Here is a 57,671-nt window from a genome sequence, read left to right as displayed (position 1 = left end):
CTGACCGCCGTACGGCCGGACGTGACCGCTACCGGGCCGCCACCAGCGGCGGCCCGGCGGCGGGCGCGTCGCCGTACCTATCTCTGGTCGTACGTGTACCTGGCGCCGATGATGGCGCTGCTGCTCGCGTTCGTCGTGTATCCGATCGTCGCGTCGCTCGGCTACACGTTCTACAAGTGGGACGGGATCGGCGATCCGTCGAACTTCGTCGGGCTGGCCAACTTCCGCCAGATCGTCCACGACAGCATCTTCTGGCGGTCCCTCGGCCACACCTTCGTGTACGCCGCCTTCGTCGTCCCCGTCCAGCTCGTGCTGGCGTTGGCGCTCGCGCTGGTGCTGAACAACAAGCGGCTGCGGTTCGCGTCGTTCTACCGGACGCTGTTCTTCCTGCCGGTGGTGACGTCTGCTGCGGTGATCGGCGTCGTGATCCAGCTGCTGGTGTCGAACTTCGGCGACTCGATCAACACGCTGCTGCTCAACCTGCACCTCATCTATCAGCACATCGACTGGCTGGGGGATCCGCACTTCGCGATGGCGATCATCATCCTGGTCGGGATCTGGCACACGTTCGGCTACAACCTCGTGTACTTCCTGGCCGGGCTGCAGACCATCCCCGACGAGCTGTACGAGGCCGCACGGCTGGACGGCGCCGGGCGGTTCGCGATGTTCCGGTACATCACGATCCCGATGCTGCGCGCGGTGGGCGTGGTGATCGTGATCCTGGCGGTGATCGGCACGTTCCAGATCTTCGACCTGGTGCAGGTGCTGACCAGCGGCGGCCCGTACTTCGCCACGGAGGTCGTGAACACCTACATCTACCACCTGGCGTTCGGCGGCAGTAATGCCAACGCGGTCCAGCCGGACATCGGTCTGGCCTCCGCGGCGTCGTTCATCTACGGCCTGCTGCTGATCGGCTTCTCAGTCGTCCAGGTCCTCGTCCTGCGGTCTCTCGCACGTCGGCGGGGTGCCTCATGACGCGGCGGCGGGTGGTGACCGTGATGACCCATGTGGCGTTGCTGGTCAGCGGACTGGCCTGGCTGTACCCGTTGTTCTGGGCGCTCGGATCGTCGCTGAAGAGCGACGACGACTTCTTCGTCGACGGGCTGAATCCGATGCCCTCGCACTTCCTCTGGGCGAACTACCTGGACGCGTGGCAGGAGGCGTCGTTCGGCCGGTACTTCATGAACACAATACTGCTCACCCTAGGCACAGTAGTGATCACTTTAGTAGTCACGTCCTGCGCGGGCTACGTACTTGCCCGTACACGCTTCCCGGGCCGTGGGTTCTGCCTCGGGCTGGTGTCGGCGACGCTGTTCCTGCCGCACGGCTACACGATCATTCCGGTGTTCGACCTGATGCAGCGGGTGCATCTGCTGAACAGCCTGTGGTCCGTGATCATCGTGCAGGCGTCCGGGGGAGTGGTGTTCGGGACGTTCCTGTTCATGGGCTACTTCATGGCGATCGACAAAGAGCTCGAGGACGCCGCGCAGGTCGACGGGGCGAACTTCCACCAGACGTTCGTCCGGATCATGCTGCCGCTGTCCGGGCCGATGCTGGCCACGGTCGGCCTGTTCACCGCGATCACCGCGTGGAACAGCTTCTTCATCCCGCTGGTGTTCACGCTCGGCCGGCCCGAACTGCGCACGCTCGCGATCGGCATGTACGCGTTCATCGGCGAGAACTCCACGGAATGGACGCTGCTGTGCGCCGGCACGGTCATCACGCTCGCCCCGATCATCCTGCTCTTCGTGCTCCTGCAGCGCTTCTTCGTCAACGGTCTGGCCGGTGCGGTCAAGCAATAGGAGGTCCTGAATGCCAGTGCGAACGGCAATCGCCGGAACCGGAAACCGTGCCCAGCTGTTCACCGAAGGCCTGGCCAAGCGGGACGCGTACGAGGTCGTCGCGTTGTGCGACCCGAACTCGGTCCGGATGGCCTTCCACAACCGCATGCTGCTCGCGGCCGGGCGGCATACCGCGCATCAATGGCCGCCCGGGCGGTTCGAGGAGATGCTGCGGGTCGAGCGGATCGAGCTGCTGATCGTCACCAGCGTGGATGCGACCCACGACCGGTACATCGAGGCCGCGCTGCGGGCCGGCGTGCGGGTGATCAGCGAGAAGCCGATGACGACCGATGCCGCGAAGGCGACGAGCATCCTGGCGGCGGTTCGCGAGACGGGCGGGTCGTTGTCGGTTGCGTACAACTATCGGTTCAACCCGGTGCATCGGCGGGTGCGATCGTTGCTGGCGGAGGGTGCGATCGGGGACATCCACTCGGTCCACTTCGAGTGGATGCTCGATGTGTCGCACGGCGCGGACTACTTCCGTCGCTGGCATCGCGACAAGGCGAACTCCGGCGGCCTGATGGTGCACAAGGCCAGCCATCACTTCGATCTCGTGAACTGGTGGCTGGGCGCGGAGCCGCGGATCGTCTACGCGCAAGGGCAACTCGCCTTCTACGGGCCTGGGCATGCGCACGGCTATGCACGTCCCTACGACCGCGTCGACGGATCGGCTGCCGCCGCTGACGATCCGTTCACCTTGCACCTGGCAGACAACGCGACGCTCCGCGAGCTGTACCTGGATGCCGAGGGGGAGGACGGGTACTACCGGGATCGCAACGTCTTCGCGCCGGGAGTGACGATCGAGGACGACATGGCCGTGCTGGTCTCGTACGACACCGGGGCGACGATGACGTACCACCTGACGGCGTACTCACCCGCCGAGGGCTACCGGGTGATGTTCAACGGATCGCGCGGCCGGCTCGAACTGAATGTCGAAGAGTCGACATTTACCGCACCCAATCAACGGGTCGAATCGGCCAAAGGCTGGGTCCACGGCGACCTGGCCGCACCGGCCGCGGGACGGACGACGATCACCCTGCGCCCACTCTGGGAACCCCCGGTCGACCACACCGTCGCCCACGACCACGCCGGCCACGGCGGTGCTGACGCCCGCGTCCTCGCGGCCCTACTCGACGACGAACCAACCGAGGGAGCCGACATCGCCGACGCCCGCCAGGCCGCCCTGGCCCTCGTCACAGGCCTGGCCGCCAACCACTCCTTCACCACAGGTTCGCCCGTCAGAACGACCGACATACTCACCATCTAACGTACAGAAAACTGATCATGCCGAGCGGGTGATTGATCAGAATGCTGTTCACGGGCAGGTCTCTTGGTAGGTACGGTCGGGGAAGTTCTGCGTCCATTCCGCCAGAGTGAGGTTGCGCCCGGCCATCGCGCAGGCTTGAGCCAGGATCTGTGTGGTGGTGGTCTTCCAGTGATAGGCCTTGCCGTCGTACGCCGGGATGCTCACGTCCTCGCTGCCTTCGGTGAAGATCGGCGCCACCGGGATTGCGTCCGTCGCGGTTGCGACGGTCAGCAGGATGTCGAGCGTTCGCGTGTTCCAGAGTGTGACGGTTCCGTCGGCGGCACCTGCGACGAGACGAGTGCCGTCGGGGGAGAAGCGAACGCTCGTGCCCTCCGATTTCCGGCCGACACTGGGTGCGAACTTCAGCACGCCGGAGCGGACGTCGATTGTGAAGACGCCACCGCTGCCGGTGCCCGCGATGAGTTGCCCGTCCGGCGAGAACGCGGCTGCGTTGACAGTCGTAGACAGCTCGCCTTGCCTGACGACCTTGCCGTCCGCCGCTCGGATGATGCGCCAGAACATCGTCGCGCCGCTTCTGCCCTCCTGGAACAGCACGGCAGCCTCGCCGTCCGGTGATGCCGCGGTGCAGCAATCGGGGACGAACTGCAGTGTCGCGCCTTGCGGGTTCATCGCCGCGTCGAAGTAATAGGTGCCCGAATCCTTCCCGGTGACGATGCGGTTGCCATGGTCGATGTAGCCGACCGACAGCACCTCTGCTTGCTCGGTCGTCTGCAGCACCTTGCCGGTGGATGCGTCGACAACGACGACGGTGCGTAGGTCATGGACGGCGAGACGGTTCCCGTCCGGATGCCAGGATGCCGGCGCTTGGCCTTCACCCAGAAGCTCCAGCCCCAGGCGAGCAGGCGGTGTCATCCGGCCGCTGTGCGACTCCGAGAAGCTCACCCAGGAGGTGCCGCCCTCGTTCCACAGATACGCGGTCCGCTTCCCGTTGCCGGAGGCAAGGATGTGGAGATAGTGACGGGGCGGCGCGGCCTGGGTCCAGGCCAGATACCGTTGCCGGCCGGCGAGATCGTAGGCACGGAGCATGCCGCTGTCGCCGGCGGTGTAGAGCGTTCGCAGGTCCGGACCGAACGCGACTGCCCACGAAACCTCCACCGTGCGGAACCGGTGGAGCGCGTGACCGGTGGCGATCTCCCAGACGACCACCTCGCCGCCGAAGTGCGCCGTCGCCAGCAGTTTGCCGTCGGCCGAGAACGCGGCTGCGCGCGGCGGATCCGCGGTGCTCCGGAACTCCCTGATGGTCTGCCCGGTGTGCGCGTCGACGACCGTGGTCAGAGTTCGGTCGGTTCGGACGGGCCCGGGATGCACATAGGCGATCCGTCGGCCGTCCGTGGAGACCTCGACGATGGGTAGGCCGATGGTGGAGTCGACGATCGGGCCGCCGACAAGATCGGAACGCTGCCATTTCTGCGTGCCGGTCGGCACGTCGATCGCCGTCAACGGCCAGGGTTTGTAGATGGTCTGGCCGTCGGGGCTGATCGCCGCCCGCTGTGGCCCCTCACCCAACGCCACCCGCCGTGGCTGCCGATCGAGTGCATCGACATCCCACACGAGAGCGAATCCAGGGACTGCCCCCCAATCGCCGGTGGCCGACTGCGCCGCAACGACGAGATAGCGCCCGTCTGCGCTGAAGGCCAGGCTCTTGAGGCGTACGGCGGTCTTCGGCGCGGCGGGCTGTACCGTCAGAGGTTTCAGGCTGTCGGCGTTGAACAGCCGGATCGGCCACGCCGGGTCGATCGCGGTACCGTCGTGCGTTCCGGAGATCGCGGCGATCAGGCGGCCATCGGGGCTGAACCGCGGCGTGGTGACGATCTCCGCGGCCTCGGCGACCGGGGCGAACCGGTACGAATGGAGCACCGCGCCCGACGCGGCGTCGTACAGGTGGAAGGTCGCCCTGTTGTCGCCGGACACGAGCCGACCGCCGTGAGGAGAGACGTCCAGGTTCGAGGTCCGGCCGAAAGGCGCAGCGATGGACCGGATCAACAGCGGGTATTTGCCGATCGCAGCAACCAGGTTGGCGCGGGTCTCCGGCGCGTCGTCGAGCCGGACGCCTTGGGCGGCGAGCAGGAGCGCACTGCTCATCTCCTCGGTGAGGAACGCTTGGCCGCCGACCTTGCGGGCGAGCTCGTGGGTGGCGGCTTGTTCGGCCCGATCGGCCTGGCGGACAGCGGCGAGGCCGGCGATCAGCGTGCCGGCCAGGAGAACCGCACCAGTTGCCAGGGCTGCGCGTAGCCGGCGGTTGACGCGTACCTGCAGCCGGGCCCGCCTCTCGGCGGCGTGGAGATCGCGCTCCGACAGCTGCGTACTTGCGGCGAGGAAGTCTGTCTCGGTCGCGGTCAGCGTGGGCGTCGTCCGGTCTCGCCAGTCGACAGCCTTGGCGAGGCGCACGCCGCGGTACAACTCGCTCTCGGGCCGGCCGAGGTCGTTCCACGAGTCTGCCGCGATCGCGAGGTGGTGCAGGACACGTTGGCCTTCGAGGTCGTCCTCGAGCCAGCCGCGGAGCCTGGGCCAGGCACGAGCGAGCGACTCATGTGCGATCCCGACGACGCCGGCGTCGCTCGTCAGCAGTCGTGAGGCGACCAGAAGGTCGATCATCGTGTCGTCCTCCGGGCACGTCACGAGGAGGCGGCTGGGTTGCCTGCACGGGATCGGCTCGCCTCGCGGGCCCGGAGTGACGAGGCGGAGCAGCAGATCACGGAGGATCGGTTGTTGCTCAGGCGGAATCCGCTCGTAGACCTCGTCGGCGGATCGGGCAACAGCCCGTTGGATTCCGCCAGAGGCGTTGTAGCCGGCGACTGTGAGCGTGCGGCCCTCGCGACGTTGCCAGGTCTCGCGCAGGGCATGTGCCATCAACGGCAGGGCGCCGGCCTGATCGGTGACTTCGTTGACGAGCAGGTCGACCAGTCCGGGTTCGACAACGAGCGACGCACGCCGGGCGGGCTGCTCGATCGCTGCCCGTAGGTCGTCCTGCCGCATGCCGGACAGCAGGTACAGGCCACGTTCGACGAGTCGCGCGAAGGCCGGATAGTCAGGTACCTCGGACAGCCGGTCGGCGCGGATCGAGATCACCAGCGGTGCCTGGTGGGCCATCAGCGTGGCCAGGAAGGACTCGCGCTCCTCGACCTTCTGGCAGAGCGAGAAGAGTTCTTCGAACTGATCGACGATCAGTACCGGGACCGTCGTACCAGGCATCGCGGCCGCCAGGGCAGCGACCGGATGCGGACCCGGCGTCAGCACCACGACCGGATCGCCGTCGCGGCGCAAGGTGGCGGCCACCCCGGCCCGGACCAGGGACGACTTGCCCGATCCGGAAGGTCCGGCGACGACGAGGACCGAGGTGTCGGACAGCTTGCGCAGGCAGGCGGCGATGTCCTCGTCGCGGCCGAAGAAGGTGTCGGCGTCGCCCACGTCGTACGGCTTCAGTCCTGGATAGGGGCAAACCGGGCTCGGATCCGGCAGGGCGCTGTCCACGAGCAAGGACGGCTCCTGGCGCAGGATCGCCTGTTCGAGTACGTCCACGGCCGAGCTCGCGTCGAGTCCGTATTCGCGGTTCAGTATGGTTCGCAGCCGACGGATCGTCTGTAGCGCCTCGCCCTGACGGCCGGCCTGGTACTGCGCCGTGGCGAGGAGGACCCAGCGGCGTTCTCGCAACGGCGCCTCGGCCACCAATGCTTGTGCCTTGGCAAGCACTGTGTCGTGCTGGCCGGACCGCAGCGCCGCCTCGACGTACAACTCCTCGGCACTGTCTCGCAACTCGATCAGTCGCGAGGCCTCGATGCGGGCGTCGTCCCAGCTGTCGAGCTCCGTCAGCGGACGGCCCCGCCAGAGAGTGAGCGCCTCTGCGAGGACGACAGCCGATCGCTCGGGGTCGCCTGCCGCGAGCAACTCACGAGCCCGGGCCACCGCGCGATCGAATCGTTGGGCGTCGATCTGGTCGAGCGGCAGGACGAGTCGATACCCCAGTGGCAGAGTCTCGATCGTGTGTGTTCCAAGCACCTTGCGGAGGCGGACCACGCATCCCTGCACGACCTTCTGCCAAGACTGGGGCGGCCGCTCGCCCCAGAGCGCATCAGCGAGCTGCTCTGCGCTGACCACCTCCCCGGGGTGCACAGCCAGAGCTGCGACTACCACCCGATCACGTCGCCCGAGAGCGTTCTGGTCCCCCTCGATCGTGAGCGGGCCGAGAACGTCGATGCCCACTTCTCGACTGTCGACCCGTTCCAAGGTGCCGTCAACGGTTCTGTTACCGCGGTGATACCGCCAGGCGGCGCGGCGATACCGGCGTGGGCGAGAACAGAGTCAGCGGGCGTACGGAGTTCCTCAGCCGCAACGAGCGGCACCTCCGGGCCCGAGGACAGGAAGACAGGATCATGAACAAGCGTTTTACAGCAATCGCAGTACTTCCCATCGCGTGCGCCTTCGTGACGGCCGCCCCGGCCCTTGCCGCGTCCGCAGCCGCCGATCGGGAGCCGCCCGAGCCGACACAGCAGGTCGACAGGTGGCCGGACGAGGGAGTTGGATACCCCGGATACACCGATCCCGCCCCGGCACCGACCTCGGTGGTTGACCGAACGAGTGCGCTGCAGACCACCTCTGTCGCAGTGGGGGCCTTGGGGGGTATCGCTCTCGGGGGTGCGGCGCTCGGAGTCACGCTGGTCGTCCAGCGCCGGCGTGATCGGATCACGGCAGACGCTTGAGGCTCAACTCAGTGCGGCGCGGAGGACTGCGTGGGCGCCGTTGATGATGGCTTCTCGGTTGGTCTCGTAGGTCGGGTCAGTGATGGCGGTCTTGTTGGCGGGGTCGAAGGACAGGACCGGGACGTGGAGGTGGCCGGCCGGCATGGACGGGTCGAGGAGGTCGCGTTGGAGGGTGTTGCGGTAGGCAACCTCGTTGGACAGGTAGCCGCCGCCGGTGCCCTCGGAGGCGATGGAGCCCGGTGTGGGGCCGTCGGGTCGGCGTACGGGCTCGGTCTGGCCGGCCGGGATCTCCAGGACCGAGGTGTTCACGCGGGTCCGGAACGGTGTGACGTCCGCCTGCGACATCCGCGCCAGCGGCAGGCTCGACGTCAGGAACTCGGGACCAGGCGGCATGCTGGGGGAGACGACCGGAGCATTGATCGTGCCGCCGCCCCACAGGTTGTTGTTGTCGCCGATCGAGCTGACCGAGCGGCGCCGTCCGTTGAAGACCTCGAGATCGAAGATGCCGACGCGGCCCTGGCTCGCGGTCATGACAAGATCCGCGTGCTGCGGCCCCGGCCGGTAGTGCGGTGCGAGGGCGTTCTCGACCATGCCCTCGTCGAAGTCGGTGTACCGGACCGGGAAGATCGCGGTCTGGATCTCGTAGGTCTTGCCGTTCACCGTCCAGCGCTGTCCGTCGAGCGTCAGCGCGTTCGCGCCGGACGGGTTGCCGATGCGGATGTCCGCGTCCAGCGTGAACGGGTCGAAGCCGGTGACGAGGATCTTGCGGACGCCCGGGGTGAAGCCGGTGCTCGTGATGCCACGCGAGGCGTATTCGAACGACTGGATCAGGCCGGCGCGTTCCGGCGTACCCAGACCGAAGCGTGGCTGCCACTGACGTAGGGCGAACGCCATCGAGATCCGCGCCCAGTACAGACCGCGGTCGTCGGTGGATGGGAGTGCGTCGGCTCCGTGCACGGGATACTGAGCCCGGTACGTCGCTGTGCGCCACAGGATCTCGCCCTGGGCGCGCACGAGGGCTGCCGCCGCCTGACGGCTGGGCACGTGGCACAGGAGATGAGTGAACAGCTCGACCTGCCGGTCGAAACCGGATCGCCGAAGAATCTCGGCCGGCACCGAAGGCCCACCGGCCACGCCGACGTCGAGCCGCTGCTCCTCGACTGTGCCGGCGACCGACTGATCCAGACACCCGGTGGCCGGCGCGGCGTGAACCACCGGTGCGCCGGACAGCACGCCGGCCAGTGCCAGAGCACCGACAAGCAAAGAACGACGAAATGAGCTGGGGCGGAGTCTCATACCGGATGTCTATCAGATCCTCCGCCGGAGGCCGAGAGATTCGAAGAAGATGAGAGTACTGCAGACTGTATGCAATCTGCTACGGTCGAACGACGGCACCCGCCCCGCCGTTCGTGCGTCAGGAGTCCTCCGTTGAACCACCCGCCCCGCACCCCATCCTGTACTCCGTCCCGAACTCCGTCCCGCCGGCAGGTCCTGACCACCGCCGCGACGACCCTCGCAGCGGGAGCGCTGGCCGGCTGCGCAGGCAGCACCTCCGGACCGACCGCCGAGGCCGGCACGCAGGTCCCCAACGCGGCTGCCACCACGACGTTGGTTGCTGATGGCAAGCAGGCGATGGAGCGCCTGATGGCCGGGAATGCACGGTTCGTCGCCGCCCAGGAACAGGACCTGGACGAGGGCATCGCACGCCGTGTGGCGGTGAGCAAAGGACAGCACCCGTTCGCCACGATCCTGGGCTGCGTCGACTCCCGGGTGCCGATCGAGCTCGTCTTCGACCAGGGGCTCGGCGATCTGGTCGTCGTACGAAGCGCCGGTGGTGCGCTGGACCGGTCGGTGACGGGCAGCATCGAGTTCGGCATCGCGGAGTTGCACACGCCCCTGCTGATGGTCCTGGGTCACCAGCGATGCGGCGCGCTGGACGCAACGATCAAGGCCGTCGACGCAGGCCGACGTACCTCGGCCGCAGGCAGCCTCGACTACCTGGTCGACACCCTCGCACCCGCCGTCCGCCAGGTCACCGGCAAACCCGGCGACCGCCTCACCAACGCAGTCCAGGCAAACGTCACCCTGACCCTCACCAAACTCCGCCAGTCACCCGTCATCAGCCCCCTCGAAAAGTCCGGCAAACTGAAGCTCATCGCCGCCTACTACGAACTCGACACCGGCAGAGTCGTCCTGCTCTAGCCGGGCGGCGCTTCGAAGATCTCCTCAGCGCCACGCCCGGTGGGCTCTCGGGGCTTCTTCGGTCTGACTCACCGCAGCAGTACTACCGGCGCGACGGGTCAGTCGATCTGGGTAAGGCGGCCGTCGTCGACGTCGTACATGAAGCCGCCGACGAGGATGTCGTCACCGATGAGCGGATGCTCGCGGACGGCGGCGACGTCGCGGCGGAGGGCCTCGACCTGGTCGGGGATGACCGAGATCGGCAGGTAGCCGGCGGGCTTGCCGGCGGCCTGCTCGACCTTGGCGCGCAGGTCGTCCTCGGACATCGCGGCCATCGCGCAGCGGGTGTGCGGGATGATCATGATCCGGCGTACGCCGAGCAGCTGGACGCCGAGCACCAGCCCGGTCATCGTGATCTCCGTGACCCGTCCGCCGGCGGAGCGCAGTACCTTCGCGTCGCCCGGCTTCAGGCCGAGCATCTCCAGCGGCGGGATGCGGGAGTCCATGCAGGTGACCACACCGATCCCGGCATGGGCGATCCCGTCGAAGCCGCCGTAGTGGAAGTCGGCGACGTACTCCGCGTTGGCGGCGAGCAGATCGTCGAAACCGCCGCTCATCCGACGGCACCTGACACTGGGGTTCCGGTTTGCAGGATCGACATCGAGAACGGCTCCTTTCCACACGAGTCCGGACGGGGAGGATCAGCGACCGCGCTGGTGACCGGCACGATCCACGAGCGGCCGTCCAGGTGCTCGACGGTGACAGTCTCGGGGTCTTCGGTTACGACGCGCAACGCGTCCAGCGAGAGCTCGCCGGTGAGCTCTCGTACTGCGACTTCGGCGGCCTGGCCGCGCTTGGTCCAGGTGGACCGACCGCGCAGCCCGGTCAGAATCGTCTCGCCACGGTCGGCCGCGGCCAGTGCGTCGACCGCCGTCTCGATGGTGAGATGACCGTGCATGGTGCCGGCCGGCAGGTACGTCGCGGTCGGCGCGAAGCGATGCCCGCCGAGATGGTTGGCTTCCCACACGCGGCCCGGTGCCCGCTTCGCGAGTCCTGACACCAGCGGCCGGCCGAGAATCGCGCAGCACTCGTCGCGCTTGCCGTTCGTACAGACGAGCACGACCGGCTCGTCGAGCGCTACGAGCCCCGGGAGCGACTCGATCACATCGGCGCGATCACCACGCCCGACTGCCTCGAGGTCGAGCTCCTCGAGCTCGGACGGATCCGCGACCTGGGCGCCGAGCATCCACGTCCGGCCCGGCACGGTCGAGGCGACGAACACCTGGTGCGCCCGGTCGACCGCGTCCGCGTGCCGCCCGGGGGAGCGGATCAGCCCGAACCGGACGTCGACCTTCTTGCACCGGTCGTCGAACGACCCGCCGAACTCCGCATCGAGATGGCTCTGTGTCGGCGCCTTCGCGCCCCACGGCCCGGGCTGTTCGACGAGGACCCATCCGGTGGCCACGACCGCGGTGCCGGCCATCGGCTCACGCAGTACCCGGCAGTACGTCGAACACAGGCCGGGCCGGGCCGTGGTCAACGGTGCGTCAGGCGCAGGGGTCACACCCTCACCGTACGCGAGGTGAGACAGCTGTCCCTCATGATGATCATCATGTGTGCGATAGGCCACGTCGCCCGAGCAGGAGCACGGCGACGGCCGCGGCCAGGAACGCGCAGACGGCAGCCCCGGCGAAGATCGCCTGAACTTGTGAAATGGCCGCGTCGCGGAGCGCCTCGAGGAACGGGCGGCAGGTGCCGGGGGAGGACGGGCACAATTCGTTCGGCGATTTGATGCCGTCGGCAATCGCGTAGTACCGCCGCAGTCCGATGGCGGTCAGGGCGGAGACACCGACGAGCATGCCGACCATCCGCGCGACGACCACGAGCGCGCTCACCAGGCCGTGGCTGTCGGCGGGGGTTGCGCCGAGCATGGCGGTGTTGAGTGGTGACAGCGCCAGTCCGAACCCGAAGCCGCACAGCAGCAGTACGACGGTCGCCGGCCAGTGATCGAGCGCAGTACGGCTCCAGAACGCCATCACCACGAACATCGCGCCTGACAACGCCAGCCCGGCACCGGCGATGAGGCCGAGCCCGTAGCGCCGCGTGAGCCACCCGCCGAGAACCGCGCCGACCGGCAGCGCGATCAGGAACCGCACCAGCACCAGCGCCGCGGCCAGCTGCCCACCGCCTTGGGTGGTGCGCGCAAAGACCGGTACGTCGACCAGCGCGGCGATCAGAGCGCAACCGATCAGGAAGCTGACCAGCAACGAACCCCAAGCAGGTCGAGCGCCCAGCAGACCGCGGGGCACGATGGCTGCGGTCGTACGCCGCTGCCAGAGGGCGAACCCCATCGCGAAGACAGCGGCGGCAACGAGCAGCCAGGGGCCGGCGGGTGACATCAGTTCGCGTTCCGGATCGGCCGTGGCGAAGGCCAGCACCACTCCGGCGAGAGCACAGGCCAGCAATGCCGCGCCGACCAGATCGACCCGCGCCAGGACACCGCCGAGATGTCCACGAGTGCGCCACAGAACCAATCCGAGCCACCCCAACGCGAGAACCAGCGTGGCGACACCGATCGGTGTCAGCAGCCGCGAGGTGCCGGTAAAGGGCACGAAAGGCAGGCCGAGCGTGACGCCGGATGCGAGCCGCTGAGGTGCCGTCAGAGTGAGCGCGAGGGCAATGCATGCGACAACGCCGACGACACCGGACAGCGGTGGCCATCGACGACCCCGGAGGAGCAGAGCCAGAACGACGGCGACGGTCAGATTGAGCCAGAAGATGTAGCGCCAGTCGGCGACCGCGAGTACGGCGGCGCCGAGCAGCGGCCCGAGGACCGAGCCGAGCTCCTGCACCGCCCCGACCACGCCCAACGGCAATCCGCGACGGTCGGCGGGCCACAGATCGGCGACCAGCGCGAGCGTCGCCGGAACGAGTCCACCACCGCCGACCCCCTGAAGAAACCGACCGGTTACCACCAACGGCAGGTCGTACGCGCCGGCCGTGATCAGCGACCCGACCGCGAACAGCAACAACGCGCCGACCAGCACCGGCGTCCGCCCGACCACATCCGCGATCCGTCCGATCAGCGGCAGTACGGCGATGTACCCGAGCAGGAACCCGGAAATGATCGGGGCCGCCCGCTGCAACTCATCCGCCGACAGTCCGACGCCGGCCATCATGTCCGGCAACGCCAGCACCACGACGTACGTGTCCGCCGCCGCGAACGCAACCGCGATCGAAGCGAGCGTCAGACGGGTCCTCGCCGCGTGGCCGGATCGGTCGCGCCGGGCCGAGTCGGCAGCATCGCTCACGGCTTGGTGATCTCGACCTTCTCGCCGTACTTGTCGAGGCTTACGTCGTAGCTGCTGGTGGCGCCGGGGTAGAACGGGCCGGTGATGGTCGCCGAGACCAACTGCTTCGCGTCCTTGTCGATCTTGAAGGTGCTCGGGAAGTCCTGGTCGGCGGGCGCCTTCGGGAAGATGCCCTGCAGCGCCTTGCCCTGGACGGAGCCGGTGACCTCGGTCAGCACCTTGGCGCCCTGGCGGGTGTCGCCGGTGATCTTCGGGTCCTTCAGCGTCGGCAGTACGGCGGTCAGGCCCTTCGCCGGGTCGAGCAGCACCGCGGGATCCGGGGCGCCGAGCGAGGCCAGCTGGGACGGCGGGAGCTCGATGTAGCTGGGCGTGAAGGACAGCTTGGCGTACACCTTGCTGCCGACCGCAACGACCTGCGCGTCGATCGGAGCGCCGGCGGATCGCACCGTCAGCTTGCCCTTGAAGGCGGGCGCATGCGTCGCGACCCCGTCACCGCTGGCCAGCGTCTGCGCGTTGTCCGGCAGATCACGCCCGGTCAGCACGATGTGCACGCTCGCGGCATCGTCGATCGTCTTCTTCGCGTCGGTGAGCAGCGACACCGCGTCGCCGCTTGACTGCCCACCCCCGCCGCTGTCCTTCTTGTCGCTGCATCCGGCCAGCGCAAGTACTACGACCGCGCCGAGCGCGAGCAGTCTCTTCACGGACTCAGCCTGCCAGATCAGCAGCGCACGCAGCGATCGGCTGCGCGACCGGTACGCCGGAACCGTCGCGGCGCGGGTCGACCGGCGGCAGATCCACCGGCGCGCCACTGCTCGCACTGGCCTTCACCGGTGCCACGCCGATGAAGCCGAGCAGCAGCCCGTCCTCACCCTTCAGCAGCCGCTGGCACCGCACGCCGCCGGTCCCACGGCCCTTGCCCGGGTACTCGCTGAACGGCGTCACCTTCACCGCGCCGACCTCCGTCCCCGGCAGCGCCGACGAGGAGCCCGCGATCGTGACGACCTGCGCCTCGCGACCGGTGTCGATGGCTCCGAAGAACACCACCTTCGCCTTCGCGGCCAGCCGAACACCGGCCATACCGCCCGCGGTCCGTCCCTGCGGCCGTACTGCGGACGCCGGGAAGTGCAGCAGCTGAGCGTCGGAGGTGATGAAGCACAGCTCCTCGTCACCCGTGGTCAGCTCGACCGCGCCGATGACCTCGTCGCCGTCCTTCAGCCCGACGATCTCCCACGAGTCGCGGTTGCTGAGGTGATCCGGGACAACCCGCTTCACCACGCCGCCCGTCGTACCGAGAGCGACCCCGACCGAGTCGGGATCCATCGTGGTCAGCGCGAGCGCCCGCTCACCCGGATCCAGCGACACGAACTCCGCGATCGGCGCGCCGCCCTGCAGATTCGGCGCCGCGGCGGTCGTCGGTACGGCGGGAAGGTCGAGCGACTCGAGCCGGATCAGCCGGCCGGCGCTCGTGATCAGGCCGTACTGCCCACGCGCCGTGCTCTTCACCGCGGACACGATCGCGTCGTGCTTCGCGCGCGCCTCGCCGCCGCCGAACGGCTCGACCCCGTTCGTCCGGGCGAGCAGCCCGGTCGAGCTCATCAGGATCCAGCACGGGTCGTCGGTGACCTCGAGCGGCACGGCGGCGGTCTTCGTCGCGCCGGACGACTCCAGCAGCACGGTCCGGCGCGGCGTGCCGTAGGTCTTCGCGATCTCGGCCAACTCGTCCGACACCGTCTTCTGCAGCAGCTTCGGGTCGTCGATGATCGCGGTCAGGGCCTCGATCTCACGCTCGAGCTCGCCCTTCTCGGTCTCCAGCTCGAGCTTGGAGTACTTCGTCAGCCGTCGCAGCGGCATGTCCAGGATGTAGTTCGCCTGGATCTCGGACAGGTCGTAGATCTCGATCAGCCGGGCCCGCGCCTCGGCCGAGTCCTCACTGCTGCGGATGATCTGGATGACCTCGTCGATGTCGAGGATCGCGATCAGCATGCCCTCGACGATGTGCAGCCGGTCCTGCGCCTTCTTCCGGCGGAACTCGCTGCGCCGGCGGACGACGTCGTACCGGTGGTCGAGATAGACCTCGAGGAGCTGCTTGAGGCCGAGCGTGCGCGGCTGGCCCTCGACCAGGCACACGTTGTTGACGTGGAACGCGTCCTCGAGCGGGGTCAGCTTGTACAGCTGCTCCAGCAGCGCCTCGGGGACGAACCCGTTCTTGACCTCGATCACCAGCTGGGTGCCGTGGGTCCGGTCGGTCAGGTCCTTGACGTCGGCGATGCCCTGCAGCTTCTTCGACTGGACCAGGGTCTTGATCTTCTCGATCACCTTCTCCGGGCCGACCGCGTACGGCAGCTCGGTGACCACGATGCCCTTGCGGCGCGGCGTGACGTTCTCGATCCGGGCGGTGGCGCGCATCTTGAAGCTGCCGCGGCCGGTCGTGTACGCGTCCTTGATGCCCTCCAGGCCGACGATCTTGCCGCCGGTCGGCAGGTCCGGTCCGGGCACGAACCGCATCAGGTCGTCGATGTCGGCGGTCGGCGTCTTGATCAGGTGCCGCAGCGCCTGGATGACCTCGATGAGGTTGTGCGGGGCCATGTTGGTCGCCATGCCGACCGCGATGCCGGCCGCGCCGTTGACCAGCAGGTTCGGGAAGGCGGCCGGCAAGACGGCCGGCTCCTCCTCCTGGCCGTCGTAGTTCGGCTTGAAGTCGACGACGTTCTCGTCCAGGCCGGCCGTCATCGCCATCGCCGGCGGCGCCATCCGGCACTCGGTGTTGTGATTGACGAATCCACCGGCAAGGAACGAATGATCGTCGCTGTCCACCCGGATCGAGTAGACGGCTTCCGGCGCGCAGTCCTCGACCTTGGTCACTTCGACGAAGCGATAGCCGGAGTCCATGATCGGCGCGACCACGGAGAGAATCTCAGGGTCCTTGAACTTCGCGACAAGCAAGCTTCGATCGGCCTGCCAGCGCTCGAAACGATCGAAGTTGTGGTTGAGGAGCCAGCTCCTGCCCGTCCCGCGCACCGGATCGAGGGCGTCGCGTACGAAGTCCGCGACGTACGGCGCGTAGTCGCGGGTGAGACGGTGGGTGTAGCGAGAAGCGCGCGCAAGTAACCCGCGGAGCGTGTGTCGCTTCGCCGCAAGGAAACCGATCCGCTCGCTGAAGGCGTGGATGTTGTGCTGACCGGAGATCACCAGTCGGTACTCGCCGCGCGCGTACTGCGTGAGATTGCTGTGCACGCCGAATTCGAGCAGCAGTTCCTGGAGTCCCGATGCCAGCGTCTCGCTGTACGTCGAGTACTGGATCGTCACGGACGCGTCGTTGGCGCGGCGAATTCCGCCGTCCCCTTCGTAGAGCGCCATCAGGAACGCACGTTTGAGTCCGACAGTGCCGTTCCAGACGGCTTCGGGAATGTGCTTCTCGGCCGCCTTGAAGCCGATCATGCTCGCGAGCGGGCTATCCCGGAAGGCGCTGAGGTTCTGGACGTCGAGCTCGTGGATCGTGCGCTCAGACCGGGGAGCTTTCCGAGAATAGACGTAGCGCGGGCCGCCCACGACCGCGTCGTACGCCGCGAGGACGTACTCGAAGTACTCCGCGTCGGTGTTGTTGAAACCGGCCCGGCCGACCGAGGCGAATCCTTCCGACACCCAGGCGCCGAACAGCGTGCCGAGTGTCATCTCGTGAGCCATCGGAACATCTGTCGTCCACGCGTTGCGTGCGAGGCAGACCACTGTGCCGGGCCTCACCTCGTCGAGCCGCAGCCACTGGAAAACGGGCACACCGGCGATCGGCACAAGGCACAGCACCGGGTGGTTGTGACTGCCGCGGAGCGCATGACCGCTCTTCGTCACCAGTCTCTTCACAGGATGTGTGCCGGAATTGAAGACCTTGCTTGCGTGGACGGGTTTGCCGTCCTTGTCGAGAACCTCGAGGTCCACGAAGGCCTCAGAATTCTCCGGCAGGTTCACCAAGTCGGCGATCCTGGGAGAGCTGCCGTCGACGAGTCGCACCCGGGTGTCACCGGTGAGGCAGTACCGCATCGCGGCCGGGCCGTCGTCGAGCGAGCCGAAGTTGCCGTGCGGGTCGATCAGCGGCACCCGCATCGACCAGGACTGCCCGGTCCGGACCAGGGCGTCGTAGATCGCGCCGTCGCCGTGCGGGTGGTACTTACCCATGACCTCACCGACGACGCGGGCGCACTTCACGTGCGAGCGGTCGGGGCGGATGTTGTTCTCCGCCATCGAGAACAGGATCCGCCGCTGCACCGGTTTCAGGCCGTCCCGGGCGTCGGGCAGGGCCCGGGCGTAGATCACCGAGTAGGCGTACTCCAGGTAGCTGGTACGCATCTCGTCGGAGACGTCGATGTCGAGGATGCGCTCCTCGAAGTCTTCGGGTTCGGCGGTGCTGGTACGGCGTGCCATGCGGGTCTACGAGCTCCTCGATCAAACCGGTACGACGCCGCGACGGTCCGGCGCCCTACCCATTGTCCCTGGTCAAAGACGGAATCACCGGCCGCGACCCACCCTTGCGCCGATCATCTCCGCTATACCGGTCTATTCCATTACGGCGGAGGGCTGTGACCGGCGCAGGATGTACGTGGTCGGGGCCAGAGCGGACCCTACCGCCAGGATCAGACAAAGTCCGGCGATGCCCAGCAGCACACCCCACGGAACCGTGAACGGTACGTCGGCCAGCCCCGCGTTCATCGCGTGCCGGATCAGGATCCCGACCGTCACGGTGATCGCGGTGCCCAGGCTCAGCGCAACCGCTCCCACCAGCGACGACTCCCAGAGCACCATCCGGCGGATCTGCGCCGGCGTCGCTCCGAGCAGCCGCGAGGTGATGAACTCGTGCCGCCGCTGCAGACTGCCCATCAACAGTGTGTTGGCGATCGCGATCGCGCTGTACAGCCCGGCCGGACCGAGGAGCAGGATGAGCCCGAGCTGATTCCCCTTCCGTACGCCGTCCGCCTGGCCGGCCTCCCAAGCCGCGGCCAACTGCGCGTTCGGCAACCGCTTCACCAGGCTCGCCGGATCGGTCCCGTCGGCGGGCAGCACGAACTGCCGGTCGGGTACGGCCGTCGGCGCGTGCTTGCGGGCCAGGTCGAGCGGTATCAGGAGCGACGGGTTCACCCCGAGCGCATCCTTCACGATCGCCACCACCCGAAGCTTCACCGGCGTCCGGTCGACGAACACCACCGGGATCTCGTCGCCGACCTTGTACCCCTCGAACCCCGACATCTCCTTGCTGATAGCAACCGTATTCCCGGTCAAGGCACGGACATCTCCGGCCGTCGGCGCCAGATCCCGGGTCTGCGTGGCGACCGCCGGGTCGATCCCCTCGGCATCCTCGAGCTCGGCGTCGTCCCGATCGATCCGCACCATCTGAAGCGGAACTCCGGCATCCACTGTCTTTACCCCTACGCCTGTAACCGGTGACCCTCCAGTGACGACGACCGGTGCGCGGACAGCATCACGAATCGTCGCCGCCGCGCTGTCCGCGGCGAAGCTCAGGCTCAGCACCATCGACCCGGCGACGGCCGAGATCGCGAGGATGGGAGCAGCCAGCGAGGCGCTTCGACGCGGCGCGGCCAGCACGTTGCTGCGCGCGAGCCGCCCCGACACCTGCGTCCACGCCACCAGGGGCAGCGCCCACAGCCGCCCCACCAGCGGCACCACGAGCGGCGCGAGCAGCGTCAGCGCGATGACCATCACCATCGGCGTGAACATCGCCAGCGGTACGGCGCCGTCACCGCTCGACGGCCGGATCAGGGACAGCATCGTGATCGCCCCGGCCGTGAACAGCAGGCCGAAGACGATCCGCACCGGCCCGATCCGCGGCGGCTCCAGCGCGGCCTCCCGCAGCGCGTCGATCGGCCCGACCCGCCCGGCCCGCCGCGCCGCCGACCGTGCCCCGAGCATCGCGACCAGCAATCCCGCGGTGACAGCGATCACCAGCGGAACCCACGGCGACGCCGGCTCGAGCTTCACCGGCGCAAGCTCGGTGTACGACGCCTTGGCCAGCAGCAGGGGAGTCGCGAGCTGGGCCGCGAGCGCACCGGTCAGCGACGCTGCCAGCGCGACGACGAGCGCCTCGCCGAGGACCATCCGCCGGATCTGACGCGGTGTCGCGCCGATCAGCCGCAGCAGCCCGATCTCCCGGCGCCGCGAGGCGACCGCGAAGGCGAACGTACTGGCGATGACGAAGATCGTGATGAACCCGCTGATCGTCCCGACCATGCTGAGCACGACCTGCAGCCCCGAGACGTCAGCATCCGAGAACGGCACCCGGACCTGCCGAGGAGCCGCACCGTCTCCGCCCAGAGTGGTCACGGTGATGGTGCTCGCGGCAGCTCCGCGGTAGGCGATGGTGGCCGCCGTCGCGGTGGCTGCCAGTCCGAGCAGGAACACCCCGACGGCGAGCGCGACGAACGAACCGGCGTACAGCGCCCGGTGGCGGCTGACGGTCTGTCGGCTCAGGTAGAACATCACTGCTCCAGATCACTCATGGCCGCGGCGATCTGCGTCGGCGTGGCGCGATCGAGGTGCCCGGCGAGCAGGCCGTCGGACAGGAACAGCACCCGCTCCGCGTACGCCGCCGCCACCGGGTCGTGGGTGACCATGACGACGGTCTGGCCCGCACGGTCGGTTGCCTCGCGCAACAATCCGAGGATCTGCCGGCTGGTGCCGCTGTCCAGCGCACCGGTCGGCTCGTCGGCGAAGAACACCGATGGCTGGGTGATGAGCGCCCGCGCGATCGCGACCCGCTGCTGCTGACCGCCGGACAGTTCCGCCGGCCGTCGCTTCGCCTTGCCGTCCAGTCCGACCTGCTCCAGGACCCGGTGTACGTCGTTCCGCGACGGCCGGCGTCCGGTCAACCGGAGTGGCAATGCGACGTTGTCGTACACCGTCAGCGAAGGCAGCAGGTTGTACGCCTGGAAGACGAACCCCATCTCCGCCCGGCGCAGCTTGGTGAGCTCGACCTCGCTGAGCCCGCTCAGCGTCGCTCCGTTGAGTACGACGGTGCCCTTGGTTGGCCTGTCGAGCCCAGCAGCGCACTGGAGCAGCGTGGACTTGCCGGAGCCGGACGGGCCCATGACTGCGGTGAACGAGCCGCGCGCGAAGTGGTACGTCACTCCACGCAGCGCGTCGACCGCTCCAGCCTTGGAACGGTACGTCTTGGTGATGCCGTCCAGCAGAAGCGCAGGCGGCTGTGCGGGTGCGATTCCCGGATACGAAGGCGCGGTAGCGGTCATGGTTCCAGCGAACCGCCGTACGCCGCCGACCGCGCTGGCCCGTGGTGGAGACCTGGAGTAGCGCGCACGCTACCGCCCCGGAGGGCCGCCCACCTCTAGGGTTGACAGCGTGGAGAGACCTAAGACTGAGTTGAATGCCGCGCCTCCGGCGCGGCGGGTCCTGGGGCTGTTGCTCCCGGCCTTCCCTCGTCGCTCCGCTCCCTCCGCTCCCTCCGCTCCTCAGTCCAGGCCGGGAGGCCCCAGGACCGCGTGGGCAGCGCTCGCGTCGCCGCGCTACCTGATCTCGTCGTGGCCGTGGCGTAGCTATGCGTACCTCTTCACGTCTGTGCCGGTGGGTGCGCTGGCGATCGGCGTGCTGGTCGGGCTCGCCGCGCTCAGCGCACTCCTCAGCCCGATTCTGATCGGCATCCTGATGCTGACCGCGTTCCCGCTGATCGGTGCGGCGATCGGCTGGATCGAGCGCTGGCGGGCCGGACTGATGCTGGTGGACGGCATCAGCACCCCGCACGCGCAGCTGCCACTCGGTTTGTCGGTCAAGCGGCGGCTGACCTTCCGGCGGCGTGAGCAGGCCTCGATGCGAGCTCTCGGGTACGGGTTCGTGCTCGGCGTGCTCCTCTGGCCGCTGAGCGCCTTGTTCGCAGGTATCAGCGCGACCGTTCTGCTGACCACGCTGGCCGCGCCGGTCATCGCTGACACCGACGAGATGGGGATGGGGCCGTGGACGCTCGACTCGGCCAGGGAAGGGGTGATCTTCCTCGTCCTGTTCGGGCCGGTGTTCTACGCGGTCAGCTCGTACCTGCTCGGAGTCATCGCCGGTGCGGAGGCCTCGCTCGCGAAGGCCATGCTCGGACCACGCCAGGAGGAGCTGCAGCGCAACCTCGCCGAGCTGCGACGCTCCAGGCTCGACCTGGTCGATGCGTTCGAGACCGAGCGGGCGCGGATCGAGCGGCACCTGCACGACGGCGTACAGCAGCGGCTGGTCGGACTCACGATGACGCTCGGGCTGGCCGAGCTGGACCTGCCCGACGGCGAGGGGAGGCGGCTGGTGATGAAGGCCCATTCCGAGGCGGAGGCCGCGTTGGCCGACCTGCGGGCCGCAGTACGCGGGATCCATCCGCGGGTCCTGGTCGACCACGGGCTGGAGGCCGCCGTACGGGAGGTGGCGGACCGGATGCCGCTGCCCGTGACAGTGCAGCTGTCGACCACGCGTCTACCGCCGCCGATCGAGGCTGCGGCGTACTTCGTCGTGAGCGAAGCGCTGGCGAACGTCGCGAAGCATGCACAGGCCACGAAGTGCGAGGTGTCCGGCTGGGTGGACCGTGAGCGGCTCGTGATCGCGGTCCAGGACGACGGTGTCGGCGGCGCACGTCTCGGTGCGGGCAGCGGACTTACCGGGCTGGTGACGCGATTGGACGCCTTGGGCGGCACACTCGACGTCGACAGCCCACCCGGTGGGCCGACCCGTCTGAGAATGGAGTGCCCGTGCCGACTCGGCGATTGAGCCGTCGACTGGCCATCGTGCTGGCCGAGGACTCGCTGCTGTTGCGGGAGGGCCTGGCCAGCATCCTGGATCGCGCCGGGCACGACGTACGGGACACCGTCGGGGACGCGGACACGCTGCTGGCCGTCGTACGCAAGGAGCCGCCGGACGTGGTGATCACCGACGTGCGGATGCCGCCCGGGCACAGCGACGAGGGCCTGCGGGCCGCCGCCGCGATCCGGGCCGAGCTGCCGGCGATCGGGATCCTCGTGCTCTCGCAGTACGTCGCCGATGCGTACCTGTCGACGTTGCTGGAGACAACGACCGGCGGGATCGGGTACCTGCTGAAGGACCGGGTCGGACATGTCGCGGAGTTCCTCGAGTCGCTGGACCGGGTCGCCGACGGCGGGACCGTGGTCGACCCGGAGGTCGTGCGTCAGCTGCTCGCGCGCCGCCGGAACGACGGGCCGCTGGCCGCGCTCACCCCGCGCGAGCTGGAGGTGCTCGCGCTGATGGCCGAGGGCCGGGTGAACGCGTCGATCGCCGAGCAGCTGGTCGTGAGTGAAGCCGCGGTCCGCAAACACGTGGGAAACATTTTCGCCAAGCTGCGGTTGGAAGATGGGTTGGACCGGCGCGTATCCGCGGTGCTGACCTATCTGAGAGGTTGAACAGAGGATGAACATGGACGAGGCGATCCGGAAGATCCTGGCCGACTGCGAGACCTGGGCCGTGGTCGGACTGTCGAACAACACCAGCCGGGCGGCGTACGGCGTGGCGCGGTTCCTGCAGAACCACGGCAAGCGCATCGTGCCGGTGCATCCGTCGGCAGAGACGGTGCACGGCGAGCAGGGGTACGCGACGCTCACGGACATCCCGTTCCCGGTCGACTGCGTGGACGTCTTCGTCAACTCCGGCCTGGCCGGCGACATCGCGGACCAGGCGGTGGGAATCAACGCGCGCGCGGTGTGGTTCCAGCTCGACGTAGTTGATCAGGACGCCTACGCACGGACGACCGCGGCCGGACTCACGATGGTGATGAACCACTGCCCGGCGATCGAGTGGGGACGTCTCGGACCAGCGCGGGCCATTTGAGTGGTCAACCCGTGAGATGGACCCTTTCTGCCTCGCATGCGGGCTGTGAACGGGCCATTGGCAAGGTTCACCTCTCAAATGGCGGGGCGGGCGGCGGGGCGCGTTAGTTGAGGTAGCCCTCGACGGTGTCGGCCGAGCGGGCCTGGGCGTCGTCGGGGTTCTCGCCGAACTCGCGCCGGGCGCGCCGCTGGCGGAGCAGGTCCCAGCACTGGTCCAGCTCGATCTCGACGGCCTTGAGCCGGGCGTGCTCGTCGTCGTCGTTGATCTGGCCGGCGGCGTGCTTGGACCGGAGGTCCTTCTCCTCCGCGACCAGGTCGTCGATCCGGCTGATGATGCTCTTGTCGTCGCTCATGAGGAAACGGTACGCCCGTCGGGCAGGTGGGATCGGGACAGGAGTTCGGTGAGGACGAGGATCGCCAGGGCCTCGGCCGCGATCAGGCCGAGGAGGACGACGAGTTGGAGCGCGGCGGCCTGGGTGGGTGACGCGCCGCCGAGGACCATGCCGACGAAGGCGCCGGGCAGGGTGACCAGGCCGACCGTGCGCGTCTGGTCGAGCGCCGGAAGGAGCGCGTCACCGGCGATCGGGCCGACGACGAGCTTGAAGGCGTCGGGCTGGAGCAGGCCGATCGACAGCCCGGCCTCGAACTCGCCGAACCGCGTCCCGTACTCGCTGAGCACGCGGCGCCCGGCGAGCGTGGTCGCGGTCATCGTGCCGCCGACGATGATGCCGCCCATCGGCAGGATGCTGGCCGGGTTGCGCGGCACGACGCCGGGCAGGATGAGCACCAGCAGTACGGCGAAGGCGCCGCAGCCGATCGCGGTCGCGCAGTACGCCCACTGACGTGGAACGACCGCGGTCTGACGCAGCCGTCGGGTGCTGGTCACGGTGGCGACGACGAACATCAGCAGTACGAACGCGATGGCGCCGACAGTGTGCTGCAACGCGAACCCGACCACCACGCCGACCGCTGCGAGTTGCACAACCGCACGCAGGGCCGCGGTGACAATTCCTTTGTCGTGTCGCAGGCCGGCGTACCGGGACGCCCCGACACCGATCGCTATCAGCAGCGGCAGGACGACAAGTGCCGACCAGCCCAGGCCGGTATGGAACGACATGCTTACTTGAAGTCGGCCTCGTCGTAGGTGTTCCCGGCGCCGCTCTCGACCTTCGCCGCCTCGTCCGCGCGCAGCTCGACCCGCCGGATCTTGCCGGAGATCGTCTTGGGCAGATCGGCGAACTCGAGCCGCCGGATCCGCTTGTACGGCGCCAGGTGCTCGCGGCAGAACGCCAGGATCTCGCCGGCGAGCTCCCGCGACGGCTCGTGACCGGCCGCGAGCACGACGTACGCCTTGGGCACCGCGAGCCGGACCGGGTCCGGTGACGGCACGACGGCTGCCTCGGCGACCGCCGGGTGCTCGATCAGCACCGACTCCAGCTCGAACGGCGAGATCCGGTAGTCGCTGGCCTTGAACACGTCGTCCGAGCGGCCGACGTAGGTGATGTACCCGTCCGCGTCCCGGCTGGCGACGTCGCCGGTGTGGTAGAACCCGTTGCGCATCACCTCGGCGGTCAGCTCGTCCGCATCGCGATAGCCGTGCATCAACGGCACCGGAGCGGGCGCCAGCTCGATGCAGATCTCGCCGTCGTCGCCGATCTCGTCGGTCGCCGGGTCGATCAGCGCGATGCTGTACCCGGGCAGTGGACGGCCCATTGAGCCGAGCTTGACCTGCTGACCGGGCGTGTTGCCGATCTGCGCGGTCGTCTCGGTCTGGCCGTACCCGTCCCGGATGGTGATGTCCCAGGCAGTGCGGACCTGCTCGATGACCTCGGGGTTGAGCGGCTCGCCGGCCGAGATGCACTCGCGGATCTGTACGTCGACCGCGGACAGGTCCGCCTGGATCAGCATCCGCCACACGGTCGGCGGCGCGCAGAACGTGGTCACGCCGTACTGCTGCAGGACCTGCAGCATCTTCTCGGCGTTGAAGCGCGTGTAGTTGTAGAGGAAGACGGTCGCACCGGCGTTCCACGGCGCGAACACGTTGCTCCACGAGTGCTTGGCCCAGCCGGGTGAGGACACGTTGAGGTGGACGTCGCCGGGCTGCAGACCGATCCAGTACATCGTCGAGAGGTGCCCGAGCGGGTAGCTGACCTGCGTGTGCTCGACCAGCTTCGGCTGACTCGTCGTACCGGAGGTGAAGTACAGCAGGAGCGGGTCGTCGGCCGCGGTGTCGACCTCCGGGACAGGGCCGTCGTAGCTCTCGCTGTCGGCGTACGGCAGCCACCCCTCGGCCGGTGAGCCGACGGCGACGCGGATGCAATGGTTCGCGATCCCGGCGTACCGGGCCGCGTCGGCGCCGCTGGTGACGACGGCGCGGACGTTGCCGCGAGAGATGCGGTCGGCGAGGTCGGCGTCGGTGAGCAGGGTGGTCGCGGGGATCATCACCGCGCCGGCCCGGATACAGCCGAGCATCGTCTCCCAGAGCTCGACCTGGTTGCCGAGCACGATCAGTACGCGGTCACCCGGCTTCAGACCCGCCTCGGTGAGCCAGCCGGCGACCTGCCGGGACCGCTCGCCCATCTCGGCGTACGTCCGGGAGGTGACCTGACCGTCCTCCTCGACGATCGTCAGCGCCGCCACCTCGGGCTGCTCGACCGCGAGCGCGTCGAACCAGTCGTGCGCCCAGTTGAACCGCTCGAACGCCGGCCAACCGAAGTCCCGGTACGCCGTCTCGTAGTCGTCGCGATGCGCCACCAGGAAGTCCCGCGCCGCCCGGAACTCCCGGGTCACCTCCGACGTGCTCTGCTCGGTCGCCATGTGCCGCACATTACCCATTCAGAACCCGTTCAGCGCGAGAACGGCTCCCGCCACGACGAGGGGCGTGAGGATGAGGCCGCGCCACAGGAAGGACCACCAGGAGATGTCGACGCGGGCGGCGTCGCAGCGGGCTCGCCAGAGGAGGGTGGCGAGGGAGCCCCAGAGCGTGAGCAGGCAGCCGCAGTTGACGCCGATGAGCAGCGCCATCATCCGGTGCGGGCTGCTGGAGGCGACCGGTTCCATCGCGAGGTACGCCGGGAGGTTGTCGAACAGGTTCGCCCCGACGCCCGCGGTCGCGCTCAGTCGCAGCTCGGACGTGGTCCCCGCGATCCGGCGGAGCAGATCCTCGAGGCCGTGATCGCTGAGGAACCCGACGACGGTGAACAGCACCACGACGGTGATGACCAGCTTGTACGGGATCAGCGACCAGCGCAGCACGCTGCGCCGCCGGATCGCGAACAGTACGACCAGTGCGATCGCCCCGATGCTCGCGGGCCAGGCAACCTCGACACCTGACACGAACGCCGGCCCCGTCAGCACGCAGACGGCCGCCGAGCCCCAGAACAGCACCTTGTCCTCGACCGGTGGTGTCGGCGGTACGGCGTACGTCCGGCGCAGGTCCCGGTGGAAGAGCACGGCGAGTACGACGATCGTGATCAGGATCGAGGCGATCGCGGGACGCCAGCTCGTCGCGATGAACGAGGCGTCCAACTGGCGGAACTGGTGCAGCGCGAGCAGGTTCGTGAGATTGGACACCGGCAGCAGCAACGACGCCGTACCGGCCAGCCATACCGTGGTGAACGCGAACAGCTTCGGCGGGACGTCCAGCTGGCGGGCCATCGACAGCACGACCGGCGTCAGCAGCACCGCGCAGGTGTCCAGCGAGAGCACGATCGTGAGGCCGGTGGCGAGCGCGACGACCAGCAACCAGAGCCGCCAGACCCGGCCGCGGGCGAGGTGGGCCGCCTCCCGCGCGGCGACGTCGAACACCTTGGCCTGGTCGGCCAGTTCGGCGATGACGGTCACAGCGATCAGGAAGACCAGCACCGGCGCGATCCGCTCGACCAAAATTCAGGACCTCTCAGGTGACCGTTTGAGTACGCTTACGGGGTGCCGGACCAGTATGACCACGAGCTGCCGGACGGCTATCCGGCGGAGTACGAGGCTGACGTCGTCCTGCGGGACGGCGCGACCGCTCATCTGCGCCCGATCACGCCCGACGACGCCGACCTGCTGGTGGCCTTCTACGCCCGGGTGTCCGAGCAGTCGAAGTACTACCGCTTCTTCGCCCCGTACCCACAACTGTCCGAGCGCGATGTGGCGAGGTTCACCCAGGTCGACTACCACGACAGGCTGGCGCTGATCGTCACGGTCGGTGACGAGATGATCGGCGTCGGCCGCTACGAGCGGACCGGCCGGAGTACGGCGGAGGTCGCGTTCCTGATCGAGGACGCGCACCAGGGCCGCGGCCTCGGGCAGCTGTTCCTGGAGCACCTGGCCCAGGCGGCCCGCGAGAACGGCATCCACCGGTTCGTCGCCGAGGTGCTGCCGGACAACCGGAAGATGATCACCGTCTTCGCCGAGGCCGGGTACAAGGTCGCCCGCGAGTTCGAGGACGGCGTGATCGTGGTCGAGTTCGACATCGCGCCGACGGACACGTCGTTCGGCGTGATGCAGGCCCGCGAGCAGCGCTCCGAGGCCCTGTCGATCGCTCGGCTGCTGACCCCTTCGTCCGTGGCCGTGATCGGTGCGAGCCGGCGCGAGGGCACGATCGGCAACGCGCTGCTCCGCAACCTGCGTGACGGCGGGTTCTCCGGCCGGCTGTACGCCGTGAACACCGACACGAAGGCCGACCAGATCGAGGGCGTTCCGGCGTACCCGACGATCCGCGAGGTCGAGGACACGGTCGACCTGGCGGTGGTCGCGGTCAAGGCGGAGATGGTCGCGGACGTCGTCCTGGACTGTGCGGCCAAGGGCGTGCGCGGGCTGGTCGTGGTGTCCAGCGGGTTCGCCGAGATCGGTGACGAAGGCCGGAAGCGGCAGCGGTACCTGGTCGGTCTCGCGCGCTCGTACGGCATGCGGGTGATCGGGCCGAACGCGCTCGGCCTGATCAACACCGCGGCCGGCGTCTCGCTGAACGCGACGTTGTCGCCGCTGATGCCGAGCAAGGGCCGGGTGGCGTTCTTCTGCCAGTCCGGCGCGCTCGGGGTGCCGATCCTGGCCGACATGGTCGGGCGTGGCCTCGGCCTGTCGAGCTTCGTCTCGGCCGGCAACCGGGCGGATGTCTCGGGCAACGACCTGATGCAGTTCTGGTACTCCGACGAGGCCACCGAGGTCGTCCTGCTGTACCTCGAGTCGCTCGGCAACCCGCGCAAGTTCAGCCGCGTCTCGCGCCGGCTGGCCGGGCGGAAGCCGGTGATCGCGCTGAAGTCTGGGCGGGCGACCCAGGGCGTACCGGTCGGCCAGATGGTCCGCCGCAGCTCCTTGCCCCCGGCAACCATCGAGTCGATGTTCCGGCAGAGCGGGCTGATCGGCGTGGACACCACCGGTGAGCTGTTCGACGTCGCCCAGCTGCTGGCGCACCAGCCGCTGCCGAAGGGCCGCCGCGTCGCGATCGTCTCGAACTCCGACGCGCTGACACTGCTCGCACTGGACACGATGGCGGGTTGCGGCCTGGACATCGCCGGCGAGCCACGGAACCTGAGCCCGGACGCGACCGCCTCGGACTTCGGTGCGGCTTTGTCGGAGGTGTTCGCCGACGACAAGGTGCATTCGGTCGTCGTGATCTACACGCCGCCGGTGCAGTCGAACGGCGCCGAGGTCGCGCAAGTGCTGGCCGCGGCGGCCGCGGGCTCCGACAAGCCCGTGGTGTCGACGTTCCTCGCCTCGCGCAGTGTGCCCGCCGAGCTCCAGGTGCCGGACGAGGACGGTGGCGCCGCCCGCGGGTCGATCCCGTCCTTCCTCAACCCGCAGTACGCCGTCGGCGCGCTCGCGAAGGCGACGCAGTACGCCGAGTGGCGCAGGCGCTCGGACAGCCGGATCCCGGATCTGCCGGACGTGGACACCGCCGGGGGAGAGGACTTCGTCGCGGAGTTCCTGCAGCGGCATCCGGCCGGTGCCGATCTGGACGAGGCTGATCGGCAGCGGCTGCTGAGCTTCTACGGGATCTCGGTGCTGCCGGCGTTCCCGGTGCTGAGCGCGGACGAGGCGGTCGGCCGGGCGGCGGACCTCGGGTTCGAGGTGATCCTGAAGGCGACCGCGGAGCAGTGGCGGATGCGGCCCGACCTGGCCGACATCTGGCGGCACATCCACGACGAGGACGACATGCGGGCGGCCTGGGCGGAGATGACGCAGACGTTCGGGGTCGCGTCGGATCCGGGACGGGCACAGTTCGTCGTACAGAAGATGGCGCCGCCCGGCGTGCCGGTGGTGATCTCGACCATCGAGGACGTGTCGTTCGGTCCGGTCGTGACGTTCGGCCTGTCCGGGGTGGCGACGGACCTGCTCGGCGACCGGTCGTACCGGATGCCGCCGCTGACGACGCGCGACGCGGCCGAGATGGTCCGCGAGGTGAAGGCGTCACCGCTGCTCTACGGCTACCGCGGCTCCGACCCGGTCGACATCTCCGCGATCGAGGACCTGCTGCACCGGGTCTCACGCCTCACGCTCGACCTCGAGGAGGTCGTCCGCCTCGACCTCCGCTCGGTCCTGGTCTCCGCCGAAGGCGCCTGCGTCCTCGACACGAGAGTCCGCATCGCGCCCAACGAGAAGCCCCGCCAAGACACTCCCGCCCGCCGCCTCACCTGACCGACCGCGGAGCGCTGCAGCTCGACAGGATGTGTCGGGTGCATCGGCCTGAATCCAGGCGGGCGCCTGTCGGCAGTGGGCGTATACGTACTGTCGAGCTGCAGATTCGCTCAGCGTGTGCGGGTGTAGATGCTGTTCTCGCGATGGAGCAGACGGGCGTCGACCAGCCCTCGCCGGAGGGCGGCGTGGTCCGGGTGCCAGCGGTTGAGCAGTTCGTTGACCTCGGCCTCGGGGTAGGCCCGCCCGACCTCGAACGTCTCGACCAGATGCTCGAGAACGACCTGATACTTGTCCGGGAAGGTCGGGAAGTGCGTGAGCCGCCCGTCGCGGATGAACGACTTGAGCACGTTGTCGCGGGCCGGATCCTCGTCGAGCGGCACCCGCTCCGGGCGACTCTCGCGGACGGCGTCCTTGAACGCGCCCTCGGCCGCGGTGAACCCGTCGCGGCTCGCCTCGATCAGTCCGCCCTTGGTCAGCCGTTGCAGTGCCTTTACCACGACCGGCGCGTCGAGTCCGGTGCTCCCGGCAACCTGCTCGGGGGTGGTGGCGCCGAGGACGATCGCGGAGTATGTCCGCAACCTCGACGGTTCGGCCAGCAGACCACACAGCTGATCGGTGTTCATACATTTCACGCTAACGATTACCGCAACCACATTTCGACGTACCCCCGAACACTCCAACCCACCCACCGCCCGCCGTACCCAGCCCACCCCACCGCCCGTGCCCGGACGCCCGCCCCGAGCGCATTTGAGGGGTTAACCGCTGAGGTTGTCCGTTCACCCGCCGTGTGCGAGGTGTGAAGGGGCACTTCGCGAGGTTGACCACTCAAATGCCGACAGGCGGGGTTGGGCCAGAGCCGCCCGGACGCTGCCACGGACGTGCCCCGGACTCGTCCCGGGCGACGGACGTGCCACGGATATCGTCCGGATTTGTGCGGATGTCGTCTCGGGCGCGGTTTGGGGCGTGCAAGGATCGCCGTATGCAGCCTGGCCCGCACAATGCGATCACCGATGTCCCCGGAGTGCTTGTCGGACAGGTGGAGCGCATCGATGCGCCGTACCTCACCGGTACGACGGTCCTGCACCTGCCGGCGACTGCCGTTGCCGGCGTCGATGTCCGCGGTGGTGCCCCCGGGACCCGCGAGACGGATCTGCTCTCGCCGGTGAACTCGAACGGCGGTGTGAACGCGATCGTGCTGACCGGCGGGAGTGCGTTCGGTCTCGACACCGCCGGCAGCGTCATGCGCTGGCTGGAGGAGCGCGGCGAGGGGGTGCGCGTCGGTCAGGGCGAGTACGACGTGGTCCCGATCGTCCCGGCCGCGGTGATCTTCGACCTCGCCCGCGGTGGGGACTTCAAGGCCCGGCCGGAGCCGTCCTGGGGTGCGGACGCGATCTCCGCCGCCACCGACGGACCGGTTGCCTTGGGCAACCACGGTGCCGGGGCGGGTGCGCGGGCGCGCTCGCTGAAGGGCGGCGTCGGCTCGGCCAGCGTGCGGCTCGACGACGGTACGACGGTCGGCGTGCTGGTGATCGTGAACGCGGCCGGCTCGACCGTCGACGCCGACGGCAACCTGTACGGCGCTCGCTTCGGGATCGGCGACGAGTTCGGCCACCTGCGGACACCGGTCGAGCCGCCACCACCGGCCGCGCCGGGTCGCAACCTGATCCCGGGACCGTCGATGAACACCGTGATCGCCGTGGTGGCGACCGACGTACCGCTCGACAAGGCGGCGACGAAGCGGATGGCGATGGTCGCGCACGACGGACTGGCCCGGGCGGTCGATCCGATCCACACGCTCGTCGACGGCGACAGCATCTTCGCGGTGTCGACCCGGGTGGCCGACGACGACCGGCCGCGGCTCAGCGTCACGGACCCGATGGCCCTCGGGCAGCTCGAGACGGTCTACGCGGCCGGTGCGCGGACCCTGTCGCGGGCGATCGTGCACGCGATGCTCAACGCCGAGTCGGTGCAGACGCCCGGCGGCCCGATTCCGAGCTACCGCGACGCCTACCCCTCGGCGTTCCGGACCGACTGACGTACGACCCCAGTCGTACGCCGGGGTGCCGAAAGGCGCCGGAAGACGACGGCAAGACCGGTCTGCGGGCCGACGATCGCGGGCGGCGTTCGCGGAAGGCTCTGCGGTATGAACTTCCAGAGTCCCCAGTCGCAGGTCGTCCTCTCCGGTCATGGCCTGGTCAAGTACTACGGCAGCGTGATCGGCCTGGCCGGTGTCGACGTCGCTGTCCGCTCCGGCGAGGCGCTCGCGGTCATGGGCCCGAGCGGCAACGGCAAGACCACGCTGCTGCACGTGCTGGCCGGGATCCTCACGCCGGACCAGGGAGAGGTGTGGCTGGGCGGTGAACGCGTGGACCAGCTCAACGACGCGGCGCGGACAGTACTACGCCGCCGTCGGCTCGGTTTCGTCTTCCAGGACAACCAACTACTCGCCGAGCTGCCCGCGGACGAGAACGTGGCGCTCCCGATGATGGTGGACGGTCTGAGCCGCCGGGACGCGATCGGTCGCGCGCGGAACATGCTCGCCCAGGTGGGTCTCGCCGCCGAGGCAGGCCGACGTCCGGGCGAGCTGTCCGGCGGCCAGGCCCAACGAGTCGCCATCGCCCGTGCTTTGGTCGGCGAGCCCCAGGTGGTCTTCGCCGACGAGCCGACCGGCGCCCTTGACGCAGCCACCGGCTCCCAGGTCATCGACCTACTGGTCGGGGCTGCCACCTACCGAGGCGCGGCGGTAGTAGTCGTCACCCACGACGACTCTGTCGCCGCCCGCTGCCACCGGGCACTCCACATCGTCGACGGCCGCGTCAGCGAATCAGCGGGAGTCGTGCGATGAACCCGATGACGGATCTCGGGCTGCGGTTCGTACGGCGTCCTGGGCCTGGCGGACGCGCCGCCAACCTGGCCGCGCTCGGTGCGACCGCGGTCGTCGCGCTGCTCGTGACCTTCCTCATCGCCGGCTCACTCGGGCTGTCGCACCGGTCGGAGCGCATCGGCTGGCGGAGTGGGGACAAGGCCGACCCGACCACCGCGATCGGCGCGATGAACCTCGACGACGACCAGCGGGTCGACGGACACCGGATGACGGTCCTCGACCTCGCAACCCTCAAGCCCAACGAGCTCCCGCCACCACCCGGCCTCGACAACACCCCGAAGCCCGGCGAGGTCTTCGTGTCACCCGAGGTCGCCAAGCACTGGTCCAGCCTCAGCAAGCAGTACGACGTCGTGCAGCCGACCGGCATTATCAGCGCCAAGGGGTTGTCGTCACCGGAGGAGTTCATCGTCATCCGTGGCGTGCAGACGATCCCGGCCGACCAGCATCCGCAGTACGTGAGCAGTTGGCACGAGAAGGTCTGGGACAGCCGCATGCTCGCTCTGCTGATCGCAGTGGCGTTCGGCATCACCCTCGTGCTGTTTCCGATCCTGAGCCTCGTCGGCCAGGCAGCCGGTGTCGCAGCCAAGCGCCGCGAACACAGACTGGCCGCGCTGCGCCTTGCAGGTGCCACGAGAACGCAGGTCCTCTGGCTGAGCACTGTAGAGCAGGCCGTCCTTGCTCTGGTCGGTGCAGTCGTCGGACTGGTCGGCTACACCGTCCTGAGCCCACTCATCGCACGCATCCCGCTCGGCGGCGGACGCTGGTACGTCGGCGACATCACCGTCAACTGGTGGACAGTCCTCGTCGTGCTGGTCGCCGTACCTGTCCTGTCCGTCGTCAGCGCACTGATCGGACTGGGCCGAGTCAGCATCACCCCGCTGGGCGTCGTCCGCGGCCAGACCCGCAAGGGCGTCAGTGTGCTGCGGATCGGGTTACTGGTGATCGGTCCGGTGATCCTGGCGTACTACGGGATGAAGGCGGCCCTTCTGCCCTTGCTGATCGGAGTCGGGTTCGCTGCGCTCGCCGTACGCGTCATCGGCCCGTTCGCGGTGCAGGTGGTCGGCAAGACGATGGCGAACCTGGCAAACAAACCTGTGACGTTGCTGGCCGGACGCCGGCTTGTGGACGACCCGAAGGCCGCCTTCCGACCGGTCGCGGCGCTGGTGCTGTCGGGCTTCGTCACCGGCTTCATCTCGGTGTTCATGCCACCGGGAGACGACGACCCGACCTTCCACGACATGCGGATCGGTGTAGCACTCCTGCTCTCCCTGGTCTTCCTGACCGTCGCCGCTTCGACTGCGGCAGGGGCGGTAGGTACAGCGCTGGACCAAGCGGCTCCGGCGAGGGCCTTGCGGCGCTCCGGCGTACCGCTGAAGGTGATCGAGCGGTCGGCACGGGTCGCGGCCGTCGTGCCGGTGATCGGGGTCGGACTGCCCGTCGTCGCGTTCGGAGCGCTGTGTGGGCTGGCGCTGAGCGGCGGCAAGGTCATCACGCAGGGCAGCTCCGGCGTACTGCTCCTGATCGGGCAGGTCGTGGCAGGGCTCGTCCTCGTCGCGGTCGCGGGCGCCGCCGGTGCGCCGGTACTGCGGAAGGCGAGTGCGAACTGAGCGTGGTTGTCCACAAGGGTCGAACGCTCGGCATCGCGATCGTGCAAGGATGAGGGCATGCGTGACCTGAATGCACCGGAGCTCGCGGACGCATCCGCGGACCTGCGCGAGGCGATCGATCGGTGTGGCTACTACCCCGACGTGGTGACGGATTCGCTCGAGGTGGCGATCGCCGGCGAGCCGATCCGGGCCTACGTGCTGCAGCACGAGCCGACGTTCGACCGCGACGAGGTCCGGCGGCACATCACCATCCTGGCGCTGACGCCGAGCCGGCTGATCGTCGGCCACACCGACGAGCACGCCGCCGACGAGCTGATCCGCGCGCCGTATGCGTCGACCTCCACCGAGGCGATCCCGCTGCACCGGGTGAACGCCGTGGTCGTGAACCGCGTCGTCCCGAATCCGGCCGGCTACGCTTCGGGCAAGTCGGACCCGGCCGTCGCCGGCGCCGGCGAAGTGGTGCTGACGATCGGCTGGGGGATGGTCAACCGGATCGACCTCGAGCCGGCCGTCTGCGCGGACCCGAACTGCGAGGCCGACCACGGCTACACCGGCTCGGTCGCGGCCGACGACATCTCGCTGCGGATCAGCGCCGCGGCGGACGGGCCGGCCGGGATCCAGCAGGTGCTCGAGTTCGCCAAAGCGTTGTCGTTCGCGACCAGCCGGTAGTCCGGTGATCGACAGGTGATCGTCCCGGTTTCCCCGCAGTACGGCGGCGGATCGCTCGCCGATGTGCTGCCGTCGGTGGCCGGTGCGCTCTCGGTCCCGGGCGAGACGAACGTCCTCGGCCTGCCGCCCGCATCGCGGTACGCCGTACTGCTGCTCGACGGCCTCGGGTGGAGGTTGCTCCAGCGGTACGCCGAGGCCGCGCCGTACTTGTCCTCGCTGATCCCGGCGAGCCGGAGCCTGACGGCCGGGGTACCGTCGACGACCGCGGTGAGCCTGACCAGCCTCGGCACGGGCCTGCCGCCCGGCGCGCACGGGATCGTCGGCTACACGTCGATCGTCCCGGAGACCGGAGACCTGCTGAATGCGCTGGCCTGGGACGCTCCGGTCGACCCACGACGCTGGCAGCCGCACGGCACGGTCTTCGACCGGGCGGCCGCCGCCGGTGTAGCGACTCGCAACGTGAGCAAGGCCCGGTTCGACTCGTCCGGTCTGACTGCCGCCGCCTTCCGGGGGAGTGCGCACCGCGGCGCGGACACGGTCGAGGATCGGCTGGACGCGACCCGGTTCGCGAGTCGTGAAGGCCGGTCATCGCTGGTCTATGTGTACGACTCCCAGCTCGACTACATCGGCCATCAACAAGGCTGCGACTCGTGGCAGTGGCAGAAGGAGCTGGCCGCGGCCGACGACTTCGCCCAACAGGTCCGCTACGCCTTGCCACGCGACGCCGTCCTGCTCGTCGTCGCCGACCACGGGATGATCGACATCGCGCCCGAGCACCGCGTGGACGTCGACGCCGAGCCGGCGTTGACCGACGGTGTGCGCGTCGTCGGCGGCGAGTCCCGCTTCCGTCATCTGTACTGCGTTCCGGGCGCCGAGGCTGATGTCATCGCCACCTACACCGAGCGTCTCGGCGACAAGGCCTTGGTCCTGTCCCGGTCGGACGCGATCGCCGGGGGCTGGTTCGGCCCGGTCGAGGATCGGGTCGCACCCCGCCTCGGGGACGTCATCGTCGCGTCGCTGGGCCCGGTGGCGCTCGTGGCGTCCCGCCGGCACGCCCAAGAGGCGAACCTGATCGGCCTGCACGGCTCCCTGACCGCCGACGAGATGGAGATCCCGCTCCTCGTCGACGCCGGGAGCGCGACGCAGGGCTAGAAGCTCCAGACGTCCCAGTAGAAGGTGGTCTGCGCGGTCTTGGCCTCGCCGTCGCGGGCGATGACGGTGACCTTGTACCGACCTGAGCCTGGGGTGAGAACGCCGGTGATCCAGCCGCGTTCAGGGTCGATGCTGAGGCCCGGCGGAAGGCCGGCGGCGGTGTAGCTGATGTCGCCGGAGCCGCCGGTGCCCTTCATCAGCAGGGGGATCGCTGGGACGCCACCGACGCCGATCTGCTCGGAGGGCTCGGTGATCGCGATCGCGCCGTGGGGTTGCGACGATGCGGCGCCGACCGCCTCGGCGGCGTCGACGAGGCCCTCGCCGTAGTACGAGTTGTTGGTGGTCGGGCCGACGCACTCGCCGGTGGCGCCGGTGGGGCAGGCGAGGTCATTGGCCTGCTGGGCGAGACGGGCGCGGACCTCGGCGACGGAGAGCTTGGGATCGACGCTGCGGAGCAGGGCCGCGACACCGGCGACGTGCGGCGACGCCATCGACGTACCTTCGAGGATCTTGTAGCCGCCGCCCGGCACGGTCGAGTACACGTCCTCACCCGGGGCGGCCAGGTTGATCTTGTTCACCCCGAAGTTCGAGAACTGCGACTTCAGACCGGTCGGGTCGACCGACGCGACCACGACCACGCTCGGCAGCTCGGTCGGCAGGCTGATGCAGTCGTTCGTGACGGTGCGCGGCGCAGCGGTCGAATCGTCCGGGCTGGAGTCGTCGCCGGACTTGTTGGCCAGGTCGTAGTCCTCGTTGCCGGCGGCGGCGACGTTGACGACGCCCTTGCTGTCGGAGTACGCGACGGCCCGGCGGACGGCTTCGGCGATCGCGTCCTGGTCCTTGTCGCTCGGGCACAGGAACAACCACGGGTCGACGTAGTAGCTGTTGTTCGTCACCGAGACGCCCTTGTCGGCGGCGAACATGAACGCGCACACCGTGTCCTCCGGGAAGAACAGCTGGGTCCCGGCCTCGGCGATCCGGATCGACGACACCTTCACGCCGGGGGCGACGCCGATCATGCCGATGCCGTTCTTGGCGCCGGCGATGGTGCCGGCCACATGGGTGCCGTGCTCGCCCACCGGCCGCCACGCGCCGGGCCGGGTGTCGGCCTTGCCGTAGGCGCAGGACGCCGACTTCGACGCGTCGAAGTTCGCCTTCAGATCCGGGTGCTGGTCGTCCACGCCGGTGTCCAGGACGCCGACGGTCACGCTCTTGGAGCCCAGGTTCTTCTGCCAGGCCCGGTCGGCGCCGATCTGGGTCATGTCGGCGCGATCCGACTCGGGAGCGGTAGTCGCGGTCTCCGGCACCGCGGACGGGATGGCCGGGTTCGCGACGTCGGCGGGGAGGTCCGTCGTCCGGGTCGCTCCGGCCTTCTGGACACCGGCGACGTCACGCATCTTGGCGACGAAGTCCGAGGCGGTCGAGTGCGCCACGATCACCCCGATGGCGTCGTACGTCGCGTAGACGGTGCCGCCGTTCTGCGTGACGGCTCCGGTGACCTTTCCGGTCTGGCCCGGCTCGGTGATCACGAAGTACGCACGGAGCCCTGCTGCGGCCCGGACCGGCGCCGCACCGGCCGGCAGGGTGGTGGTGGCGGTGGTGGCGAGAGCCAGACAGACCGCGAGGAAGAGAAGCAGAGCTTTGCGCACGATCCATTCAAACCGTAGGAGGGCTCAGAACCAAGCGGCCCCCGGCGACACACCCCGGGGTGCGGGGCGAACCATTGACTTGGCAGGATGATCGCCCGTGGCTGAGCTCCTCTATTTCACCGGGACCATGGACTGCGGCAAGTCGACGCTGGCCCTCCAGATGGATCACAACCACAAGGCGCGAGGACGGCTCGGCCGGATCTTCACCAGCCACGACCGCGCGGGAGACTCGGTGCTCTCGTCGCGGCTCGGCCTGTCCGCGGAGGCGGTCGAGGTGCGGCCGGAGTTCGACTTCTGGGACTACGTCGTCAACGAGCTCACCCAGGGCGGAAGGCTCGACTACGCGGTGTGCGACGAGGCGCAGTTCTACAGTGCGCTGCAGATCGAGCAGCTGGCCCGACTGGTCGACGAACTGCAGATCGACGTGTTCTGCTTCGGGATCCTGACCGACTTCCGGGCGACGTTGTTCCCGGGTTCGGCGCGGCTGGTGGAGCTCGCCGACCGGATGGAGCTGCTCCAGGTCGAAGCCTTGTGCTGGTGCGGTGAACGGGCCACGCACAACGCCCGTACGATCGGTGGGGAGATGGTGACCGAGGGCGAGCAGTTGGTGGTGGGCGACATGGTGACGCGCGACCTCGAGCCGGCGTACGAGGTGCTCTGCCGCCGGCACCACCGCCGCCGTCTCACCCAGGCCCGCGCCCGCGCCACCTTGTCCCCGGAAGTCCTGCCCTTCGGAGGAGCTGCTTCATGAGTGCGTTGATCACCGTTGACGAACTGCGCACGCTGTCGCCCGTGCTTGCGGACGTGACGTGGAACCTGGCGGGTCCGCCCGGCAAGGAGGCGTACGACGCCGGTCACCTGCCCGGCGCGTACTTCGTCGACCTCGACACCGAGCTCGCCGGCCCGCCCGGCGCCGGCCGTCACCCGTTGCCTGACGCAACGATCGTGACCGCGACGTTCCGCCGCCTCGGCATTACGTCCGCCGACTCCCCGGTCGTGGTGTACGACGCCGCCAACTCCATGTCCGCCGCCCGCGCCTGGTGGATCTTCCGGTACTTCGGGCTGACCGACGTACGCGTGCTGGACGGCGGCCTGGCCGCATGGAAAGCCGCCGGGGGAGAGGTCGGCGTGGAAGCGCCGGCCGATGGCGCCGGCACCTTCACCGCGACGCCGGGCCACTTGCCCGTACTCGATGCCGACGGCGCAGCCGAGGTCGCCGCGAAGGGCATCCTGCTGGACGCCCGTGCCCCTGAGCGCTTCGCCGGCGACGTCGAGCCCATGGACCCGGTCGCCGGCCACATCCCCGGCGCGACGAACGCACCGACGACCGCCAACGTCGACGAGACCGGCCGCTTCCTGCCCGCCGCCGACCTGCGGGCCCGCTTCGAAGACCTGGGCGTCACACCCGACGGCGACACCGCCGTCTACTGCGGCTCCGGCGTAACCGCCGCCCACGAAGCCCTCGCTCTGGAGACCGCCGGCCTCCCCGCCAACGTCTACATCGGCAGCTGGTCCGAGTGGATCACCGACCCCGCCCGTCCGGTCGCAACCGGGCCAGGGGACTAGTACGACGCGCTCACCGGGCGCGGCGTACTCGTCGCGCTGACTCCGGCCGGACGGCGCCTGGCCGAGGAGGCGAGGCGCAGATCGCCCGCCGGATCAGTGAGCTGACGAAGGCGCTCAACGCCACTCAGCGGAAGCAGTTCACCCAGGGGCGGCCGTGTTGGTCAACCCTTGACATAGCGACCCCGCTGCTGGAGAGTCAGAAATCGATTTCCCATTCACCACCGCCCCTGGGAGACAGTCGATGATGAAGCGATCCACGTTCCTCCGCGCCGCGGTCGGCGCCGGCGTACTCGCCGCCGTTCCGTCCCGGGCCTTCGCGAGCACGCAAGCGGTCCTGACCAACAAGGTGGCCGATCTGACCGGGCCGGCCCTGACCGACCGGTTCCGGATGGCCGCGACCGATCTGGGGATTCCCGCGCGTACGCCGGACGGGCGGCTGCTGTTCATGTTCGGGGACACCTTCGAGCAGCCGGCCGTCGGCGGGGGATGGTGGCGGTCGCCGGTCGCGCTGTGGTCGACGACGACGGATCTGAGCAGCGGCGTGAAATGGTCGGGCGCGGTCGGGGGAGACGCGGCGCAGCAGCTGTGGGACTACCCGCACGACAATCCGACGTTCTCGACCGTGCTGCCGTCGGACGTGATCACGATCGGCGGGTCGATGTACCTGCACGCGATGGTGAACAAGGGCCTCGGGAACGTCGTGTGGACCGAGATCTGGCGCTCGGACAACTCGGGAGCCAGCTGGTACCACACCGGCGCGAAGTTCGACCCGGGCATCGACGGCGGGTTGTTCCAGCTGCTGACCTGGGGGCTCGGGAACGACGGGTACGTGTACGTCTACTCGACCGGGTTCCAGCGCGACAAGCCGATCATCCTCAAGCGGGTCCGCGCCGACCAGATCGCGAACCCGGCGGCGTACGAGCCGTGGGGTTATCGCGACGGGGTGTGGGCGTGGGGCAATCCGGCCACGCCGATCCTGTCCGGGAGCTTCGGCGAGATGAGCCTGCGCCCGCTCGGCGGCAAGTGGGTCCTGACCTGGTTCAACGCCGGCGACTACCGGATCGACGGCATCATCATGGACACGCCGACCTCCAACCTCTACACGGCATACCGCCAGACCCTGATCTACGGCGGCGCGTGGGGCTCCGAGGACGACAATCACGTGGCCCAGCTGTACGGCGGGTACGTCATCCCCGGTTCCACCTTGTCGGACATGCACCTGTCCGTGAGCCAGTGGAACACCGCCGACGGCTGGCCCTACCACGTGATGCAGTTCCGCGTCCGAGGCTTCGGCTAGAACTCGAGCACCATCGCTTCAGGCCGGTCCGGCAAGGCCGATCAGGTTGCCCTCGGGGTCGGTGAACTGGGCGACCACCAGCTTGCCGGGCACACCGTCCGGGCCGAAGACCCGCTGCCCACCCAGCGCCTCGGCCTGCTCCAGCGCGGCCCCGACATCGTCGACGCCCACGTAGAACAACACCTTCGCCTGGAGCGAGGGGCCACCGCCGACACCGCCGTTCAGGCCGGCGATGCTCGCGTCGACGAAGCCGTACTGCCCGGGCTCCGAGACCTGCTCGGACACGGTGTCACCGAGCTGGAAGGTCCAGCCGAAGAGGTCCGCGTAGTAGGCGTGGAGCCGGGCCGGATCGGTCCCGGTGATCTCGAAGTGCACAGCGGGGTTCGGCATGGTTCTCCTTCTCGGGGTCGGTTGTCGTAGGGAACGTCGGAGCGTGATCCGGTCGTTCGACAAGCATGTACGCCGATGCACGGGGAACGCGGACCTATTACGACGAGGCAGGGACCGGGGAGCCGGTTGTGCTGCTGCATGGCGGGGGAGGGGGTGCGGACAGTTGGCAGGCGCAGCGCGCTGGGCTGGCTGAGCGGTATCGGGTCCTGGTTCCGGAGCGTCGGGGGCACGGCCGGAGTCCGGATGTCGACGGGCCGGTGACGATGGAGATCTTCGCGGCGGACACGGCGGCCTTCATCGAGGCTCTCGAGCTCGGTCCGGTGTACGTGATCGGCTGGAGCGACGGCGGCAAGGTGGGCATGAGCCTCGCGCTGAACCGGCCGGACCTGGTCCGCAAGCTGGTGCTGATCGGCGCTGAGCTGACCGAGGCCGGCGGGACCGTCGCCAACCAGGCACTTCTCACACCCGAAGGTCTGGATTCCCTCAAGACCTTCTTCCGTCAGCTGTACGAGCCGCTGTCGCCGGATGGCCCCGAGCACTTCGAGGTCGTCTTCGCCAAGTGGCAGCAGATGTGGGAGACCCTCCCGGACGTCGACCTCACCACGCTGCAGGCGCTGCCGATGCCGGTGCTGCTGATGCAGGGTGACGACGACTGCGTCCGGATCGAGCACACCGCGGAGGTCGCCCGGGCGATCCCGGACGCTCAGGTCGCCGTCGTACCCGGTTCGTCGCACGGCCTGCCGCTGGAGAAACCCGAGGTGGTGAACCGGCTGCTGCTCGATTTCCTCGCCGATCAGCAGGTGCGGAAGTTCATGCCGATGGGTGACCTCAACCCCTGAGCGAAACCGTTACCGCAAAAGTGCCCGTCTGGGTCTTGAGTTAGTAACACCCTTGGTTTAACTTACTCGGGACCTGGCCGGTGTGTGGCTCAGAGCACATCGGCGGCATCCGGAAACCTGAGGAGTTCCGATGGCGAGAGTGAGCAGGTGGGGCCGGTACGGCACCGCCCTGGGGGTTGCCGGGCTGATGCTTGCGGCCGGCTGTGCGAAGGGCACGACGCCGTCGGCGTCCGGCGGCGCCGGCGGCGCCGTCGACCAGAACGCGCCGGTCACCATCACGATCGGGGACCGCCCGACCCCCGACAAGCCGAACGATCTGAAGGCGTTCAACCAGAAGATCAAAGACTTCACCGCGAAGAACCCGAACATCACCGTGAAGTCCACCGAGACCAGCTGGCAGGCGCAGACGTTCCAGGCGCAGGTGGCCGGCGGCACGCTGCCGACGGTGATGAACATCAGCTTCACCGAGCCGGCCAACATGATCCCGAACAAGCAGCTGCCGGACATCACCGACGAGCTGAAGACGGTCGACCTGACCAAGGACCTGAACCCGAACGTCTTGAAGATCGTGCAGGACGCCAACGGCCGGATCTACGGCGTGCCGGTCGACGTGTTCTCGGTCGGCCTGGCCTACAACCGCAATCTGTTCAAGCAGGCCGGTCTGGACCCGGACAAGCCGCCGACGACGTGGGACGAGGTCCGGCAGTACGCCAAGCAGATCCACGACAAGACCGGCAAGGCGGGGTACTCGCAGCTGACCACCAACAACACCGGCGGCTGGATGCTGACCACGATGACCTACAGCATGGGCGGCACGGTCGAGAGCCAGGACGGCAAGAAGTCGACCTTCAACGACGCGCCGACCAAGAAGGCGCTGCAGTTGCTGAAGGACATGCGCTGGACCGACAACTCGATGGGCAGCCGCTTCCTGTACAACCAGGAGGAGGTCCGCCAGGACTTCGCGGCCGGCAAGATCGGCATGGTCCTGCAGGCGCCGGACGCCTACGACATGAGCGTGAAGCAGTTCGGCATGAAGCCCGCCGACTTCGGCGAGGCCGCCCTGCCGCAGGACGGCGGCCCGTACGGCACGCTGACCGGTGGCTCGCTGAAGATGATCAGCCCGAAGGCGACCAAGAACGAGATCGTCGCCGCGCTGAAGTGGATCAAGTTCGACCAGTTCGACAAGTACACCTCCGAAGCGGTCGCCGTGCAGGACGCGAAGACCACGATCGCGGACAAGGGCTTCGTCGGCCGCCCGGGCATCAGCCCGCTGAGCCAGGCGACGTACGACCAGTACAACAAGTGGCGTGAGCCGTACGTCAACGTCCCGGTCAAGCAGTTCCAGGGCTACATCGACTCGACCACGTCGCTCAAACTGCTGCCCGAGCCGTCGAACAAGGGCCAGGAGGTCTACTCGCTGCTGGACCCGGTGGTCCAGCAGGTGCTGACCAAGAAGGACGCGGACATCGACAAGCTACTGAGCGACACCGCCTCGAAGATCGACGCACGCCTGGCGCGGTAGTCCACATGTTCCAGCAAAGAACCCAGAAGTCCGGCCGGAGCGTTACCACCTGGTACCGCTCCGGCGGGCTCAGTAGCATCTTCTTCGGCCTGCCCCTGGTACTGATCTTCCTGTACTTCTCCTGGGGCCCGATCGTCCGGGGACTGGTGCTCAGCTTCCAGAAGAACAACCTGGTCACCCCCGCCGAGTGGGTCGGGTGGTCGAACTTCAGCTACGTGCTCACCGACCCGCAGCTCCCGCAGGCGGCCCTGAACACGCTGTACTTCGCCTTCCTCGCGCTCATCTTCGGCTTCCCGGTGCCCTTGTTCCTGGCCGTGTTCATCAGCGAGCTGCGCAAGACCGGCTGGCTGTACAACGTGCTCTCGTACCTGCCGGCCGTGGTGCCGCCGGTGGCCGCGATCCTGTTGTGGACGTTCTTCTACGACCCGAGTGGTGCGGGCGTCTTCAACTCGATCCTCGGCTGGTTCGGGATCGGCCCGTTCGCCTGGCTGAACTCGCAGAGCCTGGCGATGCCGGCGATCGTGCTCGAGGCGACCTGGGCCGGCGCGGGCGCCACCTCGATCATCTACCTGGCGGCGCTGACCGGCGTACGTACGGAGCTGTACGAGGCGGCCGAGCTGGACGGCGCGGGGATCTGGAGCCGCGTCTGGCACGTCACGCTGCCGCAGATCCGCGGAATCATCCTGATCATGATGCTGCTGCAGCTGATCGGGACGTTCCAGGTGTTCACCGAGCCGTTCCTGTTCACCGGCGGCGGTCCGAACAACGCCACGATGACGGTGCTGCTGCTGATCTACCGGTACGCGTTCGTCAACGGGGACTTCGGCGCCGCGACGGCGCTCAGCGTGCTGCTCGCCGGGGTGTTGTGCGCGCTGTCGGTGGTCTACCACTTCGTCACTCGCCGCTGGAGCACGACATGAGCATGTCCGAGCGCGGAATCATCTCCACAGCCGACCGGCAGCGCGGCCTGATCCGCTACGGCCTGCCGGCGATCCAGGTGCTGATCTTCATCGCCGTCGCGATCGCCGGCGTCGGGCCGCTGCTCTGGCTGCTCAAGTCCGGCGTCTCCACCAGTCAGGACATCCTCAGCGGCCCGATGCAGCTGTGGCCGTCGGGGATCCAGCTGAAGAACATCCCCGACGCCTGGAACCGCGTCCAGATCGGCGCGTACCTCGGCAACACGGCGTTCATCGCCATCGGCTCGATGATCTCGACGCTGTTCGTGTGTACGACGGGAGCGTTCGTGCTGAGCATCCTGCGGCCGAAGTGGGGCCCGGTCGTCACCGGCGCCGTGCTCGCCACACTGTTCCTGCCCGGTGTCATCTCACTGGTCCCGCTGTACATGACCGTTCTCGACATGCCGCTGCTCCACATCAGCCTGCAGAACACGTTCTGGGCGGTCTGGCTCCCGTCGGCGGCGAGCGCGTTCAACGTCCTGATCATGAAGCGGTACTTCGACTCGATCCCGCGCGAGCTGATCGAGGCCGCCCGGATCGACGGCGCGAGCAACGTGCGGCTGTTCACGGCGCTGATCCTGCCGCTGTCCAAGCCGATCGTCGGGGTTGTCGCACTGCTCACGGTCATCGGTTCGTGGAAGGAGTACCTCTGGCCGCTGCTCGTGCTGCCCGACCCGACGCTGCAGCCGATCTCGGTCGCCCTGCCGCGTGTGCAGAAGACCACAGAGATCTCGCTGCAGATGAGCGCGTTGTTCCTCGCGGTTCTGATACCTGTGGTGCTGTTCTTGTTGTTCCAGAAACAATTCCTGCGCGGTGTGGGAATGGCAGGAGGCATCAAAGAGTGAGTGAACTGAACGGCCGGCGCGTGCTGGTCACGGGGGCCGCCGGCCGGATCGGGCTGGTCACGGTCGAGCACCTGAACGGACTGGGTGCGAAGGTGACCGCCCTGTCGAACGTCGAGCACCCGGACCTGAAGGCGGACCGGGTGCTGATCGGCGACACCCGGTCCGAGACCGACGTGGCCCGGGCGCTGGAGGGTGCGGAGTACGTCGTCCACCTGGCGGCGCTGCCGCACCCGTCCGCCGGCTCGCCGTACGACGTCTACTCGATCAACGTGGTGTCGACGTTCAACGTGCTCGCGCAGGCCGGCGCGCTCGGCATCGACCGGGCGGTGATCGCGAGCAGCATCAACGCGACCGGCGTCCCGTTCAACCCGCACGAGATCCGCCAGCCGTACTTCCCGTGGGACGAGAAGGCGCCGACCGACGTCGCCGACTGGTACTCGCTGTCGAAGCAGAACGACGAGAACACCGCCCGGATGGCGTGGCGCCGGTGGGGGATCGACGTGGTCTCGTTCCGGTTCCCGCATGTGAACTCGCCGGACGTGCTCCAGCGGATGGCCGACAATATCCGGGTGAAGCCGGCCGGCGGACTGCGGGAGGCGTGGAGCTATCTGGACACCCGGGACTCGGCGTACGCCGTCGAGCTCGGGCTGACCGCGTCGCTGTCCGGCGCTCATACCTTCTTCGTCGCCGCGGACACCACCATCGCGCCGTACGCGACCGAGGACCTGCTCGACGCGTTCGCGCCGGACGTGCCCCGGTCGCGGCGGTTCGTCGGCCGCGAGGTGCCGATCGACCTGACCGCCATCCGAACCGTGCTCGGCTTCCGGGCCAAGCACGAACTCGACCTACCCACTCTTCCTCTGGAGCTTTGATGCCTTCGAACTTCGACCAGCCGTGGCCCGTCCGCGACGACATCCGGATCCGCGAGGTGAAGGCGATCGTCACGGCGCCGCAAGGCATCCCGCTGGTGGTCGTGAAGATCGAGACCACCGAGCCCGGCCTCTACGGGCTGGGCTGCGCCACCTTCACCCAGCGCTGGAAGGCGGTGCAGACGTTCGTCGACGAGCACCTGTCCCGGCTGCTCGTCGGCCGCTACCCGGGTGACATCGGCGACCTGACCCGGCTGGCCGGGTACTCCGGCTACTGGCGCGGCGGCCCGGTCACCAACAACGCGATCTCCGGTATCGACCAGGCGCTGTGGGACATCGCCGGCAAGCGGGCCGGCATGCCCGTGTACGAGCTGCTGGGCGGCAAGGTCCGTGCCGCCGCGGACACCTACATCCACGCCAGCGGCAAGACGATCGAGGAGACGCTCGAGCACGCCCAGAAGCTGATCGCGCAGGGCTGGCGGCACATCCGGCTGCAGATGTCCACGCCGGGCGGCGGCGGGTACGGCGCGCCGCGGGTGCCCACGCTCTACCCGGACGCGCCGTACCACAACGGCTGGTCGGCGCGGGACTACCTGCGGACGACGCCCGAGCTGTTCGCCGAGGCGCGCCACGCGCTGCCCGACAACATCGAGCTGCTGCACGACGTCCACTCGCGGCTGACGCCGAAGGAAGCGGTGCTGCTGGCTCGCTCGCTGGAGCCGCACCGGTTGTTCTTCCTCGAGGACGTGCTCGCGCCGGAGCTGTGGGACCGGCTGCCAGAGGTGCGGGCCGCCTCACCTGTTCCGTTGGCCGTCGGTGAGCTCACGACGTCCTTCGGCGACGCGGTCCGGCTGATCCGGGACGGCGGCGTCGACTTCATCCGGTCGCATGTCTCGGACATCGGCGGTCTGACCCCGGCCCGCAAGCTGGCCGACCTCGCCGAGATCTCCGGGGTGCGGACGGCGTGGCACGGGCCGGGCGACACCTCGCCGATCGGCGCCGCGGCGAACGTCGCGCTCGACGTGTCTTCTGTTGCCTTCGGCATCCAAGAGGGACACATCTACGACGACGCCGTGCACGAGGTGTTCCCCGGGACGCTGCGGATCGAGGACGGCTGGCTGCGGCCGAACGAGGCGCCCGGCTGGGGTATCGACGTCGACCTGGAGGCGGCCGCCCGTTATCCCGCGCAACTGTCCGGTCACGACGAGTGGGCAGCCGGAGTACGCCGGATCGACGGAGCGCTGGAAGCACCGTAAACGCGCACAGTGGGCAGTACGATCGCGGCTACTCGAGGTGAGACGGGGAGGTGGAGATGAACGATTCGGTTGACGACCTGGCCGAGCTCGAAGGCCTGCGGCGCGCGGGTGCGAACCAGTACGACCTGGGCTCGTTCAACGAGGCCGTGATCATCGAGACGATCCGGCTGGCCGGCATCATCAGCCGGACCGAGATCTCCCGCCGGACCGGTCTCACCCAGCAGTCGGTGTCGCGGATCCTGCGCATCCTGCTCCAGCAAGGTCTGCTGGTGGAGGAGGCGCAGGAGCGCGCCGAGCGGCTCGGCAAGCCGCGGACGCCGGTGCGGATGCGGTCGAACGCGGCGCACGCCGTCGGCATCCACATCGACCCGGAGCTGCTCACGGTCGCGGTGGTCGACCTGGACGGCCGGATCGTCCGCCGGGAGACCGTCGATCTCGCCGACGGTCTCGAGGCGGGGAAGCTGATCGATCTGACCGCGGCGACGGTGACCGCGGCGTTGAGCATCAGCCAGGTCGATGCCAAGTCCATGCTCGGGGTCGGCGTCGCCGTACCGGGTCCGATCGACACCGACGGGTCGCTGCTCGCGCTGCCGCTGCAGCCGGCCTGGCGCGGGCTGAAGATCCGCAAGCTGTTGCAGGAGCGGTTGAACCACCCGGTCCTGGTGGAGAAGGACGGTACGGCGGCGGCAATCGGTGAGCGGTGGATCGGGCGGTCGGCGCGGGCGAGGGACTTCGCCTATCTGTATCTCGGTACTGGCGTCGGCAGCGGGCTGATCCTGAACGGCTCGATCTATCGCGGCGGTTCGGCGAACGCGGGCGAGTTCGGGCAGATCGCGGCGCTGCGGATGGGGGAGTGGGACCCGGTCGACGGGCCGCGGATGATTCCCGAGTGCAACCCGACGGCATCGTTGCCGGTGATCGCTGGGGAGTTCGGGTACGTCGAGACCGACCCGGGCGCGACCGACGAGGCCAAGCGGTACAAGGCCGTGTGCAAGGCGGCGGCTGATGGGGACGAGGCTGCCGTGAAGGCGGTCACCCAGGTGGCGCGGGTCGTCGGGCAGGGCGCTGTCGGGCTGGTGGATCTGCTGGACATCGATCTCGTGGTGCTCGGCGGGCCGGCGTACATGAAGGAGATCTCGGAGATCTTCCTGACCGAGATCGGGCGGGCGGTGAACGCGCATCCGGTGGCGCGAGAGACGCGGCCGGTGGCGGTCGAGGAGTCGATGTTGCAGACCGACGCGGCGGCGGTCGGGGCGGCGTCGACGATCTTCCACGACGCGTTCACCCCTCGCGTGTCGGGGTCCAGTCAGGCACGTAGGCTGCCGAAGTGATCGAAGCCCGTTCGCTGACTCCCGACGTACAACTCCGGATCTGCACTCTCGACGACGCTTCCGCTCTTGCCGACGCGCAGGTCCGCAGCCGCGAACATCTGCGGCCGTGGGAGCCGGTGCGGACCGAGAAGTGGTTCACGACGGCGGGTCAGGTCGAGCGGATGTCCTACCAGCTCGAGCGCTACAAGAACGGCCTGGTCGTCCCGTGGGTCCTCGCCGAAGGTGACCGCATCGTCGGCGCGATCACCTTGAGCGATCTGGTCCCCGGCCCGTTCCGCAGCGCCGCCCTCGGCTACTGGCTGGCCGCCGACGCGCTCGGCCGCGGCCTGGCCACCCGAGCCGTCGAAGCAGTAGCCGAGATCGCCGACACCGAACTGAAACTCCACCGCATAGAGGCAAGCACCCTAACCGCCAACACCGCCTCCCAACGCGTCCTGTCTCGCACCGACTTCCACCAAATCGGCATGGCCCCCACCTACCTCCACATAGACGGCCACTGGCAAGACTGCAACCTCTACCAACGCATCCTCAACACCCGCGAGCCCGGCGCCTGACCGCCCCCCTCCCCCCACCGGCCGCGTGATCCGGCCGGATGGCGGCTTGTTTCACCGCTGGCGCGCAATAACAAGCCACCGGCGAAACAACCCGCCAGCGAGTCACCTGGTGGCAGTACAGCCGGGGTCACCCCACGACCACCCGCCCCTCAGCCATCTCAGGGGTTGACCCCTGAGATGGGCACGGGCGCGTCGGCGCGGGTTCAGTTGGGGGGTAGGCCGATGCCTCGGGAGACGTCGACGTCGTCGTACTTGCCTTCGAGGACGTCTTCGAACTTGACGGGGCGTTGGAGAGTCGAGGCGATGTAGACGGCTCGGACTGTGGTGAGGGCGTCGATGGCGTCCTGGACGGTGACGCCCGGCTGGTTGCCCTGGGCGATCGCGGCGAGGATGTCGTCGTACTGCGCCTTGTGGCCGCCGGGATCGCCGACGTCGGTGGACGCCTCGTCCTTGGCGCCGTCGACGTTGAAGCGCGCGAGGCGGTCGTCCTCCACCTCGGCGCCGCCCTCGGTGCCGTGGACCGACACCCGCGTGCGCCCACCGGGGTACGCCGCGGTCGTCGCGTGCAACGTCCCGACCGAGCCGTTCTCGAAGGTGATCGTCGCGACCACCGTGTCCTCGACCTCGATCGCGTGGTGGGCCGCCCGCAACGCCTGCGCCTGGATGCTCACCGGCCGGCCCATGAACCACAGCATCAGGTCGACCGTGTGCACGCCCTGGTTCATCAGCGCTCCACCGCCGTCCAGCGCCCACGTCCCACGCCACCCGGCCTGCGCGTAGTACTCGTCACTGCGCCACCAGGCAACAGTGGCCGTGCACGACGTCAGCTGACCGAACCGCCCGGCGTCGATCGCCTGCTTGACCACCGCGCTGCCGGCGTCGAACCGGTGCTGGCTGATCACCGACGACGTCACGCCCTGGTTCGCGGCCCGGGTGGCCGCCGCGCCGAGGCGGCGGGCCCGGGCCACGTCGACGTCGACCGGCTTCTCGATGATGACGTGCTTCTTCTCGTTCAGCGCCACCTCGGCCAGTTCGGCGTGGGTGCCGCTCGGCGTACAGATCGCGACGAGCGAGACATCCGACCCACTCAGCGCCGCGGTCAGGTCGTCGTACTGCTTCGGCTCCGGCTGTCCGGCCTCGGTCAGCTGCGCCCGTAGTGCCTCGCGGGCGCCGCCGTCGGGGTCGACGAGCGCGGTGACGATCGCGTCCGGCCGCTCCGCGATGGTCTTGGCGTGGGTCCGGCCGATGATGCCGCAACCCACGATCGCGACCTGCTGTTGTGTGTCAGCCATCTCGCTCCTACTGGAAGTTCGCGGTCAGTACCTGGTCCGTGCTGACGGTGAAGGTGTACGACGGCGTTGTCGACACCACGGTCCCGTTCACGGTCCAACTCCGGAAAACGCTATCCGATGATGGCGCCGCCGTCACGGTCACCTGCGCGCCGACCTCGTACTTTCCCGGCTCGGACTCGTTCCCCGCGATCGTCACGGTGCCGTTCCCGTTCGCCTGCACCGCGACGCTGCGCTGGACGACGTTGATCACCATCACGTTGTGCAACCTCGCCGCACCGCTGAGCGTAGCCCCGTTGTACCGGGCCAGGTTCGTCGCCTCGACGTCCCCGCTGCCCACCTGCACGGTGTGCCCGTCCGTGCCGAGATTGTCGGTGCCGAGGTTGAACGCCTCGACCTGCCCGGAGTTCACCACCAGGCCGTCGTGGAAGCCGTACGCGAACACGTCGAGCAGCGTCAGGCCACGGGCCCCGTCGACGGTGACGATCTTCGCCGTCTTGCGCATGTACTTGTCGATGACGAGCGTGAAGATGTCGCCCTCGTTCATCCAGTACGGCTCCTGGTACCCGACCCGGGTGACCGCGTTCCCGTTCGACAGCACGCCCTCGACCCGGCCGCCCTGACCTGCCCCGATCGAGATGGCGTGGTCGAAGAACGCGCCGGCGACCTTGCGTACGACGACGTTGTCGCCGCTGAGGTCGATCCCGTCCCAGGCGTTCGGGAAGCCGGCGTTGATCACGTAGTTGCCGCCGGCCGTACCGCGGATCGCGTACGGATAAGGCACGACGCCGTTGGCCGGGTTGTTGTCGGGGTAGAAGACCCGCAACCCGCGTACGCCGGCCCGGTTCTTCAGCGTGATCAGCGCGGTGTCGGTGTTCCGCTCGAAGGCCTGCAGGACGGTCCCACCGCTCGCGCCGCCCTGGTCCCGGTTCGGTACGGCGGACGCGCCGCGCAACTCGACCTTCGCCGGCACGCTCAGATGCGTGCTGATCCGGTACCACCCGGCCGGCAGGTACACGATGCCGCCGCCCTCACGACCGGCGCGATCAAGCACCGCCTGCACGTTGCGAGTCGCATCGGCCGCCGGCAGGTACCCGACCCCGTGCGGCGCATCCACGACGTACAGCTTCTGCACCGGCTTGGGCAGCGGCTTCTGGTCGTACGTCGGCGCCGTGCCGGACATCCTGTGAACGATCCCGGAGACCGCGCCGACGACCTCGGTCCCGGTGATCTTCACGTAGCCCTGCGAGTTGTTGGCGATCCCGCCGTCGACGTGCCCGCCGGCCAGCGTCAGGCCCCACCGGTCGTCCATCACGTCGACGAGCAGACCGGTCCCGGTACTGCGTACGTCGGGCTCGAGGAAGCTGCCGGTGAACTGCGCCCGCTGGCCGGCGACCACGTGGATGCCGACTGAGTAGTCGGCGAGGCTGATCCGGTAGAACTGGTCCCACTCGAGGTCGCCGAGGACGAGGCCCGTGCCGTGCGCGCGGGTCCAGGTGTCCAGGGCCTGCCGCGGCGGCGGTTTGAAGGCTTTGGGCGCCGACGACCAGTACGAGTTGTTGAAGGCAACGTTCTCCCAGGTGCCGACGTCGGCGCCGTTGTACGCGCGGGCGCCCTCGAACAGCGCGGTGCCGTTCACATTGCGGATCGTGGTCGACTCGTGCACCTGCCCGGAGCTCGGCGCGTTGCCGTGGTCGTTCGGCATCGTGCTGACCCCGATACCGCGGTACGAGTTCAGCATCGTCACGTCGGAGACGGTCGACATCATGTAGTTCTCGTTGCCGATCCAGGCGCCGCCGGGGATCTCGAACGTGTAGTTGTACGGGACCGGGTTCGTCGCGCTCTGGTTCGGGTAGTACGTCGTGACGCCGAGGACGCCGGCGCTGCCCCCGATCCGGAACAGGCTCGGCCCGTCGTCGCCGGAGGGGAGATCGGCGACGATCACGGTGCCCGTTCCCAGCTTCTCGCCGTGATCACCTCGGACGCTGCAGAACGCGTGCACCTCGATCGTGTCGGTCACCTTGTACTGGCCGGCCGGTAGCCAGACCGTGCCGCCGCCGGCGTCCTGGCAGGCGTAGATCGCCTGCTGGATCGCCTTGGTGGAGTCCCGGCGGCCGGTGCGGTCGGCGCCGTACTGCGTGGCGTCGAAGTCGGCGACGACGCCGTCCTCGGTCGGGTTGCCGGTCTGCACCAGCTTCGGCTCGGGGGTGACGACAGGCGTGAGCCGCAGCTGGAGTTCCTTCACGACGAACGAGTCGGCGCCGGTCATCGCGACGCGCACGTACCGGGCGCTCGTGGTCGCGAACCGGGTCCGGCTGAACTGGTTGCCGCCGGGCGATCCGGTCCGGCCGACACTGGTGAACTTCTTGCCGTCGTTCGAGACCTGGACGGTGTAGTCGGGGGAGTAGGCCTCGGCCCACTCGACGCGTACGTCGTTGACCGGCCGCCGCTTGCCCAGATCGATTTGCAGCCACGAGTCCGCACCACCGGTCCAGCTCGTGGTGTGATCGCCGTCGTTGACGGCTGCTGCAGCGCCGGTGCTGGCAGTCGCCGTACCGTCGGCGGCGAAGTTGGTGTCCACGATCGATGCGGTGAAGGCGTCGAGCTTGGCCTGCAGCGTCGTCAGCGCGGCCTTGACCTGTACGTCGGTGACGCCCGGAGTGGTTGCGATCGCCTGAGCGGTGTCGATCGCGTCCTGCAGGGTGGCTCGGCTGCCGACCGGGTACTGCCCGTCCCTGCTGCCTTCGCGCGCCGCCTTCTCGGTGCGGGTGGCGTCGCCGATCAGGTCCACGAGTCCTTCGGTGACGTCGAGCGTGGTCGCGACCTTGGCGACCCGCACCGCGGCCACCTTGAGGTCGACGGTTCCGTCGCCGTTGTGGATGCGGAAGTCCCCGCCGTTCGAGCGGTTCGTCATCACCGCGTCCGGCAGCGCGAACGTGTAGGTCTTCCAGGTCTTGGTGTCGCCGTAGCTGATGACCTCGGAGTTCTTGAACTTCTGCGGGATCGTGTCGCCGGGGGAGTCGTAGTGCAGGCCGAACTGGCCGTTGCCCTCGTCGAAGTAGTCGATGCTCACCAGCACCAGGCTGTGGTTGTCGTACAGGTAGGTGTCGGCGACGTTCATGTAGAAGAAGCTCGTGCCCGGTGACGGCGCGCTGCGGTCGGTCTGCCAGTACAAACGACCGTCCTGTACGCCGGTGATCAGGTGTGAGGCGTCGTCGCCGGCGCGCGGGCTGATGCCGTTCTGTACGGGCGTGGCGCCGAGCTGGACCGAGGCGCCCGCGGTACTGATCCGCAGGCTTGCGATCGTGATGTCGGCGCTGCCTCCGAACACGCGGACGTCGGCGTCGCCGAGGCGGTTGGTGAATCCGATGCCGGTGAGCGAGAAGACGCCGGTCTTCCAGGTGCCGGTGTCGGTCAGCTGGATGTCGGTGGCGTCCTGCTGCGGGTTGGTCTTGGCGTCGTACTGCAGGTCGAGTGTCCCGGTGCCGCTGTCGAGATAGGTGACCGTCACCAGAACATCGTCGGTGCCGATCTCGTCCACGTAGTCGTGATCGACGTCGAACTCGAGGTAGCCGGTGCGGGCCGCCTGGTTCGTCTGCCAGTACGTGCGGCCTTGCTCGGTGCCGGTGCGGAGACCGGCCGGATCGTCGCCGGCGGCAGGCTGCACGCCGAGGGTGGTCGGGGTCGGGCCGAGATCGGCGCCGACCCCGCTGGGATACATGGTGGCGGCGTGTGCTGCCGGGGCAGCGATCACGCTCGCCAGCAGAACGGCAGGAAGAACCCGCGCAAGCAGGCGCCTGAGCGTGCTTCTGAGCGTGCTTCTGGGCATGTGGAAACCTCCAGGTGGCGGACCGGAGTACACAGGGGAGAGCAGCTGCGCGGATAAGTTAAACCAAGCGTGTTACTTATTCAAGAGCCCGGCGCCCAGGCAGGAAGAGGGCCGGTACGGCGGCGATCACGGTGAACCCGACGGCCCACGCGAAACTGTGCGCGAACGCCGTCGACGCCGGGTGGCCGGTGAGCTGACTCTGGAGGACGACGGCCAGCGTCGCGGCTCCGAAGGCGCCGCCGAGCTGCTGCATGATCCGCGTCGTGCTGCTCGCGTGCGGGATCTGCACCGGTTCGAGATCGCGGAAGGCGCCGACCATGACGGCGAGGTTGACCGCACTGAGCCCGGCGCCGCGGATGACCAGGGCGATCCCGAGCAGCCAGTACGACGTACCGGCGAAGGCGAACGGGATGGTGCCGATGGTTGTCAGCGCGATGCCCGCGAGTACCACTGGGCGAGGGCCGGTCCGGTCGGTGAGGCCGCCGGCTGCTCGGGCGATGACGCTGCCGATGCCTTGCGGGACGAGCAGGAGGCCGGCTGCGGTAACAGTCTCGCCCCGGGCCTGCTGGTAGAAGAGCGGAAGAAGCAGCATCGCGCCGTACAGCCCGAAGCCGGTGAGGAACAGGAGGCCGGTCGATGCGGTGAAGGACTTCGTGCGGAAGAGCGCGAGGTCGATGAGCGGTTCGCTGGTACGTCGCAGGACGAAGACGGTCAGCAGGATGACGCCGAGGATGAGCGGCAGCAGGACGCTCGGGTGGCCGAAGCCGCCGCGGTCGCCGACCTGGCTGAGGCCGTAGATGATGCCGGCGAGGGCGGGGGAGATGAGCAACAGGCCCGGTACGTCGAGAGCCGCGGCGGTCGGCTCGGGGTCGGGCTTGAGGGTGCGTACGGCGAGGACGATCGCGGCGACGCAGATCGGGACGTTGACGTAGAAGATCCAGCGCCAGTCGAGGTGACCGACGAGGAGGCCGCCGACGACCGGACCGAGGATCGGGCCGACCAGCGCGGGCAGCGTGACCACGGCCATCAGGCGGCCGATGCGCTCGCGGCCGGCGGCGCGCAGCAGCAGCGTCTGCAGGATGGGCAGCATCAGGCCGCCGCCGATGCCCTGGATGACCCGGAACGCGATGAGCGAGCCGATGTTCCAGGCGATGCCGCACAGCATCGATCCGATCAGGAACAGCGCGAGCGCGATGATCCACATGCGTTTGGCGCCGAAGCGGTTCGCCGACCAGCCGGTGATCGGGACCGCCATCGCGAGTGCCAGCAGGTACGCCGTACTGACCCATTGGACCGTGGACACCGAGGTGTGCAGCTCGATGCCGAGGGTGTGGATCGCGACGGTGACGATCGTGCTGTCGAGCAGCGGAGCGAGGGCGCCGAGGACGAGGACCGCGGCGAGCTTGAGCACCCCGCGGTCGAGAGTGGTCTTGGTTGTTGTGGCCATCCGAGAAGTCTCCTTAGAGACGATGCGTCTCTTACCGCTGTAGAGTAGGCTCGGATCGTTAAGAGACGCAAGGTCTCTTCTTGAGGAGTTGGTTCCGTGGAGCGTCGGAGGGGTGCGGAGCTCGAGGCCGTCCTGCTGGACGCTGCGTGGGACGAGCTGATGGAGTCCGGGTACGCGCGGCTGACGATGGAGGCCGTCGCCGCCCGGGCGCACACCGGCAAGCAGGTGCTGTACCGGCGGTGGCACAACCGGGCCGAGCTGGTGATCGCGGCGATGCGGCACCGGACCGGGTCGATCATCGGCAACGTCCCGGACACCGGCAGCCTGCGCGACGACGTACTCGCCGTCCTGCAGCGGATGGCCGACCGGTTCGAGACGCTCGGGCCTGACGTCGTCCACGGGCTGCTGGCCGAGGCGCCGGATCTCGACCCGGAGGTCTACACGCGGATGAGCGGCGTGATGGGGACCATCGTGAAGCATGCGGCGGAGCGCGGTGAGATCCCGACGGCGGACGTACCGGACCGGGTCCTCACCGCGCCCACCAACTTGCTGCGTCACGAGATGCTGCTCGCCCGCGAGCCGCTGCCGGCGTCGGCTCTCACGTCGCTCGTCGACGACGTGTTCCTCCCACTGGTCAGCGGAACGCCTGGACGTTCCTCGTGACCCAGTCGGCGAAGGTCCGGGCCGGGCGGCCGAGCACAGCTGCCACATCGGGGCTGGCCAGCTGCTCGGCGGCGGTCGGTGCACCGAGGACGTCGAGTGTGGCCTCGACGACCGGCTCGGGCATGAAGGTCAGCATTCCGGTCCGCGCCTGATCCCGGGTGAGTTCGGTGAACCGGACCGGCTCGCCGATCGCCGTCCCGATCACCTCGGCCTGCTGACGCGGTGAGATTGCCGCCGGCCCGGTCAGCGTGTAGATGGCGCCTGTGTGGCCCGGGTCGCGAAGCGCGGCCGCCGCGACCTCGGCGATGTCGGCCGGGTCGACGGTCGGCAGCGCGACGTCCGCGAACGGTGCAGCCATCGCCCGTTGGGTCCGGACGGAGTCGGCCCACTGGAAGGCGTTGCTGGCGAAGTTGCCCGGCCGCAGGATCGTCCATTCCAGGCCCGACCTGGTCACTGCGTCCTCGTGGACGGAAGGGTGGCGCTTCGTCGTGACGCCCTGCGAGGACAGGAGTACGACGCGGGGGACGCCGGCTGTCCGCAGTACCTCGATGACGCCTTCGAGGTTGCCGCCGGCCAGGAAGTCGGCGGAGGTGAGCAGGAAGACGGCTTTGGCGCCGTCGAGTACGGGCTTGAGGGTCTCGGGTTCGGTCAGGTCGGCCTGATGCCCTTCGCCATGGCGCGAGACGGGTACGACGTCTTCGCCGGCGGCGATCAGGGTCTGGACGAGTGGGCGGCCTACGTTGCCGGTTGCTCCGGTGATCACGATCATGGTGAGGACGCTACTTGTCGTGGGATAGTAGGTACCTAGAGGAAAGTACTGGACGAGAGGCGAGTTTGTGAGCGAGACCACAGCGGACGTTGATCCCGTCCAGGCCTGTCCCATCGCGCCGGTGGTCGACCTGGTCTTCAGCCGGTGGACGACCCCGATCCTGTGGACCCTGAACGAGTACGGCCGGCAGCGCTTCGTCGAGCTCGAGCGCCGCATCGGGGTCATCACGCCGAAGGTCCTGACCCAGCGCCTACGCCAGCTGGAGCGCGACGGCCTGGTGCTCCGCGAGTACCACGCCGAGGTCCCACCCCGCGTCGAATACGAGATCAGCCCCCTCGGCCGCACCCTCGCCCCGCTCTTCCACGCCCTCGCCGACTGGTCCCCCAACCTGACACAAGTCGAAAAGTCCCGCACCCACTACGACACCACCCAACCCCCCAACCGCCGCCCCTAACCCCACCTCCACCCCGCCGCACGCCGCACCTC

45 protein-coding genes and 3 pseudogenes (1 of these 48 running past the window's edge) are annotated in these 57,671 nt (G+C 68.6%); 26 read left to right on the top strand and 22 right to left on the bottom strand.

What is annotated here, in order from left to right; translation table 11 throughout:
- The 3 genes in view from ACIA58_RS25355 to ACIA58_RS25345 are tightly spaced (at most 10 nt apart) and all read left to right on the top strand, a layout consistent with a single transcriptional unit that may run on beyond the window.
- A protein-coding gene (locus tag ACIA58_RS25355) for a carbohydrate ABC transporter permease (RefSeq protein ID WP_396406237.1) crosses the window boundary here: on the top strand, positions 1 to 975 show its 3' portion. 6 nt of this gene lie to the left of the window's left edge; the window shows 975 of its 981 coding nt (coding positions 7-981); its start codon lies off the left edge, out of view; the stop codon is at positions 973 to 975.
- Positions 972 to 1,802 carry a carbohydrate ABC transporter permease gene (locus tag ACIA58_RS25350; protein WP_396406236.1) on the top strand — a complete coding sequence of 277 codons (831 nt, stop codon included), beginning with the start codon at positions 972 to 974 and terminating at the stop codon, positions 1,800 to 1,802. The genes ACIA58_RS25355 and ACIA58_RS25350 overlap by 4 nt, the downstream gene beginning before the upstream one ends.
- Positions 1,803 to 1,812: 10 nt before the next feature.
- A complete protein-coding gene (locus ACIA58_RS25345; RefSeq protein WP_396406235.1) occupies positions 1,813 to 3,108 on the top strand; it encodes a Gfo/Idh/MocA family protein in 1,296 nt (431 codons plus the stop codon).
- Positions 3,109 to 3,156: 48 nt separating this feature from the next.
- Here the strand turns inward: ACIA58_RS25345 and ACIA58_RS25340 are convergent, their stop codons facing one another.
- Both ACIA58_RS25340 and ACIA58_RS25335 read right to left on the bottom strand, forming a co-directional pair.
- Positions 3,157 to 7,368, bottom strand: a complete 4,212-nt coding sequence (locus ACIA58_RS25340) for a BTAD domain-containing putative transcriptional regulator (protein WP_396406234.1) — start codon at positions 7,366 to 7,368, stop codon at positions 3,157 to 3,159.
- 500 nt (positions 7,369 to 7,868) lie between these two features.
- On the bottom strand, positions 7,869 to 9,128 hold the full coding sequence (locus ACIA58_RS25335; RefSeq protein ID WP_396406233.1) for a hypothetical protein: 1,260 nt from the start codon (positions 9,126 to 9,128) through the stop codon (positions 7,869 to 7,871).
- Positions 9,129 to 9,293: 165 nt separating this feature from the next.
- On the opposite strand from ACIA58_RS25335, the gene ACIA58_RS25330 reads away from it, so the two are divergent.
- Positions 9,294 to 10,067: a carbonic anhydrase gene (locus ACIA58_RS25330; protein ID WP_396406232.1), complete on the top strand. Its 774-nt coding sequence runs from the start codon at positions 9,294 to 9,296 to the stop codon at positions 10,065 to 10,067.
- A 98-nt stretch (positions 10,068 to 10,165) separates the two neighbouring features.
- Here the strand turns inward: ACIA58_RS25330 and ACIA58_RS25325 are convergent, their stop codons facing one another.
- The 9 genes and pseudogenes from ACIA58_RS25325 to ACIA58_RS25285 all read right to left on the bottom strand — a co-directional run bounded on the left by ACIA58_RS25325 (position 10,166) and on the right by ACIA58_RS25285 (position 20,607).
- Complete coding sequence (locus ACIA58_RS25325; RefSeq protein ID WP_396406231.1) at positions 10,166 to 10,663, bottom strand: beta-class carbonic anhydrase; 498 nt, start codon at positions 10,661 to 10,663, stop codon at positions 10,166 to 10,168.
- Positions 10,660 to 11,610, bottom strand: coding sequence for a sucrase ferredoxin (locus ACIA58_RS25320; RefSeq protein ID WP_396406230.1), 951 nt, complete (start codon positions 11,608 to 11,610; stop codon positions 10,660 to 10,662). The genes ACIA58_RS25325 and ACIA58_RS25320 overlap by 4 nt, the downstream gene beginning before the upstream one ends.
- A gap of 46 nt (positions 11,611 to 11,656) precedes the next feature.
- Positions 11,657 to 13,357, bottom strand: coding sequence for an MFS transporter (locus ACIA58_RS25315; protein WP_396406229.1), 1,701 nt, complete (start codon positions 13,355 to 13,357; stop codon positions 11,657 to 11,659).
- The gene (locus ACIA58_RS25310; protein WP_396406228.1) at positions 13,354 to 14,058 is read right to left on the bottom strand and encodes an LppX_LprAFG lipoprotein; all 705 of its coding nucleotides are present in this window, start codon (positions 14,056 to 14,058) and stop codon (positions 13,354 to 13,356) included. Before ACIA58_RS25310 ends, ACIA58_RS25315 begins: the two co-directional genes overlap by 4 nt.
- A gap of 4 nt (positions 14,059 to 14,062) precedes the next feature.
- Positions 14,063 to 16,144 (bottom strand): annotated as a pseudogene (locus tag ACIA58_RS25305) (DNA topoisomerase (ATP-hydrolyzing) subunit A); the annotation flags it as partial.
- A gap of 366 nt (positions 16,145 to 16,510) precedes the next feature.
- A pseudogene (locus tag ACIA58_RS25300) lies at positions 16,511 to 17,098 on the bottom strand (LAGLIDADG family homing endonuclease); the annotation flags it as partial.
- Positions 17,099 to 17,164: 66 nt separating this feature from the next.
- Positions 17,165 to 17,773, bottom strand: a pseudogene (locus ACIA58_RS25295) (DNA gyrase subunit A); the annotation flags it as partial.
- Between the two features lie 132 nt (positions 17,774 to 17,905).
- Positions 17,906 to 19,840 carry an FtsX-like permease family protein gene (locus ACIA58_RS25290; RefSeq protein ID WP_396406227.1) on the bottom strand — a complete coding sequence of 645 codons (1,935 nt, stop codon included), beginning with the start codon at positions 19,838 to 19,840 and terminating at the stop codon, positions 17,906 to 17,908.
- Entirely contained in the window at positions 19,840 to 20,607 is a 768-nt protein-coding gene (locus ACIA58_RS25285) for an ABC transporter ATP-binding protein (RefSeq protein ID WP_396406226.1), read from the bottom strand. The genes ACIA58_RS25290 and ACIA58_RS25285 overlap by 1 nt, the downstream gene beginning before the upstream one ends.
- Before the next feature lie 277 nt (positions 20,608 to 20,884).
- On the opposite strand from ACIA58_RS25285, the gene ACIA58_RS25280 reads away from it, so the two are divergent.
- From ACIA58_RS25280 to ACIA58_RS25270, 3 genes are read left to right on the top strand one after another with little or no spacing between them, the layout of a single operon-like run.
- The gene (locus tag ACIA58_RS25280) at positions 20,885 to 22,108 is read left to right on the top strand and encodes a sensor histidine kinase (RefSeq protein ID WP_396406514.1); all 1,224 of its coding nucleotides are present in this window, start codon (positions 20,885 to 20,887) and stop codon (positions 22,106 to 22,108) included.
- Entirely contained in the window at positions 22,090 to 22,755 is a 666-nt protein-coding gene (locus ACIA58_RS25275; protein WP_396406225.1) for a LuxR C-terminal-related transcriptional regulator, read from the top strand. The genes ACIA58_RS25280 and ACIA58_RS25275 overlap by 19 nt, the downstream gene beginning before the upstream one ends.
- Positions 22,756 to 22,768: 13 nt before the next feature.
- Positions 22,769 to 23,179, top strand: coding sequence for a CoA-binding protein (locus ACIA58_RS25270; RefSeq protein ID WP_396406224.1), 411 nt, complete (start codon positions 22,769 to 22,771; stop codon positions 23,177 to 23,179).
- A gap of 103 nt (positions 23,180 to 23,282) precedes the next feature.
- Here ACIA58_RS25270 and ACIA58_RS25265 read toward each other — a convergent pair whose 3' ends face one another.
- From ACIA58_RS25265 to ACIA58_RS25250, 4 genes are read right to left on the bottom strand one after another with little or no spacing between them, the layout of a single operon-like run.
- The gene (locus ACIA58_RS25265; protein WP_396406223.1) at positions 23,283 to 23,531 is read right to left on the bottom strand and encodes a DUF2630 family protein; all 249 of its coding nucleotides are present in this window, start codon (positions 23,529 to 23,531) and stop codon (positions 23,283 to 23,285) included.
- On the bottom strand, positions 23,528 to 24,295 hold the full coding sequence (locus ACIA58_RS25260; protein ID WP_396406222.1) for an ABC transporter permease: 768 nt from the start codon (positions 24,293 to 24,295) through the stop codon (positions 23,528 to 23,530). Before ACIA58_RS25260 ends, ACIA58_RS25265 begins: the two co-directional genes overlap by 4 nt.
- Positions 24,296 to 24,297: 2 nt before the next feature.
- Entirely contained in the window at positions 24,298 to 25,995 is a 1,698-nt protein-coding gene (locus ACIA58_RS25255; protein ID WP_396406221.1) for an AMP-binding protein, read from the bottom strand.
- 18 nt (positions 25,996 to 26,013) lie between these two features.
- Positions 26,014 to 27,063, bottom strand: a complete 1,050-nt coding sequence (locus ACIA58_RS25250; RefSeq protein ID WP_396406220.1) for an SLC13 family permease — start codon at positions 27,061 to 27,063, stop codon at positions 26,014 to 26,016.
- 42 nt (positions 27,064 to 27,105) lie between these two features.
- On the opposite strand from ACIA58_RS25250, the gene ACIA58_RS25245 reads away from it, so the two are divergent.
- On the top strand, positions 27,106 to 29,802 hold the full coding sequence (locus ACIA58_RS25245) for a GNAT family N-acetyltransferase (protein WP_396406219.1): 2,697 nt from the start codon (positions 27,106 to 27,108) through the stop codon (positions 29,800 to 29,802).
- Positions 29,803 to 29,912: 110 nt separating this feature from the next.
- Here the strand turns inward: ACIA58_RS25245 and ACIA58_RS25240 are convergent, their stop codons facing one another.
- Positions 29,913 to 30,425, bottom strand: a complete 513-nt coding sequence (locus ACIA58_RS25240) for a DUF2087 domain-containing protein (protein ID WP_396406218.1) — start codon at positions 30,423 to 30,425, stop codon at positions 29,913 to 29,915.
- A 356-nt stretch (positions 30,426 to 30,781) separates the two neighbouring features.
- Here ACIA58_RS25240 and ACIA58_RS25235 point away from each other — a divergent pair, with 356 nt between their 5' ends.
- The 5 genes from ACIA58_RS25235 (at position 30,782) to ACIA58_RS25215 (ending at position 36,114) form a co-directional block, all read left to right on the top strand.
- Positions 30,782 to 31,837, top strand: coding sequence for a P1 family peptidase (locus tag ACIA58_RS25235; protein ID WP_396406217.1), 1,056 nt, complete (start codon positions 30,782 to 30,784; stop codon positions 31,835 to 31,837).
- Positions 31,838 to 31,945: 108 nt separating this feature from the next.
- Positions 31,946 to 32,647 (top strand): ABC transporter ATP-binding protein, encoded by a 702-nt coding sequence (locus ACIA58_RS25230; RefSeq protein WP_396406216.1) that lies wholly within the window; start codon positions 31,946 to 31,948, stop codon positions 32,645 to 32,647.
- Positions 32,644 to 34,293 (top strand): FtsX-like permease family protein, encoded by a 1,650-nt coding sequence (locus ACIA58_RS25225; protein WP_396406215.1) that lies wholly within the window; start codon positions 32,644 to 32,646, stop codon positions 34,291 to 34,293. The genes ACIA58_RS25230 and ACIA58_RS25225 overlap by 4 nt, the downstream gene beginning before the upstream one ends.
- Positions 34,294 to 34,350: 57 nt before the next feature.
- The gene (locus tag ACIA58_RS25220; RefSeq protein ID WP_134100156.1) at positions 34,351 to 34,962 is read left to right on the top strand and encodes a DUF5998 family protein; all 612 of its coding nucleotides are present in this window, start codon (positions 34,351 to 34,353) and stop codon (positions 34,960 to 34,962) included.
- A 15-nt stretch (positions 34,963 to 34,977) separates the two neighbouring features.
- Complete coding sequence (locus ACIA58_RS25215; RefSeq protein WP_396406214.1) at positions 34,978 to 36,114, top strand: alkaline phosphatase family protein; 1,137 nt, start codon at positions 34,978 to 34,980, stop codon at positions 36,112 to 36,114.
- On the opposite strand, the gene ACIA58_RS25210 is transcribed toward ACIA58_RS25215, so the two are convergent.
- Positions 36,111 to 37,763: a S8 family peptidase gene (locus ACIA58_RS25210; protein WP_396406213.1), complete on the bottom strand. Its 1,653-nt coding sequence runs from the start codon at positions 37,761 to 37,763 to the stop codon at positions 36,111 to 36,113. The two genes, ACIA58_RS25215 and ACIA58_RS25210, sit on opposite strands and share 4 nt — an antisense overlap.
- A 97-nt stretch (positions 37,764 to 37,860) precedes the next feature.
- Between ACIA58_RS25210 and ACIA58_RS25205 the strand changes: the two genes are divergently transcribed.
- The 3 genes from ACIA58_RS25205 (at position 37,861) to ACIA58_RS25195 (ending at position 40,626) form a co-directional block, all read left to right on the top strand.
- The gene (locus ACIA58_RS25205) at positions 37,861 to 38,514 is read left to right on the top strand and encodes a thymidine kinase (RefSeq protein WP_396406212.1); all 654 of its coding nucleotides are present in this window, start codon (positions 37,861 to 37,863) and stop codon (positions 38,512 to 38,514) included.
- Positions 38,511 to 39,329, top strand: coding sequence for a sulfurtransferase (locus tag ACIA58_RS25200; protein ID WP_396406211.1), 819 nt, complete (start codon positions 38,511 to 38,513; stop codon positions 39,327 to 39,329). The genes ACIA58_RS25205 and ACIA58_RS25200 overlap by 4 nt, the downstream gene beginning before the upstream one ends.
- A gap of 241 nt (positions 39,330 to 39,570) precedes the next feature.
- A complete protein-coding gene (locus tag ACIA58_RS25195) occupies positions 39,571 to 40,626 on the top strand; it encodes a DUF4185 domain-containing protein (RefSeq protein WP_396406210.1) in 1,056 nt (351 codons plus the stop codon).
- Positions 40,627 to 40,644: 18 nt separating this feature from the next.
- Here the strand turns inward: ACIA58_RS25195 and ACIA58_RS25190 are convergent, their stop codons facing one another.
- Positions 40,645 to 41,016, bottom strand: a complete 372-nt coding sequence (locus tag ACIA58_RS25190; RefSeq protein WP_396406209.1) for a VOC family protein — start codon at positions 41,014 to 41,016, stop codon at positions 40,645 to 40,647.
- Positions 41,017 to 41,144: 128 nt separating this feature from the next.
- On the opposite strand from ACIA58_RS25190, the gene ACIA58_RS25185 reads away from it, so the two are divergent.
- The 8 genes from ACIA58_RS25185 to ACIA58_RS25150 all read left to right on the top strand — a co-directional run bounded on the left by ACIA58_RS25185 (position 41,145) and on the right by ACIA58_RS25150 (position 49,188).
- Positions 41,145 to 41,855, top strand: coding sequence for an alpha/beta fold hydrolase (locus tag ACIA58_RS25185; RefSeq protein ID WP_396406208.1), 711 nt, complete (start codon positions 41,145 to 41,147; stop codon positions 41,853 to 41,855).
- A gap of 130 nt (positions 41,856 to 41,985) precedes the next feature.
- Entirely contained in the window at positions 41,986 to 43,377 is a 1,392-nt protein-coding gene (locus ACIA58_RS25180; protein WP_396406207.1) for an ABC transporter substrate-binding protein, read from the top strand.
- 5 nt (positions 43,378 to 43,382) lie between these two features.
- A complete protein-coding gene (locus tag ACIA58_RS25175) occupies positions 43,383 to 44,297 on the top strand; it encodes a carbohydrate ABC transporter permease (RefSeq protein ID WP_396406206.1) in 915 nt (304 codons plus the stop codon).
- A complete protein-coding gene (locus ACIA58_RS25170; protein ID WP_396406205.1) occupies positions 44,294 to 45,178 on the top strand; it encodes a carbohydrate ABC transporter permease in 885 nt (294 codons plus the stop codon). Before ACIA58_RS25175 ends, ACIA58_RS25170 begins: the two co-directional genes overlap by 4 nt.
- Entirely contained in the window at positions 45,175 to 46,050 is an 876-nt protein-coding gene (locus ACIA58_RS25165) for an NAD-dependent epimerase/dehydratase family protein (protein WP_396406204.1), read from the top strand. Before ACIA58_RS25170 ends, ACIA58_RS25165 begins: the two co-directional genes overlap by 4 nt.
- A complete protein-coding gene (locus tag ACIA58_RS25160) occupies positions 46,050 to 47,303 on the top strand; it encodes an enolase C-terminal domain-like protein (RefSeq protein ID WP_396406203.1) in 1,254 nt (417 codons plus the stop codon). The genes ACIA58_RS25165 and ACIA58_RS25160 overlap by 1 nt, the downstream gene beginning before the upstream one ends.
- Before the next feature lie 56 nt (positions 47,304 to 47,359).
- Positions 47,360 to 48,634 (top strand): ROK family transcriptional regulator, encoded by a 1,275-nt coding sequence (locus tag ACIA58_RS25155; protein ID WP_396406202.1) that lies wholly within the window; start codon positions 47,360 to 47,362, stop codon positions 48,632 to 48,634.
- Positions 48,631 to 49,188: a GNAT family N-acetyltransferase gene (locus tag ACIA58_RS25150; protein WP_396406201.1), complete on the top strand. Its 558-nt coding sequence runs from the start codon at positions 48,631 to 48,633 to the stop codon at positions 49,186 to 49,188. The genes ACIA58_RS25155 and ACIA58_RS25150 overlap by 4 nt, the downstream gene beginning before the upstream one ends.
- A 203-nt stretch (positions 49,189 to 49,391) precedes the next feature.
- Here the strand turns inward: ACIA58_RS25150 and ACIA58_RS25145 are convergent, their stop codons facing one another.
- From ACIA58_RS25145 to ACIA58_RS25135, 3 genes are all read right to left on the bottom strand, one after another.
- Positions 49,392 to 50,480: a Gfo/Idh/MocA family protein gene (locus ACIA58_RS25145; RefSeq protein ID WP_396406200.1), complete on the bottom strand. Its 1,089-nt coding sequence runs from the start codon at positions 50,478 to 50,480 to the stop codon at positions 49,392 to 49,394.
- 7 nt (positions 50,481 to 50,487) lie between these two features.
- Positions 50,488 to 54,306, bottom strand: coding sequence for a discoidin domain-containing protein (locus ACIA58_RS25140; protein ID WP_396406199.1), 3,819 nt, complete (start codon positions 54,304 to 54,306; stop codon positions 50,488 to 50,490).
- 76 nt (positions 54,307 to 54,382) lie between these two features.
- Positions 54,383 to 55,753, bottom strand: a complete 1,371-nt coding sequence (locus tag ACIA58_RS25135; RefSeq protein WP_396406198.1) for an MDR family MFS transporter — start codon at positions 55,751 to 55,753, stop codon at positions 54,383 to 54,385.
- 96 nt (positions 55,754 to 55,849) lie between these two features.
- Between ACIA58_RS25135 and ACIA58_RS25130 the strand changes: the two genes are divergently transcribed.
- Complete coding sequence (locus tag ACIA58_RS25130) at positions 55,850 to 56,416, top strand: TetR/AcrR family transcriptional regulator (protein WP_396406197.1); 567 nt, start codon at positions 55,850 to 55,852, stop codon at positions 56,414 to 56,416.
- On the opposite strand, the gene ACIA58_RS25125 is transcribed toward ACIA58_RS25130, so the two are convergent.
- Entirely contained in the window at positions 56,388 to 57,185 is a 798-nt protein-coding gene (locus tag ACIA58_RS25125) for an NAD(P)H-binding protein (protein ID WP_396406196.1), read from the bottom strand. The genes ACIA58_RS25130 and ACIA58_RS25125 overlap by 29 nt on opposite strands.
- Before the next feature lie 67 nt (positions 57,186 to 57,252).
- Between ACIA58_RS25125 and ACIA58_RS25120 the strand changes: the two genes are divergently transcribed.
- Complete coding sequence (locus ACIA58_RS25120; RefSeq protein WP_396406195.1) at positions 57,253 to 57,639, top strand: winged helix-turn-helix transcriptional regulator; 387 nt, start codon at positions 57,253 to 57,255, stop codon at positions 57,637 to 57,639.
- Positions 57,640 to 57,671: the final 32 nt, after the last annotated feature.

Origin of the sequence: Kribbella sp. NPDC051586 (assembly GCF_044453965.1) — a bacterium.
Classification (GTDB): domain Bacteria; phylum Actinomycetota; class Actinomycetes; order Propionibacteriales; family Kribbellaceae; genus Kribbella.
The sequence above is the reverse complement of the archived record's forward strand: the minus strand, read 5'-3'. Positions and strand labels throughout refer to the sequence as shown.

Excerpts from the sequence above, each read along its gene's own strand:
- ACIA58_RS25350 (WP_396406236.1), top strand. The coding sequence starts at position 972 with ATGACGCGGCGGCGGGTGGTGACCGTGATGACCCATGTGGCGTTGCTG.
- ACIA58_RS25345 (WP_396406235.1), top strand. The coding sequence starts at position 1,813 with ATGCCAGTGCGAACGGCAATCGCCGGAACCGGAAACCGTGCCCAGCTG.
- ACIA58_RS25325 (WP_396406231.1), bottom strand. The coding sequence starts at position 10,663 with ATGAGCGGCGGTTTCGACGATCTGCTCGCCGCCAACGCGGAGTACGTC.
- ACIA58_RS25290 (WP_396406227.1), bottom strand. The coding sequence starts at position 19,840 with ATGTTCTACCTGAGCCGACAGACCGTCAGCCGCCACCGGGCGCTGTAC.
- ACIA58_RS25285 (WP_396406226.1), bottom strand. The coding sequence starts at position 20,607 with ATGACCGCTACCGCGCCTTCGTATCCGGGAATCGCACCCGCACAGCCG.
- ACIA58_RS25270 (WP_396406224.1), top strand. The coding sequence starts at position 22,769 with ATGGACGAGGCGATCCGGAAGATCCTGGCCGACTGCGAGACCTGGGCC.
- ACIA58_RS25265 (WP_396406223.1), bottom strand. The coding sequence starts at position 23,531 with ATGAGCGACGACAAGAGCATCATCAGCCGGATCGACGACCTGGTCGCG.
- ACIA58_RS25260 (WP_396406222.1), bottom strand. The coding sequence starts at position 24,295 with ATGTCGTTCCATACCGGCCTGGGCTGGTCGGCACTTGTCGTCCTGCCG.
- ACIA58_RS25255 (WP_396406221.1), bottom strand. The coding sequence starts at position 25,995 with ATGGCGACCGAGCAGAGCACGTCGGAGGTGACCCGGGAGTTCCGGGCG.
- ACIA58_RS25240 (WP_396406218.1), bottom strand. The coding sequence starts at position 30,425 with ATGAACACCGATCAGCTGTGTGGTCTGCTGGCCGAACCGTCGAGGTTG.
- ACIA58_RS25235 (WP_396406217.1), top strand. The coding sequence starts at position 30,782 with ATGCAGCCTGGCCCGCACAATGCGATCACCGATGTCCCCGGAGTGCTT.
- ACIA58_RS25230 (WP_396406216.1), top strand. The coding sequence starts at position 31,946 with ATGAACTTCCAGAGTCCCCAGTCGCAGGTCGTCCTCTCCGGTCATGGC.
- ACIA58_RS25225 (WP_396406215.1), top strand. The coding sequence starts at position 32,644 with ATGAACCCGATGACGGATCTCGGGCTGCGGTTCGTACGGCGTCCTGGG.
- ACIA58_RS25220 (WP_134100156.1), top strand. The coding sequence starts at position 34,351 with ATGCGTGACCTGAATGCACCGGAGCTCGCGGACGCATCCGCGGACCTG.
- ACIA58_RS25200 (WP_396406211.1), top strand. The coding sequence starts at position 38,511 with ATGAGTGCGTTGATCACCGTTGACGAACTGCGCACGCTGTCGCCCGTG.
- ACIA58_RS25195 (WP_396406210.1), top strand. The coding sequence starts at position 39,571 with ATGATGAAGCGATCCACGTTCCTCCGCGCCGCGGTCGGCGCCGGCGTA.
- ACIA58_RS25190 (WP_396406209.1), bottom strand. The coding sequence starts at position 41,016 with ATGCCGAACCCCGCTGTGCACTTCGAGATCACCGGGACCGATCCGGCC.
- ACIA58_RS25180 (WP_396406207.1), top strand. The coding sequence starts at position 41,986 with ATGGCGAGAGTGAGCAGGTGGGGCCGGTACGGCACCGCCCTGGGGGTT.
- ACIA58_RS25175 (WP_396406206.1), top strand. The coding sequence starts at position 43,383 with ATGTTCCAGCAAAGAACCCAGAAGTCCGGCCGGAGCGTTACCACCTGG.
- ACIA58_RS25170 (WP_396406205.1), top strand. The coding sequence starts at position 44,294 with ATGAGCATGTCCGAGCGCGGAATCATCTCCACAGCCGACCGGCAGCGC.
- ACIA58_RS25160 (WP_396406203.1), top strand. The coding sequence starts at position 46,050 with ATGCCTTCGAACTTCGACCAGCCGTGGCCCGTCCGCGACGACATCCGG.
- ACIA58_RS25155 (WP_396406202.1), top strand. The coding sequence starts at position 47,360 with ATGAACGATTCGGTTGACGACCTGGCCGAGCTCGAAGGCCTGCGGCGC.
- ACIA58_RS25145 (WP_396406200.1), bottom strand. The coding sequence starts at position 50,480 with ATGGCTGACACACAACAGCAGGTCGCGATCGTGGGTTGCGGCATCATC.
- ACIA58_RS25140 (WP_396406199.1), bottom strand. The coding sequence starts at position 54,306 with ATGCCCAGAAGCACGCTCAGAAGCACGCTCAGGCGCCTGCTTGCGCGG.
- ACIA58_RS25135 (WP_396406198.1), bottom strand. The coding sequence starts at position 55,753 with ATGGCCACAACAACCAAGACCACTCTCGACCGCGGGGTGCTCAAGCTC.
- ACIA58_RS25125 (WP_396406196.1), bottom strand. The coding sequence starts at position 57,185 with ATGATCGTGATCACCGGAGCAACCGGCAACGTAGGCCGCCCACTCGTC.